54 protein-coding genes (2 of these 54 cut by a window edge) are annotated in these 56,162 nt (G+C 73.0%); 28 read left to right on the top strand and 26 right to left on the bottom strand.

The window, feature by feature from the left end:
* Positions 1-560, bottom strand: the 5' portion of a protein-coding gene (locus KUM39_RS01265) for an acyl-CoA dehydrogenase family protein (protein WP_217783412.1). It extends 475 nt beyond the left edge of the window; only the first 560 of its 1,035 coding nucleotides appear in the window; it begins with the start codon at positions 558-560; its stop codon lies beyond the left edge, outside the window.
* A gap of 194 nt (positions 561-754) precedes the next feature.
* On the opposite strand from KUM39_RS01265, the gene KUM39_RS01270 reads away from it, so the two are divergent.
* The 5 genes from KUM39_RS01270 (at position 755) to KUM39_RS01290 (ending at position 4,885) form a co-directional block, all read left to right on the top strand.
* Entirely contained in the window at positions 755-1,666 is a 912-nt protein-coding gene (locus KUM39_RS01270) for an aldo/keto reductase (protein WP_217783413.1), read from the top strand.
* 122 nt (positions 1,667-1,788) lie between these two features.
* Positions 1,789-2,160, top strand: a complete 372-nt coding sequence (locus KUM39_RS01275) for a BlaI/MecI/CopY family transcriptional regulator (protein ID WP_217783414.1) — start codon at positions 1,789-1,791, stop codon at positions 2,158-2,160.
* Positions 2,157-3,089 carry a M48 family metalloprotease gene (locus tag KUM39_RS01280; protein ID WP_217783415.1) on the top strand — a complete coding sequence of 311 codons (933 nt, stop codon included), beginning with the start codon at positions 2,157-2,159 and terminating at the stop codon, positions 3,087-3,089. The genes KUM39_RS01275 and KUM39_RS01280 overlap by 4 nt, the downstream gene beginning before the upstream one ends.
* Before the next feature lie 295 nt (positions 3,090-3,384).
* Entirely contained in the window at positions 3,385-3,780 is a 396-nt protein-coding gene (locus KUM39_RS01285; RefSeq protein WP_217783416.1) for a VOC family protein, read from the top strand.
* A gap of 40 nt (positions 3,781-3,820) precedes the next feature.
* Entirely contained in the window at positions 3,821-4,885 is a 1,065-nt protein-coding gene (locus KUM39_RS01290; RefSeq protein WP_217783417.1) for an adenosine deaminase, read from the top strand.
* 45 nt (positions 4,886-4,930) lie between these two features.
* On the opposite strand, the gene KUM39_RS01295 is transcribed toward KUM39_RS01290, so the two are convergent.
* Together KUM39_RS01295 and KUM39_RS01300 are read right to left on the bottom strand one after the other, a co-directional pair.
* On the bottom strand, positions 4,931-5,440 hold the full coding sequence (locus KUM39_RS01295; RefSeq protein WP_217783418.1) for a mycothiol transferase: 510 nt from the start codon (positions 5,438-5,440) through the stop codon (positions 4,931-4,933).
* A gap of 273 nt (positions 5,441-5,713) precedes the next feature.
* Positions 5,714-6,589 (bottom strand): LysR family transcriptional regulator, encoded by an 876-nt coding sequence (locus KUM39_RS01300; protein ID WP_217783419.1) that lies wholly within the window; start codon positions 6,587-6,589, stop codon positions 5,714-5,716.
* 157 nt (positions 6,590-6,746) lie between these two features.
* Between KUM39_RS01300 and mgrA the strand changes: the two genes are divergently transcribed.
* Positions 6,747-7,739, top strand: a complete 993-nt coding sequence (gene mgrA, locus KUM39_RS01305) for an L-glyceraldehyde 3-phosphate reductase (RefSeq protein WP_281425598.1) — start codon at positions 6,747-6,749, stop codon at positions 7,737-7,739.
* 308 nt (positions 7,740-8,047) lie between these two features.
* Here mgrA and KUM39_RS01310 read toward each other — a convergent pair whose 3' ends face one another.
* Positions 8,048-8,428: a nuclear transport factor 2 family protein gene (locus tag KUM39_RS01310; protein WP_217783421.1), complete on the bottom strand. Its 381-nt coding sequence runs from the start codon at positions 8,426-8,428 to the stop codon at positions 8,048-8,050.
* Between the two features lie 314 nt (positions 8,429-8,742).
* On the opposite strand from KUM39_RS01310, the gene KUM39_RS01315 reads away from it, so the two are divergent.
* Both KUM39_RS01315 and KUM39_RS01320 read left to right on the top strand, forming a co-directional pair.
* Positions 8,743-9,153, top strand: coding sequence for a hypothetical protein (locus KUM39_RS01315; RefSeq protein ID WP_217783422.1), 411 nt, complete (start codon positions 8,743-8,745; stop codon positions 9,151-9,153).
* A gap of 261 nt (positions 9,154-9,414) precedes the next feature.
* Entirely contained in the window at positions 9,415-9,864 is a 450-nt protein-coding gene (locus tag KUM39_RS01320; RefSeq protein WP_217783423.1) for an ATP-binding protein, read from the top strand.
* A gap of 104 nt (positions 9,865-9,968) precedes the next feature.
* Here KUM39_RS01320 and KUM39_RS01325 read toward each other — a convergent pair whose 3' ends face one another.
* The gene (locus KUM39_RS01325) at positions 9,969-10,859 is read right to left on the bottom strand and encodes a SigB/SigF/SigG family RNA polymerase sigma factor (protein WP_217783491.1); all 891 of its coding nucleotides are present in this window, start codon (positions 10,857-10,859) and stop codon (positions 9,969-9,971) included.
* A 301-nt stretch (positions 10,860-11,160) separates the two neighbouring features.
* Here KUM39_RS01325 and KUM39_RS01330 point away from each other — a divergent pair, with 301 nt between their 5' ends.
* The 8 genes from KUM39_RS01330 (at position 11,161) to KUM39_RS01365 (ending at position 18,667) form a co-directional block, all read left to right on the top strand.
* Positions 11,161-11,643 carry a VOC family protein gene (locus KUM39_RS01330; RefSeq protein ID WP_217783424.1) on the top strand — a complete coding sequence of 161 codons (483 nt, stop codon included), beginning with the start codon at positions 11,161-11,163 and terminating at the stop codon, positions 11,641-11,643.
* Positions 11,644-11,783: 140 nt separating this feature from the next.
* Complete coding sequence (locus KUM39_RS01335; protein ID WP_217783425.1) at positions 11,784-12,578, top strand: VOC family protein; 795 nt, start codon at positions 11,784-11,786, stop codon at positions 12,576-12,578.
* Positions 12,579-12,622: 44 nt separating this feature from the next.
* A complete protein-coding gene (locus KUM39_RS01340; protein WP_217783426.1) occupies positions 12,623-13,336 on the top strand; it encodes a ribonuclease H family protein in 714 nt (237 codons plus the stop codon).
* Positions 13,337-13,469: 133 nt separating this feature from the next.
* Positions 13,470-14,732 (top strand): FAD-dependent monooxygenase, encoded by a 1,263-nt coding sequence (locus KUM39_RS01345; protein WP_217783427.1) that lies wholly within the window; start codon positions 13,470-13,472, stop codon positions 14,730-14,732.
* Positions 14,733-14,870: 138 nt separating this feature from the next.
* Positions 14,871-16,364, top strand: coding sequence for an MFS transporter (locus KUM39_RS01350; RefSeq protein WP_217783428.1), 1,494 nt, complete (start codon positions 14,871-14,873; stop codon positions 16,362-16,364).
* A gap of 5 nt (positions 16,365-16,369) precedes the next feature.
* A complete protein-coding gene (locus tag KUM39_RS01355) occupies positions 16,370-17,059 on the top strand; it encodes a TetR/AcrR family transcriptional regulator (protein WP_217783492.1) in 690 nt (229 codons plus the stop codon).
* Positions 17,060-17,129: 70 nt separating this feature from the next.
* On the top strand, positions 17,130-18,113 hold the full coding sequence (locus KUM39_RS01360) for an aldo/keto reductase (RefSeq protein WP_217783429.1): 984 nt from the start codon (positions 17,130-17,132) through the stop codon (positions 18,111-18,113).
* A gap of 53 nt (positions 18,114-18,166) precedes the next feature.
* A complete protein-coding gene (locus tag KUM39_RS01365) occupies positions 18,167-18,667 on the top strand; it encodes a DUF6328 family protein (RefSeq protein WP_217783430.1) in 501 nt (166 codons plus the stop codon).
* 7 nt (positions 18,668-18,674) lie between these two features.
* Here KUM39_RS01365 and KUM39_RS01370 read toward each other — a convergent pair whose 3' ends face one another.
* The 5 genes from KUM39_RS01370 to KUM39_RS01390 form a co-directional block, all read right to left on the bottom strand.
* Positions 18,675-19,334 carry a DUF2238 domain-containing protein gene (locus tag KUM39_RS01370; protein WP_217783431.1) on the bottom strand — a complete coding sequence of 220 codons (660 nt, stop codon included), beginning with the start codon at positions 19,332-19,334 and terminating at the stop codon, positions 18,675-18,677.
* Positions 19,335-19,430: 96 nt separating this feature from the next.
* Entirely contained in the window at positions 19,431-19,856 is a 426-nt protein-coding gene (locus tag KUM39_RS01375; RefSeq protein ID WP_217783432.1) for an SsgA family sporulation/cell division regulator, read from the bottom strand.
* A 347-nt stretch (positions 19,857-20,203) separates the two neighbouring features.
* Complete coding sequence (locus KUM39_RS01380) at positions 20,204-21,163, bottom strand: threonine/serine dehydratase family protein (protein ID WP_217783433.1); 960 nt, start codon at positions 21,161-21,163, stop codon at positions 20,204-20,206.
* 43 nt (positions 21,164-21,206) lie between these two features.
* Positions 21,207-21,884, bottom strand: coding sequence for an AIM24 family protein (locus KUM39_RS01385; protein ID WP_217783434.1), 678 nt, complete (start codon positions 21,882-21,884; stop codon positions 21,207-21,209).
* Between the two features lie 83 nt (positions 21,885-21,967).
* Positions 21,968-23,224 carry a serine hydrolase domain-containing protein gene (locus KUM39_RS01390; protein ID WP_217783435.1) on the bottom strand — a complete coding sequence of 419 codons (1,257 nt, stop codon included), beginning with the start codon at positions 23,222-23,224 and terminating at the stop codon, positions 21,968-21,970.
* A gap of 333 nt (positions 23,225-23,557) precedes the next feature.
* On the opposite strand from KUM39_RS01390, the gene KUM39_RS01395 reads away from it, so the two are divergent.
* From KUM39_RS01395 to KUM39_RS01410, 4 genes are all read left to right on the top strand, one after another.
* A complete protein-coding gene (locus KUM39_RS01395; RefSeq protein WP_308288013.1) occupies positions 23,558-25,348 on the top strand; it encodes a M4 family metallopeptidase in 1,791 nt (596 codons plus the stop codon).
* Positions 25,349-25,556: 208 nt separating this feature from the next.
* A complete protein-coding gene (locus KUM39_RS01400; protein ID WP_217783437.1) occupies positions 25,557-26,741 on the top strand; it encodes an ROK family protein in 1,185 nt (394 codons plus the stop codon).
* Between the two features lie 41 nt (positions 26,742-26,782).
* Positions 26,783-28,603, top strand: a complete 1,821-nt coding sequence (locus KUM39_RS01405) for an alpha-galactosidase D (protein ID WP_217783438.1) — start codon at positions 26,783-26,785, stop codon at positions 28,601-28,603.
* Positions 28,604-28,946: 343 nt separating this feature from the next.
* Positions 28,947-30,161 (top strand): SGNH/GDSL hydrolase family protein, encoded by a 1,215-nt coding sequence (locus KUM39_RS01410; RefSeq protein ID WP_308288014.1) that lies wholly within the window; start codon positions 28,947-28,949, stop codon positions 30,159-30,161.
* A gap of 21 nt (positions 30,162-30,182) precedes the next feature.
* On the opposite strand, the gene KUM39_RS01415 is transcribed toward KUM39_RS01410, so the two are convergent.
* The 7 genes from KUM39_RS01415 to KUM39_RS01445 all read right to left on the bottom strand — a co-directional run bounded on the left by KUM39_RS01415 (position 30,183) and on the right by KUM39_RS01445 (position 37,378).
* Positions 30,183-30,533: a UBP-type zinc finger domain-containing protein gene (locus tag KUM39_RS01415; RefSeq protein WP_217783439.1), complete on the bottom strand. Its 351-nt coding sequence runs from the start codon at positions 30,531-30,533 to the stop codon at positions 30,183-30,185.
* Positions 30,530-32,050 (bottom strand): ATP-binding protein, encoded by a 1,521-nt coding sequence (locus KUM39_RS01420; protein WP_217783440.1) that lies wholly within the window; start codon positions 32,048-32,050, stop codon positions 30,530-30,532. The genes KUM39_RS01415 and KUM39_RS01420 overlap by 4 nt, the downstream gene beginning before the upstream one ends.
* Positions 32,047-33,723: an NAD(P)/FAD-dependent oxidoreductase gene (locus tag KUM39_RS01425; protein ID WP_217783441.1), complete on the bottom strand. Its 1,677-nt coding sequence runs from the start codon at positions 33,721-33,723 to the stop codon at positions 32,047-32,049. Before KUM39_RS01425 ends, KUM39_RS01420 begins: the two co-directional genes overlap by 4 nt.
* Positions 33,724-33,864: 141 nt before the next feature.
* Positions 33,865-34,218, bottom strand: a complete 354-nt coding sequence (locus KUM39_RS01430) for a VOC family protein (protein WP_217783442.1) — start codon at positions 34,216-34,218, stop codon at positions 33,865-33,867.
* Positions 34,219-34,304: 86 nt separating this feature from the next.
* Entirely contained in the window at positions 34,305-35,540 is a 1,236-nt protein-coding gene (locus tag KUM39_RS01435; protein WP_217783443.1) for a DUF4032 domain-containing protein, read from the bottom strand.
* 156 nt (positions 35,541-35,696) lie between these two features.
* Positions 35,697-36,467 (bottom strand): MBL fold metallo-hydrolase, encoded by a 771-nt coding sequence (locus KUM39_RS01440; RefSeq protein ID WP_217783444.1) that lies wholly within the window; start codon positions 36,465-36,467, stop codon positions 35,697-35,699.
* A gap of 281 nt (positions 36,468-36,748) precedes the next feature.
* Positions 36,749-37,378, bottom strand: coding sequence for an alpha-ketoglutarate-dependent dioxygenase AlkB (locus KUM39_RS01445; protein ID WP_217783445.1), 630 nt, complete (start codon positions 37,376-37,378; stop codon positions 36,749-36,751).
* Between the two features lie 156 nt (positions 37,379-37,534).
* Here KUM39_RS01445 and KUM39_RS01450 point away from each other — a divergent pair, with 156 nt between their 5' ends.
* The 3 genes from KUM39_RS01450 (at position 37,535) to KUM39_RS01460 (ending at position 41,635) form a co-directional block, all read left to right on the top strand.
* Positions 37,535-38,164 carry a TetR/AcrR family transcriptional regulator gene (locus KUM39_RS01450; protein ID WP_217783446.1) on the top strand — a complete coding sequence of 210 codons (630 nt, stop codon included), beginning with the start codon at positions 37,535-37,537 and terminating at the stop codon, positions 38,162-38,164.
* 88 nt (positions 38,165-38,252) lie between these two features.
* Positions 38,253-39,926 (top strand): FAD-binding dehydrogenase, encoded by a 1,674-nt coding sequence (locus KUM39_RS01455; RefSeq protein WP_217783447.1) that lies wholly within the window; start codon positions 38,253-38,255, stop codon positions 39,924-39,926.
* A 284-nt stretch (positions 39,927-40,210) separates the two neighbouring features.
* The gene (locus KUM39_RS01460; protein WP_217783448.1) at positions 40,211-41,635 is read left to right on the top strand and encodes a M1 family metallopeptidase; all 1,425 of its coding nucleotides are present in this window, start codon (positions 40,211-40,213) and stop codon (positions 41,633-41,635) included.
* A gap of 37 nt (positions 41,636-41,672) precedes the next feature.
* Here KUM39_RS01460 and KUM39_RS01465 read toward each other — a convergent pair whose 3' ends face one another.
* Positions 41,673-41,924 (bottom strand): WhiB family transcriptional regulator, encoded by a 252-nt coding sequence (locus KUM39_RS01465; RefSeq protein ID WP_217783449.1) that lies wholly within the window; start codon positions 41,922-41,924, stop codon positions 41,673-41,675.
* A 192-nt stretch (positions 41,925-42,116) separates the two neighbouring features.
* Entirely contained in the window at positions 42,117-43,337 is a 1,221-nt protein-coding gene (locus KUM39_RS01470) for a saccharopine dehydrogenase family protein (RefSeq protein WP_217783450.1), read from the bottom strand.
* A gap of 164 nt (positions 43,338-43,501) precedes the next feature.
* On the opposite strand from KUM39_RS01470, the gene KUM39_RS01475 reads away from it, so the two are divergent.
* Positions 43,502-44,227, top strand: a complete 726-nt coding sequence (locus tag KUM39_RS01475) for a TetR/AcrR family transcriptional regulator (RefSeq protein ID WP_217783451.1) — start codon at positions 43,502-43,504, stop codon at positions 44,225-44,227.
* Between the two features lie 28 nt (positions 44,228-44,255).
* Here the strand turns inward: KUM39_RS01475 and KUM39_RS01480 are convergent, their stop codons facing one another.
* Positions 44,256-45,149 carry a LysR family transcriptional regulator ArgP gene (locus KUM39_RS01480; RefSeq protein WP_217783452.1) on the bottom strand — a complete coding sequence of 298 codons (894 nt, stop codon included), beginning with the start codon at positions 45,147-45,149 and terminating at the stop codon, positions 44,256-44,258.
* A gap of 67 nt (positions 45,150-45,216) precedes the next feature.
* On the opposite strand from KUM39_RS01480, the gene KUM39_RS01485 reads away from it, so the two are divergent.
* On the top strand, positions 45,217-45,834 hold the full coding sequence (locus KUM39_RS01485) for a LysE/ArgO family amino acid transporter (RefSeq protein WP_217783453.1): 618 nt from the start codon (positions 45,217-45,219) through the stop codon (positions 45,832-45,834).
* A 142-nt stretch (positions 45,835-45,976) separates the two neighbouring features.
* On the top strand, positions 45,977-47,329 hold the full coding sequence (locus KUM39_RS01490; RefSeq protein ID WP_217783454.1) for an MFS transporter: 1,353 nt from the start codon (positions 45,977-45,979) through the stop codon (positions 47,327-47,329).
* A 39-nt stretch (positions 47,330-47,368) separates the two neighbouring features.
* Here KUM39_RS01490 and KUM39_RS01495 read toward each other — a convergent pair whose 3' ends face one another.
* A complete protein-coding gene (locus KUM39_RS01495; protein ID WP_217783455.1) occupies positions 47,369-47,824 on the bottom strand; it encodes a cyclic nucleotide-binding domain-containing protein in 456 nt (151 codons plus the stop codon).
* A 378-nt stretch (positions 47,825-48,202) separates the two neighbouring features.
* A complete protein-coding gene (locus tag KUM39_RS01500; protein WP_217783456.1) occupies positions 48,203-48,418 on the bottom strand; it encodes a hypothetical protein in 216 nt (71 codons plus the stop codon).
* A 120-nt stretch (positions 48,419-48,538) separates the two neighbouring features.
* Between KUM39_RS01500 and KUM39_RS01505 the strand changes: the two genes are divergently transcribed.
* Both KUM39_RS01505 and KUM39_RS01510 read left to right on the top strand, forming a co-directional pair.
* Positions 48,539-48,979, top strand: coding sequence for an ATP-binding protein (locus KUM39_RS01505; protein WP_246619371.1), 441 nt, complete (start codon positions 48,539-48,541; stop codon positions 48,977-48,979).
* A gap of 286 nt (positions 48,980-49,265) precedes the next feature.
* Positions 49,266-50,111: an RNA polymerase sigma factor SigF gene (locus tag KUM39_RS01510; RefSeq protein ID WP_217783457.1), complete on the top strand. Its 846-nt coding sequence runs from the start codon at positions 49,266-49,268 to the stop codon at positions 50,109-50,111.
* A gap of 78 nt (positions 50,112-50,189) precedes the next feature.
* Here KUM39_RS01510 and KUM39_RS01515 read toward each other — a convergent pair whose 3' ends face one another.
* From KUM39_RS01515 to KUM39_RS01530, 4 genes are all read right to left on the bottom strand, one after another.
* Positions 50,190-52,442 (bottom strand): FUSC family protein, encoded by a 2,253-nt coding sequence (locus tag KUM39_RS01515; protein WP_308288015.1) that lies wholly within the window; start codon positions 52,440-52,442, stop codon positions 50,190-50,192.
* A gap of 115 nt (positions 52,443-52,557) precedes the next feature.
* The gene (locus tag KUM39_RS01520) at positions 52,558-53,937 is read right to left on the bottom strand and encodes an NAD(P)/FAD-dependent oxidoreductase (RefSeq protein ID WP_217783459.1); all 1,380 of its coding nucleotides are present in this window, start codon (positions 53,935-53,937) and stop codon (positions 52,558-52,560) included.
* A 221-nt stretch (positions 53,938-54,158) separates the two neighbouring features.
* Positions 54,159-54,590, bottom strand: a complete 432-nt coding sequence (locus tag KUM39_RS01525; protein ID WP_217783460.1) for an ATP-binding protein — start codon at positions 54,588-54,590, stop codon at positions 54,159-54,161.
* Positions 54,591-54,698: 108 nt separating this feature from the next.
* A protein-coding gene (locus KUM39_RS01530) for an AMP-dependent synthetase/ligase (protein ID WP_217783461.1) crosses the window boundary here: on the bottom strand, positions 54,699-56,162 show its 3' portion. The gene runs 540 nt beyond the window's last position; 1,464 of the gene's 2,004 nt are visible here — the last part of the coding sequence; the start codon falls outside the window, past its right edge; the stop codon is at positions 54,699-54,701.

Consider the following 56,162-nt stretch of genomic DNA (forward strand, 5'->3'; position numbering starts at 1 on the left):
CGCATCGGCGGCGACGCGGTGAGGCCCGGCTGCTCACGGGCCGGTACGAAGGCGAACACGACGTCCCCGCCGTCCTCGACACCGGCCAGCAGCATCACGTCGTTCAGCCCCCAGCCGGTGTACCAGGGCACCGTTCCGTCGAAGCGCAGGTCCCCGCCCGCACGCCGGACGCGTACCGGTGCGCGCGGGTGGGCACGCAGATGCGCGTACGCCACGCCCGACAGCAGCTCCCCACGCGCCAGCGGGCCCAACAGCCGCTCGCGCACTGGGAGTTCACTCTTGGCGAGGGTCTGGACGGGCGTGTGGTGCTGGGTCTGCACGAACCAGGTCGAGCAGCACGCCCCGGACAGGATCTCCGCCGTCTCGCGCAGTACGGCCGGGGGTGCGCCGGAGCCGCCGTACGCCTCCGGTGCCACGACCCCGAGCAACCCCGACCGCTTCACCGCCTCGATGTGCGCGGCGGGCACCTCCCCCTGGTCCACCCGCTCCGCCTCCGGGGCGAGCAGATCGGCGGCGAGCCGACGGGCCTGGACGACGAGGGGGTGCTCGGTGAGGTTCATGGGGTCGATTCTGACCTCGGACGGGACAAGGGCGCAGACGGGCCCCTACGGGACGGGCCCCTACGGGACGGGCCCCTACGGGACGGGCCCCTACGGGACGGGCCCCTACGGGACGGGCCCCTACGGGACGGGCCCCTACGGGACGGGCCCCTACGGGGCGGTGACCCGGCCGCGCGCTGTGTCATCATCCGCCGATGACCTCCGAAACGATCACCGCCGCCGCCTCCGGCACTGTCCGGCTCGGCGATCTCCCCGTCCACCGTCTCGGCTTCGGCGCGATGCGGCTGACCGGCAGTGCCGCCTTCCACCTCGGTACGCCCAGCGACCGCGAGCGGTCCACGGCCGTGCTGCGCCGGGCCGTGGAGCTGGGGGTGAACCACATCGACACCGCCGCCTTCTACTTCTCCTCGCTGCGCTCCGCGAACGAGCTGATCAACACCACGCTCGCGCCGTACGCCGACGATCTGGTGATCGCCACCAAGGTCGGCCCGTTCCGGGAGTGGTCCGGTGAGTGGGGTACGTCGGCACGGCCCGAGGACCTGCGCGCGCACGTCGAGGAGAACCTGCGCCAGCTCGGCCGGGACCATCTCGACCTCGTCTATCTGCGCCGGATGCGGCAGGACTCCGTCGCGGAGCACTTCGGGGCGCTCGCGGAACTGCGGCAGGCGGGTCTGATCCGGCACCTCGGCATCTCCGAGGTACAGCCCCGGCATCTGGCCGAGGCCCTGGAGATCGCGCCCGTGGTCGCGGTGCAGAACCGGTTCGGGCTGGACGAGCACATCCCGGCGAGCGACGAACTGCTCCGGATCTGCGGGGAGTCGGGCATCGCCTTCGTGCCGTACTACTCCCTCGCGGGCCAGGGCGGCGAGCGCGGCCCGCAGGCCGCCCGCCTCGACGCAGAGGTGGCCGCCGTGGCGCGGCGGCTGGACGCGACCCCGATGCAGGTCCGCACCGCCTGGACCCTCCACCAGGGCCCGCACGTCCTCGCCATTCCGGGCACCGGCGATCCCGGCCACCTGACCGAGAACGTCGCCGCCGGTGCGCTGCGGCTCCCGCCGGAGGAACTGGACCTGCTGAACCGGCTGCACGCACCGGCGGCCGACTGAGGCAACGGGGCCCCAGGGGCCGGAGTCCGCGCCGCCCGCGTCCTGCCGCGCCGCCCGACTACACTCGCGTAGACGGTCCGTCGTGCGGCGGTGCCGACGAGGACGGGATGAGGGACGTTCCCATGAGCGAGGCCAAGGACGAGCGGCGGCCGGCCGGTGAGCTGGAGGCGAGTGTCCTGGCCGCGCTGTGGGCGGCGGGCGGCCCCCAGACGGTCGGCCAGGTCCGGAAGAGCCTCGGCACCGGTCTGGCCCGTACGACGGTGACCACCATCCTGACCCGGCTGCACGACAAGGGCATGGTCGAGCGCAGCCGCGAGGGGCGCGGGTTCGCCTACGCCCCGCTCCAGGACGCGCAGGGCATCACCGCCCGCCGGATGCACACCGAACTCGACCGGGACAGCGACCGCGAGACCGTCCTCGCCCGCTTCGTCGCCCAGCTCAGCCCCGACGACGAACGCGTGCTCCGGGACCTCCTCGAAGCGGACGGCGCATGACCGCCCTGCTGGTGCTGCCGCTGCTGCTGCCGTTCGCCCTGCCCGCGCTGGCCCGGCGGGCGCTCGGCCGACTCGCCCCCGCCACCGCGCTGTGGGCGGTCACCGGGTGCGCGGTCGCGCTGGCCTGCTGCTCGCTCGCCGCGTTCGGCGCGCTCGCCCTGGTCGGCCTGCTGAAACTGCCCGTGCTCGCCTCGCTCGGCGAACTCACGCACCCGCTGCGCACCGCCTCCGGCCTCGTCGTCCTGCCCACGGCCGTGACCGGCGCGGCCATGCTCGCGCTGAGCTGCGGAACCCTCCTCCGCTCGGTCGTGCGCCAGGCCCGCGCGCTGCGTGCCGCCCGCGCCGAGGCCGGGGGCGCGGCCGTCGCCGGGGACCTGTGCGTGGTGGACGCGCCCGGCGCCGACGCCTACGCGCTGCCCGGCCGTCCGCACCGCGTGGTCGTCACCACCGGCATGCTGCGCGCCCTGGACGGCCCCGAGCGCGAGGCGCTGTTCGCCCACGAACGCGCCCACAACGCGGGCGGTCACCACTGGTTCCTGGCCGCCGCCGAACTCGCCGCCCACTGCCATCCGGCGCTCCGCCCGGTCCGCGCCACCGTCCGGCTCGCGGCCGAACGCGCCGCCGACGAGGCCGCCGCCCGGCGCACCGGGGACCGGCGGGTACTGGCCCGTGCCATCGCCCGTGCCGCACTGGCCGCCCCGTCGAGCCCCGGAGCACGCCCCGGCTTCGCCGCCGCCGCGACCACCGGGCCCGTTCCGGCCCGTGTCCACGCCCTCCTTGAGGCCCCCGGGCCGCCCGCCCGCGCCGGGCGCCGCGCCGCCACGGCCCTGCTGGTCGTCTGCGCGGCCGTCTCGGGGTTCGCTGCCGTGTCCGGTACCGCCGACTTCCACCACCGGGTCGAGGTGGCCCAGGGGGAAGCGCGGCCCTGAGGCCAGGCCGGTGCGAGCGGGGCCCGGGCGTGCCGGGTGGTGTCGGTGTGGCTGGTGCGGTCGCGCCGCCGACGCCGTTCCCCGAAGCGCCGGTGTGCCGTGGATCGTTCCGCGCACACCGCACGCCCGGAACGTGGCCCTGGACACCGCCGGTGCGCGGAGCCGTCGTACGCCCGCGGTGACCCTTCGTCCCCGCGCCACCCACCCGTCATCCCCGTCTCGGCGGAGGGGACTGGCATCCGTCAGGTTTTACGTATAACCTCACCCGCTAACCGCCCACCGGAAGGCCCTCCCCGTGCGTCGCATCCCCCTGGTCACCCTCCTCGTCAGCGAGTACGACGAGGCCGTCCGCTTCTACACCGAGGCCCTCGGGTTCCGGCTCGCGGCGGACGAGACGCGGGCGGACGGGACGCGGTGGGTCGTGGTGGAACCCGGACCGGAGCAGGGCGGGACCGGGCTGCTGCTGGCCCGCGCGAAGAACGACGACCAGCGCGCCCGCGTCGGGGACCAGACCGGCGGCCGGGTCGGGTTCTTCCTGCACACCGACGACTTCGCCCGCGACCACGCCCGGATGACCGCCGCCGGTGTGACCTTCCTGGAGGCACCGCGCCACGAGCCGTACGGCTCCGTCGCCGTCTTCGAGGACCTCTACGGCAACCGCTGGGACCTGCTCCAGCCCGCCGACCGCTGACCCGCACCACGCCCGACGACCGCCGAGGAACGACACACACATGACCGCGCCCCGTATCGACACCGAGACCCTCCGCCGACTGCCCAAGGCCGTCCTGCACGACCACCTCGACGGCGGGCTGCGCCCCGCGACCGTGGTGGAACTGTCCGCGGAGATCGGGCACACCCTGCCGACCACCGACCCCGACGCGCTCGCCGCGTGGTATGTCGAGGCCGCCAACTCCGGCGACCTGGTCCGCTACATAGCCACCTTCGAGCACACCCTCGCCGTCATGCAGTCCCGCGAGGGCCTGCTGCGCACCGCCGAGGAGTACGTCCTCGACCTCGCCGCCGACGGGGTCGTCTACGCCGAGACGCGCTACGCCCCCGAGCTGATGGTGAACGGCGGGCTGACGCTGAACGAGGTCGTGGAGACCGTGCAGGAGGGGCTGGCCGCCGGTATGGCCAAGGCCGCCGCCGCGGGCACCCCCGTCCGGGTGGGCACCCTGCTCTGCGGGATGCGGATGTTCGACCGGGTCGGTGAGGCCGCCGGGCTCGCCGTGACGTACCGGGACTCCGGTGTCGTCGGCTTCGACATCGCGGGCGCCGAGGACGGGTTCCCGCCCGCCGACCACCTCGCCGCGTTCGAGCACCTGCGCCGCGAGAGCGTTCCGTTCACCATCCACGCGGGGGAGGCGCACGGCCTGCCCAGCATCCACCAGGCGCTCCAGGTCTGCGGCGCCCAGCGGATCGGCCACGGCGTCCGCATCACCGAGGACATCGTGGACGGCAAGCTCGGGCGGCTCGCCGGGTGGGTCCGCGACCGCCGGGTCCCGCTGGAGATGTGCCCCACCTCCAACCTCCAGACCGGCTGCGCCACCTCCATCGCCGAGCACCCCATCACCGCGCTGAAGGACCTCGGCTTCCGGGTCACCCTCAACACCGACAACCGGCTGGTGTCCGGCACCACCATGACCCGCGAGATGTCCCTGCTGGTCGAGGAGGCCGGCTGGACCCTGGACGACCTGCGCACGGTCACACTGAACGCCGTCAAGAGCGCGTTCATCCCCTTCGACGAGCGCAACGCCCTCGTCGCGGACGTGATCCTGCCCGGTTACGCGGGCTGAGTCCGCTCCGCGCGGTATGTACGGGGCTTGTGGTGCGGGCCCGCCTCAGGCGTTCTGCACCAGTCCCCGTACGTACGCCGCCTGGCCCGCGTGCTGGAGGTCGTCGGACAGGACGCTGACCAGGCGGACGCCCAGGGTGACCGGGGGGTCCCAGCGGTCGTCCACGATCTTGTCCAGGTCCTGCGCGGTGAGGGTGCGCAGGGCGCCGAGTGTCTGCTCGTGCACGGCGTCGTAGTACCCCGTCAGCAGGTCCGCCGAGGCGACGCGGACCTTGGCGACCTGGGCGGGGGAGTGACCGTAGCCGGTGTCGTCGGGGGGCAGGTCCAGGGCGAAACGCTGCTGCCATCCGCCGGTGTGCCAGATCTGGTCCAGACCGAAGGCGTCCGCGACGTGGTCGTCCTGGACGCGGGTCAGATGCCAGATCAGCCAGGCGGGGGAGTTCGCCTCCGGCAGGGGGCGGTGGTGGAGGCCGTCCGGGTCCAGGTCGTCCAGGGCCGCGTGGACCTCTTCCTGGACGCGGCCGAAGCCGTCGATGAGGATGTCCTTTTCTCGCATGGGGTCACTCTCGCGTATCGCCTGCGGCGGCGCTCGGAGAATCGGGGGCGGGGCGTCCGGGGGCGTGGTCGTCCGCCGGTGCGTGGTGGTTGGCCGCGCCGTTCCCCGCGCCTCTTCGGGGAGTCTGTGCGGGGCACTGTGCCGGGTGGACCTTGGCTTTTGCTGGTCGCGCGGTTCCCCGCGCCCCTTCGGGGAGTCTTCGTCCGGCCCCGGCCCCAGCCCCGTGACACCTTGACCTGGCTTTTGCTCGGCACGCCGTTCCCCGTGGTCACCTTATGGGGTCAGGAGGTCCACCAGGGCTCGGGCCGCGGGGCTGGTGGCGCGGTCGGGGGGGAGGAGGACGACGGTCTCGTAGTCGGCCTCGGGGGACTCCTTGATGGGGAGGGCGGTCAGGGAGGGCCGCTTGTGGCGGAAGTGGCGGGGGACGACGGCGATCCCGAGGTTCTCGTCCACCAGGTCCAGGAGGCTGTGGACGTCGTTGACCTCCAGGGCGACGGTGCGGCGGATTCCGGCGGCGTCGAAGGCCGCGTCGGTCGCGCGGCGAGGCCCCCAGTCGGGGTGGAAGTCCACGAAGACCTCGCCCGCCAGGTCCTCCGGGGTGAGTACCGCGCCGGTGGCCGCCAGCCGGTGGCTGGGGTGGCAGAGGACCGTCATCGGCTCGCCCGTCAGCGGCACCGTGCGCAACTGGTCCCCGTCGGCCGGGATGCGGTAGGCGAACGCCAGGTCCAGCCGTCCGGCCGCGACCTCCTCCGCGAGCGCCCCCGAACCCGCCTGGCGCAGCCGGATCTCCACGTCCGGATGGCGTCGCCGGAACGCCGCGAGCAGCCGGGCCACGTTCACCCCGGCGATGCACTGCTCGGTGCCCACCGCCAGGGTGCCGCGCAGGACGCCCTGCACCGCCGCCACCGCCTCGTGCGCCGACCTGACCTGGGCCAGGATGCGCTCCGCCTCCGCCAGCAGCGCCCGGCCCGCCTCGGTGAGCGTCACCCGCCGGGTCGTCCGCACGAACAGCGGCGCCCGCAGCTCCCGCTCCAGCGCGCGGATCGACGCCGACAGACCCGACTGGGACACCATCAGCCGCTCGGCGGCCCGGGTGAAGTGCTGGTCCTCGGCGACGGCGACGAAGTGCTGGAGATGACGCAGTTCCATGATTCAGCAGCCTATCCGCACAATCGCATCGGATTCTCCTGTTGGACCACTGCACCCCGCCCGGTGAAGAGTGGGGTCGGTGCTCCTGTGGCCGTGTGCCGTATGACGTATGCGGCCGGGAGCCTGGACTGCCTGTGCCAACCCCTCTGGAGTCGCGTTGTACACCGCACACACCGACCGCTACGCCGACATGCCCTACCGGCGCACCGGAAACAGCGGACTGAAGCTCCCCGCGCTGTCGCTCGGCCTGTGGCACAACTTCGGCCCCGACCGCTCGGTCGAGACCCAGCGCGCCATCCTGCGCCGCGCCTTCGACCTCGGGGTCACCCACTTCGACCTGGCCAACAACTACGGCCCGCCGCCCGGCGCCGCCGAGTCCGCGCTCGGTGAGTTCCTGAAGTCCGACTTCGCCGCCTACCGCGACGAACTGGTCATCTCCACCAAGGCCGGCTACCTGATGTGGCCCGGCCCGTACGGCGAATGGGGCTCGCGCAAGTACGTCCTCTCCTCGCTGGACCAGAGCCTGAGCCGCATGGGCCTGGACTACGTGGACGTCTTCTACTCGCACCGCTTCGACCCGGACACTCCCCTTGAGGAGACGATGGGCGCGCTGCACACGGCCGTACAGCAGGGCAAGGCGCTCTACGTCGGCGTCTCCAACTACTCCGCCGAGCAGACCCGCGAGGCCGCCCGCATCCTCGCCGAGCTGGGCACCCCGCTCCTCATCCACCAGCCCCGCTACTCGATGCTGGACCGCCGCCCCGAGGACGAGGGTGTGCTCGACGCGCTGGACGAGCTGAAGGTCGGCTCCATCGCGTACTCCCCGCTGGAGCAGGGTCTGCTCACCGGGCGCTACCTCGACGGCATCCCGGAGGACTCCCGCGCCGCCGGTGACAGCCCCTTCCTCAAGTCGGAGGCGGTCACCGAGGAACTGGTCGGCCGGCTCCGCGCGCTCAACGACATCGCCGTCGAGCGCGGCCAGAGCCTCGCGCAGATGGCGCTGGCCTGGGTGCTGCGCGGAGGCAGGGTCACCTCCGCCCTGATCGGCGCGAGCAGCGCCCGGCAGGTCGAGGACAGCGTCGGCGCCATCCGGAACCTCGACTTCGACACCGACGAACTGGCCCGCATCGACGCGATCGTGAAGGGCTGACTTTCGGCGACTGCCGGAATGTCAAGGGCGCATTGACGCACACCGTGAATGCGCCCGCGTGAAAAAGTGCGCCGGTCGCCCCGAGGTGGTCAACCCACCTCCGGGCGACCGGCGCTTCCCGTTTCCCCGATGCCCGAAACTCCGGGTGCGGAATTCACCACGCCCATGCCGTCGCCCGCCTCTCCCGCAATTCCGTGAGAGGGAACGATCAATTCCGCGCCGGCGGCCGTGTTCCGTGCGGCCTCGTTCCGTACCGGCGCGTTCCGTCCGCCGTGTTCGGTCCCGCCGTGTTCGTCAGGCCGTGTTCGTCAGGCGGGCGGCATCCGGTCGAGGAAACCGAAGACCGAGCGGATGCGGTCCCCGTCGTCCAGCACGATGACGTCCGAACCCGCGACCGGCGCCGAACCGTCCGCGTCGTTGACCAGCTCCCAGCCGAAGCGTGCGATGTCGTGGTGGCCGTCCACCGTGCCCCGCGGCCGGAAGGAGAAGCCGGGGAACTGCTGGTGCACGGCCGTGATCACCGCCGCGATCCCGGCGTGGCCGCGTACGTCGGCCAGCGGGTCGGTATAGCCCCCGTCCGGCGTCCAGGCGGCGGCCACCGCCTTCTCCAGCGCCTCCGGCTCCGCCGCGTTCCACGCCTCCAGGTAGCGGGCGACGGCGGCCTCGTAGCGGTTCGTGTTCTCGGACATGGCGAATCAGCCTCCATCGGGAGTATCTGCCGGTGAATCTGCTGGTCAGCTACCGGAAAGCGGGTTTCCCCGGCCGGTGGCACCACCCTGCCCGAGCGGAGCGGCGGAGGTCGATTACCTCACGGGTAATCACCCCTTTCCCGCCCGCCGTTCATTTTCGGCCAATGGCGAGGGTGAATATGCCAGGAGAGTGGCTAAAAAGTCATGGTGACAGTGTTTCCCGAGTGGCGATACTCGAAGTCGGGGGCACTTCTCACCGCAGCGGAGCCGCAACAATTAAAGGGGGCACCAGCGATGCGTTCGGGGGAGTGATCGTGCACGACGAATTCCTGTGCCATGTCACCGCGTACGGCACCTGCGACGGCCGCCGGATCGGCGTGCCGCTCGGGACGTACCGGGCGCCCACCCTGGCGCTCGCCCTGTGGTGGCTGCGCGACCGCGCCTCCTGGATCGCGGAGCGGCTGGACCCGGTGCCCGAGCGGCCCGCCTTCCCCGCCGGGGCGCTGGTGCCCGTGGCGGCGGGTGTGGCCGACGTACCCGCGCTGCTGCGCGCCTGGTGCGCCGACACCGCCCGGCAGGACCTGGTCGCGGAGGAACTCGCCGGGGGGCGGCTGGTGCGGATCGCGGCGTGCGACGACACCACCGAGTACGAACTGCTCGCGGAGTCCATCGACGCCCTGCGGATGCAGCGCACGGTGCCCGCCCTCGTCGTCCCCGTCGCCTGACACGTGTCGGCACCCGGCCCGGCCGTGCTCCGGGTGGCCGGTATTCGTCTTCGGCCACGGCCCCGGCCCTCCCGTGACCAGCCCGATGCGGCATCCGGGGACGGGCTGGGGGACGATGGGAGCCGTACGGCCCTGCGCGAGCGGGCGGGCCCGCCCGCTCGCGCAGGGCCGTACGGACCGGATGGACTGCGGACCGCCGTCCGGGGTACGAGGACAGGTGCAACAGCGACCGGGTTGACCGGGCCTTCGAGAGAGACACGTATGACCGAGTACCTGGGCGAGGCAGTGATACCTACTGGTTTCGACATACCCGTGGAACCGCTGCGACGCGCGGCGCACTACACCGGTGAGCCCGGCTGCATCGCCGAGGCCCGTGCCTTCGCCGACCAGTTCCTGAGCCGACTGAGCACCGAGTGGTGCGCCACCATCGACGACCGCACGGTCGGCGATCTGATGCTCGTGGTCAGCGAGCTGGTCACCAACGCCGACCAGCACAGCAGCGGCCCGTACATCCTGGAGCTCGAAGGCACCGACGCGCTGGTCCGGGTCGCGGTCTACGACAGCAGCTCGGCGCTGCCCCGGCGGTTCCCGAAGAACCCCGAGCGGATCGGGCGGCACGGTCTGGAGATCGTGCACGCGGTGGCCGCCGAGGTCACCGTGGAGCGGGTGCCGGTGGGCAAGCGGGTCAGCGCCCGCGTCGCCCTGCGCTGAGCCCCACCGCCGGGCACGGCGGGCGACGGCATGACGAAGGCCCGGACGGGAGAACCGTCCGGGCCCTGTGTGTCACCCGGCGCACCCGGCCGTACCGCCCTGGATCAGGCGCAGCCGAGTTCGCCCAGCATGCCCGTGCGCAGGCGCAGGATGATCCGCTTGATCAGCCGGGAGACGTGCATCTGCGAGCAGCCCAGCCGCTCACCGATCTCCGCCTGGGTGGCCTCCTCCACGAACCGCAGGTGCAGGATCTCGCGGTCGCGGTCGCTCAGCTCGGCCATCAGCGGGGCCAGCGCGTGGAAGTCTTCCACCAGCAGCAGGCGCTCCTCCTCGACCCCGATGAAGTCCGCGAGCACCGCCTCGCCGTCCTCCCGGCCGTCACCGGTGAGCGCGGCATCGAGGGAGGCCGAGTTGTAGCCGTTCGAGGCGAGCCGGGCCTCGACCACCTCGTCCTGGCTGACGTTCATCAGCGTCGCCAGTTCCGCGAGCGTCGGCTCACGGTCCAGACGGCTGGACAGCTCCTCGCGGGCCCGCGCCAGCTCCACCCGCATCTCCTGGAGCCGCCGGGGCACGTGCACCGCCCAGGTGGTGTCCCGGAAGAACCGCTTGATCTCACCGACGATGTAGGGCAGCGCGAAGGAGGTGAACTCGACCTCACGGGCCAGCTCGAAGCGGTCGATCGCCTTGATCAAACCGATCATGCCGGTCTGGACGATGTCCTCCATGTCGTCCCCGCGATTGCGGAAGCGTCCGGCGGCGAAGCGGACCAGCGACATGTTCATCTCGATGAGGGTGTTGCGCGCGTACTGGTACTCCCGCGTGCCCTCCTCCAGCTCGGTCAGCCGCCGGAAGAACTGGCGGGACAGCTCCCGCGCGTCGCGCGGCGCGACCGCTGCCGGGTCCGCGATGCCCGGCAGGCCCGCGTGGCCCGCCCGGTCGTACTCGCTCTGTTCCTCGACCCCTGCCTGTGACCGGTACGTCCCGGCGGTCTTCATTGCCTCTCCCACGTGAGTCACGGTGCTGCGTTCGGCCTTCTGTGGCCTCTGTCTACCCGATCGTGCCGACCTCCCGGCCCGCACGAGTGGCCCCCGAATACCCGGATCGCGCGCTTCCACTCCTGCCGGGCACCCTCCGGACGCTCTGCTCACGGGGCGAGTACCCGCCGTTACGCCTCGCATACGTCGAATTCCGGCCGTACCCGTGCGTTGACCCGTACGGGTGACGGGCCGATGAGTTCCGCGGGCCGGCCCGGTCTGCAGGGGTGACCGTGTTCCACGTCCCGCTGGGAGGCCCCGCATGAGCACCGACGGATTCACGACCTGCCTCTGGTTCGACGGGCGCGCGCAGGAGGCCGCCGAGTTCTACGTCTCGGTCTTCAAGGACTCCTCGCTCGGCCGGATCAGCCACTACACCGAGGAGGGGCCCGGAGAGCCCGGTTCCGTGCTGGGGGTGGAGTTCACCGCCAACGGCCAGCGGTTCTTCGCCCTCAACGGCGGCCCCCAGTTCACCTTCGACGAGGCCGTCTCCTTCCAGATCCACTGCGCCGACCAGCGGGAGATCGACCACTACTGGAGCAGGCTCACCGAGGGCGGCGGCGCGGGCGGGCACTGCGGCTGGCTGACCGACCGGTTCGGGCTCAGCTGGCAGGTCGTCTACGCCCCGGTCGTCGAGATGATCACCGACCCGGACCCGGAGCGCGCCTCCCGCACCGTCCGGGCCCTGTACGGCATGCGCAAGCTGGACGCCGCCGCGCTGGAGCGGGCGTACGCGGGGGAGTGAGCGGGCGTACGGCCGGGAGCGGCGGCACCTCCCGCGCCGCGCTCCCGGCCCGGCCGGGTGGGCGAGCGGGGCGGGCGCGGGTTGGCTAGCGTGAAGTGCGGGACCGACCACCGTCTGACCGAACCGAGAGGGCCGCGGACATGGCCGTGCAACCTGAGGGAACCCCCATCTGGGCGGACGCGATGTTCACCGACCTGGAGGGCGCCAAACGCTTCTACGGCGAGGTGCTCGGCTGGACGTTCGGCGAGTCCGCCGCGGAGTACGGCAGCTACACGCAGGCGTACGCCGACGGCAGGGCGGTCGCCGCCGTCGTGCCGCCGATGCCCGGCCAGGAGGGGCAGTCCCGGTGGTGCCTGTACTTCGCCTCCCCGGACGCCTCCGCCGCCGCCGCGCGGGTCACGGAGGCGGGCGGCGAGGTGCTGTTGGAACCCATGCGCGTCGGTGACTTCGGCACCATGTGCCTGGCCCGCGAGCCCGGCGGCGCGGTCTTCGGCATCTGGCAGGGCGGCGTCCACGAGGGCTTCGAGGCCGTCGCCGTCCCCGGCGCCTACTGCTGGGCCGAGGTGTACACACGCGACCCGGAGCGCACGGACCCCTTCCTGACCTCACTCTTTCCCTACCGGATGAAGCGGATGGACGACGAGGGCGTGGACTTCGCGGTCTTCGACCTCGGCCAGGACCCCGTCCTCGGCCGGATGCGGATGACCGGAGAGTTCCCGCCCGAGGTGCCCTCGTACGTCAACGTGTACTTCACCGTGCCCGACTGCGACGTGGCGGTGGCACGGGCCGTCGAACTCGGCGCCGTTCTCCGCTTCGGCCCCATGACCAGCCCGTTCGGCCGGTTCGCCGCGCTCAGCGACCCGCAGGGGGCCAACTTCTCCGTCATCGACGTCACCACCACCGAGGGGGACGGCCCCGCGCTCACGGAGGTCTGACCCGGAGCCGCGCCCGCCCGTCCGCCGGTCCGGGCGGGCGTGGCATGATCGGGCGCATGCGTGAACGAGTGGTGGCCGCGTGCGACGGGGCTTCGAAGGGGAACCCCGGACCGGCCGGATGGGCGTGGGTGGTCTCGGACGACGACGAGCGGACCGCCGCCCGCTGGGAGGCCGGGCCGCTGGGCCGGGCCACCAACAACGTGGCCGAACTCACCGCCCTGGAACGGCTGCTCACCGCCGTCGATCCGGACGTGCCGCTGGAGATCCGGATGGACTCCCAGTACGCCATGAAGGCCGTCACCACCTGGCTGCCCGGCTGGAAGCGCAACGGCTGGCGGACCTCCGGCGGCAAGCCGGTCGCCAACCAGGAACTCGTGGTCCGCATCGACGCCCTGCTCGACGGCCGCACCGTGGACTTCCGCTACGTCCCCGCCCACCAGGTGGACGGCGACCCGCTGAACGACTTCGCCGACCGCGCCGCCAGCCAGGCCGCCGTCGCCCAGGAACCCGCGGGCAGCGCACTCGACTCCCCGGAGCCGCCGCCGTCCCCCGACACCCCCAGGTCCAAGCCGTCCGGCGCGGCGCGCCGCAAGCCGTCCGGCGGCGGCACGGGTACGGCCTCCACCGGCTCCGCGCGCACCATCAAGGCGAAGTTCCCCGGCCACTGCCTGTGCGGGCGCTCCTACGCGGCGGGTGAGCCCATCGCCAAGAACGCGCAGGGGTGGGGACACCCCGAGTGCCGGTCCACCGGGGCCTGAGCACCGGCCCGCCGGGTCCCCCTCCGGCCGCGTCAACCCGCTGAACCACCGCGCCGCGCGCGGTCGTTCGGCACACCCCCGTCCTGCTACCGTGCGGCGCCGAACAATCACTTCGAGTCACTGGGGCGCGCGCGTGAAGGTCGTCTGTGTCGGAGGCGGGCCGGGCGGCCTGTACCTCGCCATCCTGCTCAAGCGGCAGGACCCGTCCCACGACATCACCGTCCACGAGCGCTGCGCCGAGGGCGCCACGTACGGCTGGGGCGTGACCTACTGGCGCGGTCTGCTGGACCGGCTGCACGCCCTCGACCCCGAGTCGGCCCGCGCCGTCGAGGACGCCTCGGTGCGCTGGGACCAGGGTGTCGCCCACATCGGGGACCGGCTCACCCGGCAGCCCGGCGACACCGGCCACGGCATCGGCCGGCACCGGCTGCTGAAGATCCTCGCCGACCGCGCCCGCGAGCTGGGCGTCCGTGTCGAGTTCGAGAGCGGCGTCGGCGCGGACGCCGTGCCGGACGCGGATCTGGTCGTCGCCGCCGACGGGGTGCACAGCGCCCTGCGCACCGCGCACGCCGACCACCACGGCACCCGGCTCACCGAGGGGCGCAACCCCTACATCTGGCTCGGCACCACCAAGGTCTTCGACGCGTTCACCTTCGCCTTCGCGGAGACGGAGCACGGCTGGATCTGGGCCTACGGCTACCCCTACGACGACGAGCACAGCACCTGCGTCGTGGAGTGCGCCCCCGGGACACTCGCCGGACTCGGCCTGGACGCCGCCGACGAGGGCGAGGGGCTCGCCCTGCTGGAGAAGCTGTTCGCCGGGATTCTGGACGGACATCCCCTGCTCGCGGGGTCCTCCGCCGGGGCTCCCTCGGCCGGGTCCGCCTCGGCCTCCTCCGCAGGGTCCGCTTCGGCCGCGTCCTCCGGCGCCGGAGCCCGCTGGCTGCGGTTCCGCACGGTCACCAACCGCTCCTGGCACCACGGCAACACCGTCCTGCTCGGGGACGCCGCCCACACCACGCACTACTCCATCGGCGCCGGTACCACCCTCGCCCTGGAGGACGCCATGTGCCTCGCGGACGCCCTCGGCACCCACTCCTCGGTGCCCGCCGCGCTGGCCGACTACGGGGCCCGGCGCCGTGCGGAACTGCTCTCCGCGCAGAGCGCCGCCCGGCACAGCGCCCAGTGGTACGAACACCTGCCCCGCTACATCGGCCTGCCCCCGCACCGCATGTTCGCCCTGCTCGGCCAGCGCCACTCGCCCCTGCTGCCGTACGTCCCGCCGCAGCTCTACTACGGCCTCGACCGGGCCGTGGGACGCCTTGAGGTGCTGCGCCGCCTCAAGCGCTGGGCGGGACCCCGCGCGGCCCGCGCCCTTCAGGGGCGCCGGAGCTAGGACCTCGGGTCCGCCGCGGCGCACGCCCCCCGCGCTCCGGGCGTGCGCGAGGTCACGGAATCCCCGCTTTGGTGAAAGGGTATTCACTCGTTAGGGTGAATGGTCATTCACCTCAGCAGAGAGTCCGCAGGAGCGCCGATGGACCAGCCCGCCCCCGCAACCCCGCAGTCCGGCCCACCGGACACCGCGCCCCGGCTGCGGGACCGCCTCACCATCCCGGTGCTGGCGTCGGGCGGCATCCTGATGGCCGTCATGCAGACGGTCGTCGTCCCGCTGCTCCCGGACCTGCCCCGGCTCACCCACTCGTCGGCCGCGGCCGTCTCCTGGATGGTGACGGCGACCCTGCTCTCCGGCGCGGTGCTCACCCCGGTGCTGGGCCGGGCCGGAGACATGTACGGCAAGCGCCGGGTGCTGACCTCCGCGCTCGTCCTGATGACGGTCGGCTCGGTGCTGTGCGCCCTGTCGTCCGACATCCGGGTGCTCATCGCCGCCCGCGCCCTCCAGGGCGCCGCCGCCTCCGTGGTCCCGCTGTCCATCAGCATCCTGCGTGACGAACTCCCGCCCGAGCGGCGGGGGTCGGCGGTCGCCTTCATGAGCTCCACCGTCGGCATCGGAGCGGCGCTCGGTTTGCCGCTGGCCGCGCTGGTCGTGCAGTACGCCGACTGGCACACCATGTTCTGGCTGACCAGCCTGCTCGGGGCGGTCGTCGCCGGGGCCACCTGGTGGGCCGTCAGGGAGTCCCCGGTGCGCGAGCCCGGCCGGTTCGACGTGGTCGGCGCCCTCGGGATCGCGGTCGGACTGGTCTGCCTGCTGATGGGCGTCTCGCAGGGCGGCCAGTGGGGCTGGACCAGCCCCGCGGTCCTCGGGCTGTTCGCCGCCTCCGTCGTCGTCCTCGCCCTGTGGTGGTGGCACCAACTGCGCACCGAGCGGCCCCTGGTGGACCTCCGCCTGGTCACCCGGCCGCGTGTCGGCCTCTCCCATGTGGCCGCGCTGCTCACCGGGTTCGCGTTCTACGCCAACTCGCTGGTCACCGCGCAGCTCGTCCAGGAGCCGAGAGCCAGCGGCTACGGACTCGGCCTGTCCATCGTCGCCACCGGTCTGTGCCTGCTGCCCGGCGGGGTGACCATGCTGCTCTTCTCGCCGCTGTCCGCCCGGATCTCCGCCCGCCGCGGCCCGCGGGTCACCCTGGCGCTCGGCGCCGCCGTCATCGCCTGCGGCTACGCGCTGCGCATCGTGGACAGCCGCGACCTGTGGATGATCATCCTGGGCGCCACCGTGGTCGCCACCGGCACCACGCTCGCCTACTCCGCGCTGCCCACCCTGATCCTGCGCGCCGTCCCCGCGGCCCAGACCGCCTCCTCCAACGGCGTCAACGTCCTGATGCGCACCATCGGCCAGGCCGCCTCCAGCGCTGTCGTCGCCGCCGTGCTCGTCCACCACACCAGCCTGGTCGGCGGTGCCCCGGTGGCCACGCTGCACGGATACCTGCTCGCCTTCGGCATCGCCGGTGCGGTCGCGCTGTTCGCCTGTGCCGCCGCGCTGTCCATCCCCGGTGACGGACCCGCGCGCGGCATCCGGCGCGCCGGGGGCGGCGACCGCGTGGTCCGGGACGAGGCACTGGAAGGAGCGTGAGCGCCGTGCCCGTCCCCGCCGGACACCCCGAAGCCCCCGGGCCCGCCCCGGCCGGACGGCCCGAGGCCCCCGGGCCCACCGCGACCGCCCCCGCCGGACGGTCCGCCTCCGCCGCCGAGGAGGCGGGGGCGCCGGTCCGCCGGGACGCCGAGGCCACCCGGACGGCGATCCTGCGCGCCGCCCGGCACCTGCTGGCCCGGCACGCGCACGCCGACATCACCCTGAAGGCCGTGGCCGAGCGCGCCGGGGTCAGCCCGCCGCTGATCCTCAAGTACTTCGGCAACAAGGACGCCCTGTTCGCCCGTGTCATGTCCTTCGACACCGACGCCGACGACCTGCTCGACGCGCCCCTGGACCGCCTCGGCCGCCACATGGTCCGCCATGTGCTGGCCAGCCAGCGCGACCGGGGCACCGACCCGTTGCTGCGCATCGCCTTCGCCCCGCTGCACGGCGACCACGGCGACATCCTGCGCGCCAACTTCCGCGCCCAGGTCACCGACCGGCTCGCCGCCCGCCTCACCGGCCCGGAACCCGGTCTGCGCGCCGAACTCGCCGTGGCCGCCCTGCTCGGACTCGGCGTCATGTACGGCGTGGCGCGCGGCCCGCACCTGCGCGCCACCGGCCTCGACGCCGTCGTGGACCGCTGTGGACCGCTCGTACAGCGGTATCTGACGCCCGGCGCGCCGGGGGAGTGAGCGGGGAACCGGTCCCCCTGCCGGAGGGACCGGTTCCACACCGGGCGCCCCCTGATGACACACTGACCGCATGGACGAACGTGTGATGGACAGGTCGGGTCAGTGGGCGTCGGTCGTCGGGCTCGGCACCTGGCAGCTCGGCGCCGACTGGGGCGAGGTGGACGACAAGGAAGCCCTGTCGGTGCTGGAGGCGGCGGCCGAGTCCGGGGTGACCTTCTTCGACACCGCCGACGTGTACGGCGACGGACGCAGCGAGTCCACCATCGCCTCCTTCCTCAGCGGGCGCCCCGACCAGCACGTGCTGGTCGCCACCAAGATGGGCCGCCGTGTCGAGCAGCTCCCGGAGAACTACGTCCTCGCCAACTTCCGCGAGTGGAACGACCGTTCGCGCCGCAACCTCGGTGTGGACCGGATCGACCTGGTGCAGTTGCACTGCCCGCCCACCCCGGTCTACTCCTCGGACGCGGTGTTCGACGCGCTCGACACCCTGGTCGAGGAGGAGCGGATCGCCGCGTACGGCGTCAGCGTCGAGACCTGCGCGGAGGCGCTGACCGCCATCGCCCGCCCGAACGTGGCGAGCGTGCAGATCATCCTCAACCCGTTCCGGATGAAGCCGCTGCTGGAGGTGCTGCCCGCCGCGCGCGCCGCCGGGGTCGGCATCATCGCCCGCGTTCCGCTCGCCTCCGGCCTGCTGTCCGGCAAGTACACCAAGGACACGGTGTTCGCGGCCGACGACCACCGCACCTACAACCGGCACGGCGAGGCGTTCGACCAGGGCGAGACCTTCTCCGGCGTGGACTACGCGACCGGGGTGGAGGCCGCCGCCGAGTTCGCCGCGCTCGCCCCCGAGGGCTACACCCCGGCGCAGCTCGCCCTGCGCTGGATCATCGAGCAGCCCGGCGTGACCACGGTCATCCCCGGCGCCCGCAACCCCGCGCAGGCCCGCGCCAACGCCGAGGCGGCCAAGCTGCCCGCGCTGTCCGCCGAGACCCACGCGGCGATCCGCGACCTCTACGACCGCCGTATCAAGTCCCAGGTCGAGAACCGCTGGTGACCTCCCGGCCGGGCGCCCGTTTGAAGGGCGCCCGGCGGGTAATCCAGTACCGCATGACGCAGCAGGAGCCGCACCGGGGGCGGGACGAGACGGCGGAGGAACAGGCCGACCGCAAGTGGGGTGAGCTGATCCAGGAGGTCCGGGTCGCGCAGACCGGGGTGCAGATCCTCTTCGCCTTCCTGCTGACGGTCGTCTTCCAGCAGAAGTACGCCGACCTCGGCACCACCGACCGGACCATCCACCTGGTCACCGTGGTCCTCGGCGCCTTTACCACCGGTGCCCTGATCGGCCCGGTCTCCCTGCACCGGCTGGTCTCCGGCCACCGGGTGAAGCCGCAGGCGGTGCGGCTGGCGTCCGCGCTCACCTTCGTCGGCCTGGTCCTGCTGCTCCTCACCATGACCTCGGCCCTGCTGCTGATCCTGCGCGTGGCCACCCACAACGCCTACGTGCCGTATCTGGTGAGCGGGGTCGTCGCCTGGTATCTGCTCTGCTGGTACGGGCTGCCGCTGTGGGCGCGCCGCCGGAACACCGGCCCGACCGCCGAGGACGGCTGACGCGAGCTCATCCGCGGGCCGCCGTACGGGCCTCCAGCGCCGTGAGCTGCCGGTCGTGCACCCTGCTCAGCAGCAGCACGGACACCACCGCGCCGATCAGCGCGCAGAACATGTCCCACTGGGTGTCCCACACGTCCCCCTGGGTGGCGAGAAAGGCGTCCGCGCCGTGCCCGCCGATCAACGCGGCGGCCCACTCCAGGAGTTCGAAGCAGGCGCTGAACGCCAGGCAGGCGCAGACCGTGAGCGGTGCCAGCCAGCGGCTGCCCCGCAACGGCGAGGTCCGGCAGAGGAGTTCACGCACCAGGATCGCCGGGACGAAGCCCTGCACCAGGTGGCCGAAGCGGTCGTAGGGGTTGCGGGACAGGTGCAGCGCGTCCCGCACCCAGTCGCCCGCCGGGACCTGCGCGTACGTCCAGTGGCCGCCCGCCGCGAGGACCAGAGTGTGCGCGGCGAGCAGCCCGCACAGCAGCCCCGTCAGCGGGAAGCGGCGCCACAGCAGCAGCACCAGCGGCAGCCCGGCCAGCGCCCAGAACGTCTCCAGCAGCCAGGTCGTACGGTCACGCACGTCCCACGCGGACAGCGCGAGACCCCCGGCCGCCACCGCCGCGTAGACGACGGGCGGCACACGGCGCGGCAGGGGCGCGGGGGAGCGGAGTGCGGTGGTCATCGGAAGACTCCTCGGTGTCCGGCCCGGACCCGGTGTCCGGCTGGAACGGGCCCCATCGTCGCCCCGTCCGGCGGGCGCCCGCATGAGTAGCCCGACTCAGCCCGTGCTGAGGATGTCCGCCAGGAGTTCGTCCACCGGCACCTCTTCCCGGCCGGGCCGGACCACCTCGTGGGTCTCGCGCAGGAACGACTCCACGGCGGACGCCCACGCGAACACCACCGCGTGGTGGCGGCTGCCGTCCGGGCGGGCCCGCCCCAGGAACTCCATCCGCAGCTCCTGCCAGAGCCCGGTGCTCTCCGGGCGCAGCCGTACGTCCCCGATGCCGACCGGGCGGGTCAGTCCCTCGGCGAGCATCTCCCGGTCCAGCCGCCACTGGGCCAGCACCTGCCCGTCGTGCCCGAAGACGGCATTCACGGCGAACGGGTCGTCCACGTCGTAACTGAGGTGGGCGAGCACCGGGCAACGGCCGGTACCCTCCGTGCGGAGCTGGACCACCAGGGTCCTGTGCACGAATGCGTTCACGCGGGGGCCTTCCAGAGCGTCGGGGCGTAGAGGGCCCTAGTACCCGCTTCCGGCACAGGATGCTCACCCGTGCGAATGAATCCGAGGGCGATGGCGCCGACGATGGCGGAGGTCACAGCGCGTCCGGTGTGATGAACTGCGCGGCGGCGAACGATCCGGTCGGGGCGGTCCGGCGTGCACACCGGCCGCCGCCCGGCCCGGCTCCCGCCGGTGCCGCCGTGCCGGTCGAAGGGGCGGGCGGGCTCTTCCTCGGCTCGGTGACGATCACGGGGTCCGCGTACCGTACGTCCGCCGGGGGGCCGGACTCTGTGCCCCCCCGGAATCCTGCCGTCGGCCCCGGCCGGGACTTATAGCAGGCCGAACCCCTCCGCCCAGCCGAACAGTTCGGCGGGCGCGCTGTTGCCTCCGCAGACCACCAGGCCCAGGCGGGCGTCCTCGCCCACTCGGGCCAGTACCTGGCGGGCGGCGGGCAGGAGGCAGCCTGCCGCCGGTTCGGCCCAGAGCTTCGCGCGGTCCGCCAGGTCCAGGCAGCCCTGGACGGCGTCGCGGTCGGACACCACCAGGACCTCCTCGACGAGGGCCGAGACATGGGCGTAGGTCAGCGGGGCGACGGACGGCGCGCTGAGTGTCGTCACCAGGGAGGACACCGGCACGGGCCGTGGGCCGCCCGCGCGCAGGGCCGCCGACATGGCCTCGGCGCCCTCCGTCTCCACGCCCCACACCCGCACTCCGGGCCGCAGCGCGCGCAGCGCGGTCGCCACCCCGGCGATCAGACCGCCGCCGCCGACACTGACCAGGACATCGGTCAACTCTCCCGCGTCCTCGGCCAGTTCCAGGCCGACCGTGCCCTGACCGGCGACCACCACCGGGTCGTCGAAGGGGTGCACCAGGGTCAGCCCCTCGTCCCGGAGCCGCAGGACGAGTTCGAAGGCGCTGTCCATGCCGTCGGTCAGCCGCACCGACGCGCCCGCCGCCTCGGTGAGTTCGCGGGAGCGGGCCGGGGCGGTGCGCGGCATCACCACGGTGGCCTTGACGTCCAGGGCCGCCGCCATTTCCGCGACGGCGACGGCGTGGTTGCCGCCACTGACCGCGACCACCCCGGCCGCCCGCTCGGCCCCGCTGAGCCCCAGCAGCGCGGCGACCGCGCCCCGCGCCTTGAACGAGCCGGTGCGCTGGAGGAGTTCGAGCTTGGCGGTGACCGGGACACCGAGCAGGCCGGTGAGACCGGGGCTCGGCACGGTCGGGGTGCGGACCACGTGCGGGGCGATGAGCGCGGCGGCGGTCCGGATGTCGGCGAGCGTGATCAACAGGTCGGCCTTCCGGGGGAGTTCAGGTCGTACGGGCGGGCTCTCAATGCTGCTGGACCTTCTGCGGGGTCGCCTCGCTCGGGCGGACCACGACGACGCCCTCACCCCTGAGCGCGAGCTGCACGGCCTCCCCGGAGCCGCCGCGCAGCATCGACCCGAACGACTGCGAGCGGTGCAGCGACGTCTCCAGCGCCGCCGTCCAGCCGACCACCGCGTCCGTGTCCACGTACACCGGGTTCTCCGGCGAGACGGGTATCACCAGCGGGTTGCCCTCACAGGCCAGGCCGAGCCTGCCGTGCCCGCTGAACACGCTGTTGAACAGCCCGCCGCCCGCGACACCGGACCCCTTCACGGTCCTGATCTCGTACGACAGCGTGGCGTCGAAGCAGAGGACGTTGCGGCCGTTGACGGTGAACCGGTCGCCGGGCTCGACCTCGACGATGAAGCAGTTCTGCGCCTCGTGCGCGAACCACGCCTCGCCCTGCCCGCTGACCGTCATCAGCGGCAGCCCCTCACCGGTGACCGCCCGCTTGAGCATCCCGCCCACGCCCTGGCCCTTGCGCTCGAACCGCAGACCGCCCCGGAACGCGATCATCGCGCCCTGCCGGGCGTACATCTCGCCGTTCACCACGTACCGCACGCACTTGGCGTTCTCGACGCTCATCCCGGCCTCGACGGCCGGACGGACCATGTACTCGCTGGAGAAAAGATCACCCTTCATGCCGGGCATGGTCACCCGGAACCTCCCGCTCCGCCAAGCGGGTGACGCGTCGGCGGCAGCGGGGGTGCCGGGGTGCGGGGCGGTCAGTGGTGGGTGACGCCCTGGGTGCGCACCGACTTCGGCCTTCCGCAGAACGCCGCGTCGAGCGTCGCGGCCAGGGTGTCGAGGACCTGGCCGTTGTTGGAGGTCGTCGCCAGCGCGGTCAGGGCGCGCCGTCCGTCCTTCGTGGCGAAGGCGTAGGTGTAGTAGCCCTGGACGGCGCCCGTGTGGCCGTAGACCGAGACCCCGCAGGACAGGTCGCGGCGGCGCAGGCCGAGGCCGTACGAGGTGGTGCTGTTGACGCGGACGAAGCGCTCCATCTCCTTCAGGGCGGCGGCGGGGAGCAGCTTGCCGCCGAGCAGCGCCGAGTAGAACGTGTTGAGGTCGTGGGCGCTGGAGATGAGGGCGCCCGCGCTCTGCGCCCAGGACGCCGTCTGGGCGGTCGCGTCCACGAGCCGCGCGCCCGCCGTGTCCGGGGTGAGATAGCCGCGCGCGTACCGGCCGGGGATCTTGGTGTCCGGGTGCACGTAGAAGGTGTCGGCCAGCTTCAGCGGTCCGATGATCCGGTCCTGGTACGCCGTGCGCACCGGCTTGCCGGTCAGCTTCTCGATGAGCAGGCCCGCGACGACGAAGTTGGTGTTGGAGTACGAGTAGGCGGCACCGGGCGCGTTGGTGCGCGGCTTCTTCAGGGAGAGCGCCACCAACTGGCGGTAGGTGAAGACCTTGTTCCGGACCGCCTCGAACCCGGAGACGCTGCTCGCGAACATGTCGTTGCTGAAGTCGTACAGCCCGCTGCGGTGGCCCAGTACGTGCCGGACGGTGATCCGGTCGTCCGGGAGCAGCCCCGGCAGATAGCGGTTGACCGGCGCGTCCAGCGACAGCTTCTTCTCCGCGGCCAGTTGCAGCAGCACCACCGCCGAGAACGACTTGGTGACGCTGCCGATGCGGAACCGGTCGTCGGTGCTGATGGCCGTGCGGTTCGTGCGGTCGGCGACGCCCCGCGTCACCCGGTACGTCTTCGTGCCGTCGTCGATCCGGGCCAGCGCGCCCGGCGCGCCCCGCGTGAGCAGCTTGTCCAGCACGGTGCCGAGACCGGCGGTGTCGGGTGCGGGGAGTCCCGAGGGGCGCGCGGTCGTGGCCCGCACCGTCGTCCCGGCGCCGGTGGCCCGTTCCGCGGCTCCCGTGCCCGTGGTCCGCTGCGGGCTTCCGGCGCTCCGGTCCGTCCCCTCCCCGGTCGCCGCCCGCGCCGGGACCGCCAGCAGCGACAGCACCACCGCTCCGAGTACCGCACTCCTGCTCATCGTCGCCGCAAACATCCTGCTCCCGCTTCCGTCCGGGCCGCCGCCGCTCAGGGCGCGTACAGACCTGGGAACGTAGGCGACTTCAGTCCTCCGACCCCGAACGACACACAGACGGTGAGGAATCGATCACCCTCAGGCGGGCATCGTAAAGATTCGGCCTCCTCCGGCCGAAATCGATCATTCCGGGTTTACGTGGGCATGACCGGTCCGTCAAGGTGGCGCGGGGGGCCCGACCAGCCTCCGGGCTGCCCAAGGGCGCCCAGTGCCAAGGCGGTTGGATCCCGACCGCTTTTTCCTCTAAGGACCATCTTGCGCAGACCGCACATACGTACCGTGGCGGTTGCCGTCGCGGTGACGACGGCCGCCACGGGGCTGGCCGGCACCGCGTTCGCCGGGCCCGCCGCGGGGGCGGGCCAGCGAGCTTCCGCGTCCGTCTCCGCCACGGCCGCCGTGGTGGACGCGGCACGGACCGCCGCCTTCGCCCACGCCGCGCAGACCGGCGTGACCAAGGGCGAGGACCTGCACGCCGAGGACGTCATGATCGACCCCGAGGGCGCGCGGCACGTCCGCTTCGCCCGCTCGCACGGCGGACTGCCGGTGCTCGGCGGCGACCTCGTGGTCCACCTCGACCACGCCCTCGCGTACACCGGGGTGACCCGCGCGGCCGGACGGGCCGTCAAGCCGGTCACCGCCACGGCGAAGCTGAGCGCCGCGCGCGCCGCCGCCACCGCCGCCGAGGCGGCCGGGGGCCGGGCGGGCACCGCCACCCTGGTCGTGGACGCCCGCGACGGCGCCTCCGCCCTCGCCTACCGGGTGACCGTCACCGGCGGCGACAGCGCCGACGGCGGCAGCAGCACGGTGATCGTGGACGCCGTCACCGGCGAGGTGCGCAGCAACACGCCCGTCGCCGACGAGTTCGTCTCGCCCCGCCTGCGCGCCGCCATGCGCGAGCACGGCGAGACCGCGTCCCCGGCCGCCGGTGTCGCCACCGGCACCGGCGGCGCCTCCCCGGCGGCGCACGGCCTGATGTCCACCGGCACCAACGCCGCCGCGCGCTACCCGGCGACGGCGCAGGGCACCGGCAAGACCCTCTTCGACGGCACCGTCTCCCTCACCACCACGGAGACCTCGCGCGGGCACTTCCAGCTCAAGGACCCGACGCGGTACGGCACCGAGGTGCGCGACGCCAAGGGGTCCGAGACCGAGCGGTTCGGCTCCGGCGCCCCGTTCACCGCGACCACCAACACCTGGGGCACCGGGGCGACCGGCAGCCGGGTCACGGCCGCCGCCGACGCGCAGTACGGCGTCACCAAGACCCTGGACTTCTACCTCAAGACCTTCGGCCGCAAGGGCATCGCGGGCAACAGCAAGCCCGCGCAGGCGATGGTCCACTGGGGCAGCGAGGTCGGCAACGCCTTCTGGGACCCCACCTGCGGCTGCATGCTGTACGGCGACGGCGACGGCGTGGATTTCAAGAAGCCGCTCGTCATGATCGACGTCACCGGGCACGAGCTGACCCACGGCGTGGTGGACGCCACCGCCAAGCTGGAGCCCACCTTCATGGACGAGTACGGCAACCAGTACGGCGAACCCGGCGCCCTGAACGAGTCGCTGGCGGACATCTTCGGCTCCAACGTCGAGTTCTACGCCAACAACAAGCAGGACACCCCGGACTACCTGATCGGCGAGAAGCTCGGGCTGAAGCAGAAGTTCCTGCGGCGCCTCGACCACCCCTCGCTGGACAAGCTGGAACGCGCCATCGACTACTGGTCGCCCAGCATGTACGACGTCGAGGTGCACGCCGGTTCCGGTGTCTCCTCGCACGCCTACTACCTCCTCGCGGAGGGCAGCGGCAAGAAGACGATCAATGGCGTCGCCTACGACTCCCCGACCTACCGCGGCGTCACGGTCAAGGGCATCGGCCGCACCAAGGCGACCGCGATCTTCTACCGGGCGCTCACCCGCTACATGGTCTCCACCACCGACTTCCACGACGCCCGCGTGGCGACGCTGAAGGCGGCCAAGGACCTGTACGGCGCGAGCGGCACCGAGTACAGGACGGTGGACCAGGCGTGGGCGGCGGTCAACGTGACCTCCGCCAACACCCCCTCCGTGCGCCGCTGATCCCCTCCGGCCCCGCCGGACCGCCCGACCGGATGCCCCGCCCCCGTGCGGGGCATCCGCGTGCCCGGAGCCGGAGGACACGCCCGGAGCAGCAGAAACGTGCCCCGCACACGCATCGGCGGCGGACCGCCGGGTTCCACAACCGCCCCGGAAACAAGCGCTGTTCCTTTTATTGACAGCGGAAAATAATGGCCATAGGTTCCCGGCCATGCGCTCGATCACCGGCGCCGAGATCTTCCCGGCGCAGACGCCGGCCGTCTCCCAGGTCTTCACCACGGTCCTGTCCCACGGGCCGCTGACCCGCCTGGAGGCAGGCCGCCGCGCCCAGTTGTCCCCGGCCGCGGTCACCAAGGCCGTACGCCCTCTGCTGGAGGCGGGCTATCTGCTGGAGGACGCGGACGAGGATTCCCGGCCCGCCGTCGGGCGGCCCGCCACCCTGGTCCGGGTCAACGGCGCCCGCGCCCTGTTCGCCGGGGTCAAGGTCACCGGCGACAAGCTGATCGGCGTCCTCACCGACCTGTGCTGCCGGGTCCGGCTCGCCCGCCGCGTCCCGCTGCCCGACCCCTCGCCCCGCGCCGTCCTCGCCGCGCTCGCCGCACTCGTCCGCGAACTCATCGACGAGACGCGGGACCTGGGGCCCGCCGTCGGACTGGGCATCGCCGTCTCCGGTGACGTGGACCGTGCCGAGGGGATCGTGACGTACTCGCCGTTCCTCGGCTGGCGGGACCTGCCGCTGGCGGAACTCGCCTCCGCCGCGACCGGGTTGCCGGTCACCGTGGACAACGACGTGCGCGCGCTCACCGCCGCCGAGCAGTGGTTCGGCGCGGGCGCGGGCCTGGACTCCTTCGCCGTGGTCACCGTCGGCACCGGCATCGGCTGCGGACTCGTCGTGCACGGCCGGGTGGTGTCCGGCGCGCACGGCGTGGCGGGCGAGATCGGCCATGTCGTCGTGGACCCGGCCGGACCCGCCTGCCCGTGCGGCAGCCGGGGGTGTGTCGAGGCCGTCGCCGGGGAGGCCGCGATCCTCACCGCGATGCGCGCCGCCACCGGCCGCCCCGTCCCCGACAGCGCCGCCGCCGCGGACCTCGCCCGCCAGGGCGTCCCCGGCGCCCGCGAGGTCTACGAACGGGCGGGCACCGCCATCGGCCGGGGCATCGCCGCCGTCGCCAACCTGCTCGGACCCGAACGGGTCGTCATCTCCGGCGAGGGCCTCACCGCCCACGACCTCTTCGCCGGTCACGTCCGCCGCGCGTTCACCGAGGCGGCCTTCGGGTCCGCCGCCCGGTGCGACGTACGGTTCCGCCCGCTCCCCTTCGAGGAGTGGGCACGCGGTGCCTCGGCAGCCGCCATCCGGTCCTTCATCACCTCGGCTCCCGGCAGCGGAAAGGGCTGAGCCGCCCCGAACCCTCATCCATCCTGGAGGTAAGCCCCACCATGTGGTCACCCCCGAAGTCCCGCATGACCGCGCGCGGTCTGACGGCCGCCGTGGCACTGGCGCTGTGCGCCGGTCTCGCCACCTCGGCCCCGGCCGCCGCGGACAACACCCACGCCACCCTGGCCGCGGCGCACACCAAGCTCGCCGCCAAGCCCTACATGGGCTGGTCGAGCTGGAGCATGCAGTCGTCGAAGTACCCGGGTCTCAACCCGAACGGCGACTACAGCTGGCTCACCGAGGCCAACGTCCTCAAGCAGACCGACGCGCTGGCCGCCAAGCTGAAGAAGTACGGCTACAACTACGTCAACATCGACGCCGGTTGGTGGCGCGACTGGACGTGGAAGCCCGAGTTCGACAAGTACGCCCGCCAGACCAACGACCCGGTGCGCTTCCCGCGCGGCATGAAGGCCGTCGCCGACCACATCCACGCCAAGGGTCTCAAGGCCGGCATCTACCTCCCGGTCGGTCTGGAGAAGGAGGCGTACAACGAGGGCAAGTCCCCGATCTGGCACGCCCCCGGCTGCACCACCGCCGACATCGTCTACAGCGACCTGCGCACCACCAACGGCTGGGACAGCGCCTACAAGCTGAACTTCGCCAACCCCTGCACCCAGAAGTTCGTGGACTCCCAGGCGCAGTCCCTGGCCGACTGGGGCTACGACTTCCTGAAGTTCGACGGCGTCGGCCCCGGATCGTTCAAGACCGGTGAGAACTATGACAACGTTGCCGACGTCGCCGCCTGGCAGAAGGCGATAGCCCGTACCGGACGCCCCATCCACCTGGAGCTGTCCTGGTCGCTGGCGATCGACCACGTCGCCGACTGGAAGAAGTACAGCCAGGGGTGGCGCGTGGACACCGACGTCGAGTGCTACTGCGAGAGCCTGGTCTCCTGGGAGAACTCCCTCAACGACCGCTTCGACGACACCCCCGGCTGGACCCGGCACGCCGGACCCGGCGGCTGGAACGACCTCGACTCCCTCGACGTCGGCAGCGGCGCGATGGACGGCCTGACCAAGGCCGAGCGGCAGACCTACGCCACCCTGTGGTCCATCGCCAAGTCCCCGCTGTACACCGGTGACGACCTCACCAAGCTGGACGACTACGGCATCTCGCTGCTCACCAACCGCGAGGCCCTCGCCATCGACCAGGGCCCCAACCCGCCCGCCCGTCCGGTGACCGCCGCCGACCCGCAGCAGGTGTGGGCCGCGAAGAACCACGACGGCACCTACACCGTCGCCCTGTTCAACCTCGGTGAGTCCCCGGCCTCCGTCACCGCCGACTACTCCGCCCTCGGCTTCACCGGCTCCGCCTCCGTGCGCGACGTCTGGGCCAAGCGCGGCATCGGCGTCCGCGCCGACCACATCACCGAGAAGCTCCCCGCCCACGGCTCCCGCCTCTTCACCGTCACCCCGCACGGCACCACCGTGCGCACCACCGGCTACGAGGCCGAGTCCGCCCGCAACACCCTCGGCGGCAACGCCTCGATCGCCGACTGCGCGGCCTGCTCCGGCGGCAAGAAGGTCGGCAACCTCTACACCGGTGGCACCCTCCGCTTCAACGACGTCAAGGTGGACCGCGCGGGCACCTATCTGCTCCGTGTCTCCTACGTCAGCGGCGACCCCCGCTCGGTGAACGTCTACGCCAACTCCGGTACCGCGACCGCCCACAAGTTCGCCTCTACCGGCGACTGGGGCACCGCCGAGACCGCGAGCATCCCCGTCACCCTGAAGGCCGGGACCAACACCGTCACCTTCGACAGCGGCAGCGGCTACGCCCCGGACATCGACCGGATCGACGTGCCCCGGAGCCCGCGCCGATGACCCACTCCGGCACGGGCACCCCGCCGAACGGACGCGGTCCGCTCCTCCGGCCAGCCGCGACGGCGACCCCTGCCGCACTGCCGACGTTCCCGGTCCGGGCCGCCTCCGCGCGGCCGGCCGGGGCGTCGGCGCCGGACGCCCGCCACCAGCGGTGGTGGCGGGCGCCCGCAGGCGAGGGCTCGCCCGAAAGACAGGCACCGCAGGTCCCCCGGCGGGCCGGGAGACCCGCCGAGGTGCGCGTACGCGGCCTCGGCGGGACGATGGCGACCGTGGCACACACAGGCACCCCGACCACGGTGCGTCTGAGGCCCCACGGCTCCGTCACACCGAAGGACTCCGCCCGGTGACCGGCCGGCTCGCGCGCATGTGCGCCGCCTCGGCCGCACTGCTCCTGGGCCTCGCCTGGCAGCAGACCCCGGCCCGCGCGGCGGGCCCGCCCGCCGCGTCCACCGGCTCGGGGGTCGTCACCTGGGCGGCGAGCGCCGACCGCCTCGGCGAGGGCGTGCCCGGCCGCGCCTACCGGCTCGTCGTGCGCACCAGCGTCGGCGGCGACCGGGTACGCCTGCGGATATCCAACGCCTTCGGGGACCGCCCCCTCACCCTGGACGCGGTACGCGCCGGGCTGCAGAGCGAGGGAGCGGCGCTTCGGCCCGGCAGCAACCGGCGGGTCACCTTCGACGGCGCCGCCGCCGTCACCGTCCCGGCCGGGGCCACCGCGTGGAGCGATCCGGTGCCGCTGCGCCTCCCGGCCCGGGCCTCCCTGGCCGTCAGCCTGCACAGCCCCGACGCGGCCGGACCGGCCACCGGTCACGGACTGGCGCTGCAGACCTCGTACACCGCCGAGCAGGACCGCACAGCGGACGAGTCGGGGGCCGGCTGGACCGGTGTCACCGAGGCCTGGTGGTACCTCGACGCGGTCTCCGTACGGCCCGCGGGCCGGGCCGCCGGGGCGGTGGTGGCGCTCGGCGACTCCATCACCGACGGGTGGCAGAGCCCCACCGACGGCGACCAGCGCTGGCCCGACCACCTGGCGGACCGGCTCCACCGCGCGGACGGCACCGTCCAGGGCGTCGCCAACGCCGGTATCTCCGGCAACCGCGTGCTCAGCGACTCGGGCGGCGTCAGCGCCCTCGCACGGCTGGACCGGGACGTGCTGTCCCAGCCCGGTCTGCGCACGGTGTTCCTCTTCGAGGGCGTCAACGACATCAAGGCGCACACGGGAGTCACCGCACCGCAGATGATCGACGGCTACCGCGAGATCGTACGACGGGCGCACGCGGCCGGGGTCTGTGTGGTGGGGGCCACCGTCGGCCCGTTCAAGGGCTGGTCGGAATGGGACCCGCAGGCGGAGGAGGTGCGCCAAGAGATCAACCAATACGTCCGCGAGGGCGGCGGGTTCGACGCCGTGGCCGACTTCGACCGCACCCTGCGCAGCCCCTACGACCCGGAGCGGATGAACCCGCTCTTCGACAACGGCGACCACCTGCACCCCAACGCCAAGGGCATGCGGTCGCTGGCCGGGACCGTGGACCTCGGCAGTCTGGAGTGCCACCGCTGACCCACCGGGTGCCGACGGACCTCAGCGCAGCGTGCGCGCCCAGTCCGCCGGTACCCGGCCCTCGGGCCCCGGGGTCGGCTGCCCGGCGGGATGCGCGGCGGGCGGCGCCAGTTCGGGACCCGTGGTGTACAGCTCCTCCGTGGCGAAGTTCCAGAACCACTCCTCGCCCGGCTCGAAGCTGCGCATCACCGGATGCCCGGTGGACCGGAAGTGCGCGGTGGCGTGCTTGCCGGGGGAGTCGTCGCAGCAGCCGATGTGCCCGCAGCTCGCACAGCGCCGCAGATGGAACCACCACCCGGCGTTCTCCTCGCACTCCACGCAGCCCGTGCCGCTCGGCGGGACGGCCGGGTCGATCGCCTGCTCGTCGCTCATGCTGTCTCCTCGGGTCCGGTCAGGGCGGACGGGGGCGCGTGTTCGGGATCATGCCCCGAGGCGCCGGACTCCGCACCGGCGTCCGGTGCCTCGCCGGTCAGCGGCAGCAGCACCTGGAACCGGGTGTCGCCCGGCTCCGACTCGAAACGGAGCGTGCCGTGGTGCTTGTTGACGACGATCCGCCACGAGATGTCCAGGCCCAGCCCGGTGCCCTCGCCGACCGGCTTGGTGGTGAAGAACGGGTCGAAGATCCGGCTCCGGATGTCCGGCGGCACCCCCGGACCGGTGTCCCCGAACTCGACCAGCAGATGGTCGTTGTCACGCGCCGTGCGCACGGTCAGCGTCCCCGCGCCGCCCGTCTCGCGCATCGCGGACACCGCGTTGTCCACGAGGTTGGTCCACACCTGGTTCAGCTCCGCCGGATAACCGGGCACCGGCGGCAGCGTGCGGTCGTACTCCTTGACCAGCTCGATGCCCGGACCGATCTTCGCGGAGAGCATCAGCAGCGTGCTGTCCAGGAGTTCATGGACATCGACCACCCGGTAGGGGGCCCGGTCGAGCTGCGAGTACTGCTTCGCCGCGTCCACCAGGTGCGAGATACGGCTCGTGGAGTCGTCGATCTCGTTCATCAACAGCTCGGTCTCGATGGTGTAGTTCAGCCAGCCGACCGCACCGGGCAGGATGCCCGGCTCCACGGCCGCCGCGACCTGCTCCAGCCAGTCCGTGTCCAGGCCCGCCTGCACGAACGTCGGCGCCAACTGCCAGGCGTGGTCCACCCCGTGGTCCTCCAGCCAGTCCGTCAGCACGTCCTCCCGGTCGGCGGCCTCCAGCGGGGACAGCGACGGCGCCTTGGCGACCCGCTCCGCGGTCCGCTCCTGCACCTCCATCAGCCGGGCCAGCACCTCACGCGAGAACGGCCCCTCCGCGATCACCGAGAGCTTGCGCCGCATCTTCGCCACCCGCTCGCGCAGCGAGGCGGTCGCCCGCACGGCCGCCGCCGCCGGGTTGTTCAGCTCATGGGTGAGTCCCGCCGACAACGAGCCCAGCGCCAGCAGCCGTTCCCGCTGCCCGATCGCCGTCTGGATGTTCTTGGAACCGAAGAACAGCCCCTCCAGCAGATGCGTCGCCATCGGGAACCACTCGCCCATGATCGCCGCGAACGTCGTCGCCGGGAGCACGAAGAACCGGGTCGGCTCCGTCACCCGCATCGTGTTGTTGTAGACCTGCGGCACCCGGTCCCCGAGATACGCCTGCATCGCACCGGAGTACACCCCGCGCTGCGACGTCCGGTTGACCTCCACGTCGTCGCCGCCGATCCGCCGGGACAGCACGACCGTGCCCTCGATCATCGTGTACAAGCAGGTCGCCGGATCACCCTCCGCGTACACGACACCGGGCTCGAACAACTCCACCCGGCCCTCGCTGCACAGCCTGCCGAGCTGCTCCGGGGACAGCTTCTCGAACAGGAACAGCGCCCCGATCTCCTTCGGGCTGCACGGCATCACCCGGCCGCTCACGACTGCTCCAGATACCGGTGGACGAGCATGACGGCCATCGCTCCCTCTCCCACTGCGGACGCGACGCGCTTCGCGGACTCGGCGCGCGCGTCGCCCGCCACGAACACGCCGGGAATGCTGGTCTCCAGGTGGTACGGCGGCCGGTCCAGCTCCCAGCCCGGCGGCGGCCCGCCGTCCTCCGAAAGATCGGGTCCGGCCAGGATGAACCCGCGCGGGTCCCGCGCCACGGTCCCGCCCAGCCAGTCGGTCAGCGGAGCCGCGCCGATGAACACGAACATCCACTGCGCGTCCACCCGTTCGCTCTCCCCGCTGCCCACATGGCGCAGCGTCAGCGCCTCCAGCCGGTCGGTGCCGTGCGCCGCGTCCACCACCGTGTGCCCGCGCACCGCGATGTTCGGCGCCTCCTCGATCTGCTGCACCAGGTAGTACGACATCGACGCCGACAGGTCCGCCCCGCGCACCAGCAGCGTCACCGACTTGGCGAACCGGGACAGGTACATCGCCGCCTGCCCGGCCGAGTTGGCGCCGCCCACCACGAACACGTCGTGGTCCTGGCAGGCGGCGGCCTCGGTCAGCGCCGAGCCGTAGAACACCCCGCACCCGGTCAGGTCGGTGCAGCCGGTCGCCTCCAACTGCCGGTACTGCACACCGGTCGCCAGGATCACACTGTGCGCGGCGATGGCCGAACCGTCCGCGAACCGCACCACCCGCGCCCCGCCGTTCACTTCGAGACCGGTCACCTCGCGGGTCGTCAGGATCTCCGCTCCGAACCGGCTCGCCTGCCGCCGCGCCCGGTCGGTGAGCTGCGCCCCGGACACCCCGTCGGGAAACCCCAGGTAGTTCTCGATGCGGGAGCTCTGCCCGGCCTGCCCGCCGGTCGCCGACCGCTCCACCAGCACCGTACGCAGCCCCTCGGAGGCCCCGTACACCGCCGAACCCAGCCCGGCCGGGCCGCCGCCTATCACCACCAGGTCGTAGAAGTCGGCGGTCGGCGTGGTCGCCAGGCCCACCCGCGCGGCCAGTTCGGGCGCCTCGGGCTCCACCAGCACCGTACCGTCCGGGGTGATCACCACCGGCAGCCGCTGCCCGTCCTCGGCCGCCGCCGCCAGCAGCCGCCGCCCCTCCGGCTCCTCCACGGAGTACCAGCGGTACGGCACCTGATTGCGGGCCAGGAACTCCCGCACGTCCGACGACCGCGCCGACCAGCGGTGCCCGACGACCTTGGTGGACGGCACCGGCCGGTGCGCGCTGCACCGCCAGGACTCCAGCAGGTCGTCCACCACCGGGTAGAGCTTCTCCTCCGGCGGGTCCCACGGCTTGAGGAGGTAGTGATCCAGATCGACGACGTTGATCGCGTCGATCGCCGCGTTGGTGTCCGCGTACGCCGTGAGCAGCACCCGGCGGGCGCCCGGATACACGTCCAGCGCCTGCTCCAGGAACTCGATGCCGTTCATCTGCGGCATCCGGTAGTCGGCCAGGATCACCGCCACCAGGTCACCGCGCAGCTTCAGCTCGCGCAGCGCCTCCAGCGCGGACGGCCCGGACTCCGCGCGCACGATCCGGTACGACTTCCCGTACCGGCGCCGCAGATCCCGTGCCACGGCCCGCGAGACCCCCGGATCGTCGTCCACGGTCAGGATGACGGTCCGGCCTGCGTCGGCGGCCTCTGCCATGCCACTCCACCCCCGGGTGTCGCCGTACGGGGCGGTGTCGCGGGGTGCCACCGCACCGGGCTCCCGGCCATCGTATGTTCGATCGGCGGGGTTCGCGCGGGTGACGGAAGGGCGGGGCCCCACGGCGGTCCGGCCGCTGCTTCAGCCGCGCCGCGCGCCCAGCACGCAGAATTCGTTGCCCTCGGGGTCGGCCAGCACCACCCAGGGCTGCTCGCCCTGGCCGATGTCCGCGTGCCGGGCGCCGAGGGCGAGGAGACGGCCCACCTCGGCATTCCGGTCGTCGGGGCGGAAGTCCAGGTGCAGCCGGTTCTTCTCCGTCTTCGGCAGGGTGCCGCGCACGAACAGCAGTCCCGGCAGCCGGTCCGGGGCGGGGCGGATCTCGAACTCGTCGGGTTCGTCGTTCACCACCACCCAGCCGAGCGCCCCGGCCCACCAGCGGCCGAGCCCCTCCGGGTCGGCGGCGTCCACGATCACCTGTTCCCACTCCAAGGTCATGGCGGCACCGTAGTGAGTCCGGGCGGCCCCGGCCACCGGATTCAGCCCGCCCCGCCCCGCCCCGCGCGGCGCCCGGCGGGGCGCGCTCACTCCTCGGGGTCGGCCTCCGGTACGGCCCGAGTCCCCGGCAGCACCTGGCTGAGGTAGTCCTCGACCGCCGTGTCCAGCCCGATGTCGTGCTGGGCACGCTCGGAGAGGTACCAGCGGTGTTCCAGCAGCTCGTGGTAGAGCTGCGCCGGGTCCGTCGAGCCGCGCAGCTCCGGGGGGACCGCCCGTACCGTCGGCCGGAAGACGTCCCGCACCCAGCGGTGGGCCAGTACCTCCGGCCGGGCGGCGAGCGGATCGCCGGGCGCGTAGTCGTCCTGGGTGGCCATCCAGCTCTCCAGGTCGCCCAGCAGCCGCCGCGCCTGGTTCTCCTCGGCGTCCAGGCCGGTCAGCCGCAGCAGTTGCCGCTGGTGATGTCCGGCATCGACGACCTTCGGCACGAACGCCACGGTGTCCCCGCGCGGCGACCGCTCGATCTGCATCTCGGCCACGTCGAAACCGAGGTCGTTCAGCCGCCGTATCCGGCGCTCGATGTAGTGGTGCTTGCCCGCCGGATAGACGGAGGTGCGGGTCAGCTCCCGCCACAGCCCGTCGTAGCGGACCCGTATCTCGTGACCGAACGCGACCGGGTCCACCGACGGGTGCAGCGCCCCGGACGCCTCCAGGTCCAGCAGCTCCCCGCTGATGTTCACGCGGGCCAGATCGAGGTCGTACTCCCGCTGTCCCGCGCTCAGCCGGGCGTGCAGGTCGCCAGTCTCGGCGTCCACCAGATACGCGGCGTACGCGCCCGCGTCCCGCCGGAACAGCGTGTTGGACAGCGAGCAGTCGCCCCAAGCGAACCCGGCCAGGTGCAGCCGGACCAGCAGCACGGCGAGCGCGTCCATCAGCCGGTGCATGGTCGCCGGACGCATCGTCGTCTCGAACATCGACCGGTATGGCAGCGAACCGCTCAGGTGCCGGGTGACCAGCACCGGTTCCAGCGGGGCGCCCGTACGCCCGGTGCGGCCGGTGACCACGGCGAGCGGATCGACGGCCGGGATGCCGAGGCGGTCCAGGTCGCGCAGCAGCCCGTACTCGCGCAGCGCGGGCCGCTCGGCCAGCTCCTTGACGGCGATCACCTCGGCCCCGGCGCGCGCGTAACGCACCACGTGCCGGGAGATACCGCGCGGCAGCGGCACCAGACACTCCTCCGGCCACTCCTCCAGCGGGGTGTCCCAGGGGAGGTCGAGCAGCAGGGCGGGGTGCTCCGGGTTCGTGGCGCTGATCTGCAAGGCCATGACAGGCACCCTACGGGCAGCACGGTACGGGCCGGTCTCCGGGCCGGGGTTCAGCAGCGGGGTGGATCGGTTCGGCGGGGGCGGCGGGGTCTTGGGGCCGTTCCGGGTGGAGTCGGCCGGGACTCCGGCCGGGTCTCCGTGCCGGGCGTCCCTGCCTCAGTTCGTGCGCGCCCCCGTGTGCCCGGTCGCGCGTTCCCGCGCCTGCGCGGCGGCGGCCCGGACGGAACCCCGGTGGAGTTCCCCGTGGCCGGGCAGCAGCAAATCCCCGTCGAGAGCGCCGACCCGGTCCAGCGAGTCCAGCGTGCGGTCGCCCTCGTGGTGGAAGAAGCCGTGCAGGAGCTGCGGTCCCCGGACCCGGGAGGTCGGGTGCCCGCTGACCAGCGCGTCACCGGAGATCACCGCGCCGACACCGGGCAGGTGGTAGACGCAGTGGCCGTCGGTGTGGCCGGGTGTGTGCACCGGGACCGGGCGGCCCGGCAGATCGAGCGGACCCTCGGCGGGGAACGGCTCGGGCTTGGTGACGGGCAGATGCTCGGTCGCGCCGAGCCGCAGCACCCGCACCGCCCAGGGCAGCACACCGGGCCGCCAGATGTTGCGGACCACGTCACCGATGGCCGCCTGGTGGAGGAAGTCCCTTCGCGCGTGCGGGACTTCGGCCGCGTGCAGATACACCGGCGTGCCGTGCGTGGCGCGCAGATACTCGGCCGAGCCCAGGTGGTCGTTGTGGGCGTGGGTGATGAGCACGGCGGCGACCGCCTCCGGTGAACTGCCCACGGCGGCAAGGGACTCCAGCACCCCCCGCCGGTCTCCTGGCCAGCCGGTGTCCACCAGGGTGACGTCCTCGCCGTCCTTGAGGATCACCCAGTTGGTGTGCTGCCCGGCCACCAGATAGGTGCCCTCGGCCACTTGCTGTACGTTCGCGTGCATGATCTCCCCGAGAGGTCAAATCCATGATCGTCGGTGACCAGCCAACCGACGCCCCGCGCCCGGCGCAACCCGGCGCCACCTCCCGGGCGGTACGGTCACCGGAGGTGACAAGTCCGTGACGGAGGGGTGTGCGCGGCACATGTGGTCCGGCCACATGGCACCTCCCGGCCCTGGCGAGGGCCACCCCCCATGTGGTCCGGCCACATGTGGTCCCCGCACACGGCATCCCGCGTCTCATGGTTCCGTGCCCCATGTGTCCCCACCACATGGCGCCCGGCCCCTCACCGCACCCCCCGAGGCCGGAACTGCACGCTGATCCGTGCCCCCGCCGCTCGCGCGCTTTTGGGTACGCAGTGCTCCCAGGTCCGCTGGCAGGAGCCGCCCATCACCACGAGGTCGCCGTGGCCGAGCGCCCGCCGCACGGTGGGGCCGCCGCCCCCGGTCGGCCGGAGCAGCAGATCGCGGGGCGCGCCGACCGAGAGGATGGCGACCATCGTGTCCCGCCGCGATCCCCGCCCGGTCCGGTCGCCGTGCCAGGCGACGCTGTCCCGGCCGTCGCGGTACAGGCACAGCCCGGCCGTGGTGAAGGGCTCACCCAGTTCCCCGGCGTAGTGCGCGGACAGCGCGGCCCGCGCCTCGGTCAGTACCGGGTGGGGGAGCGCGGTGTCCGCGTCGTAGAAGGCGAGCAGGCGCGGGACGTCCACCACCGTGTCGTACATCGCCCGGCGTTCGGCACGCCAGGGGACCTCGGCGGCCAGTCGCTCGAACAGCGCGTCGGCGCCGTCCAGCCAGCCCGGCAGCAGATCCAGCCAGGCACCGGCGCCCAGCCGTGTCCGGCGGAGCCCGGCGAGGGGCGCGAGTACGGGTTCGTCGGCCTGGTCGAACAGGGAGCCCTGGAGGTGCGTGGACATGGGTCCAGCGTACGCCAGGGATCGAAAATGCGTTCTAATAAATCTCCGCACCCGCACCTTTGAGCCTCCGCACCCCGCACCTTCGAACGTCCGCGCCCGCACCTTTCGATACATCCATGCATCCGATACATTCCCGTATCGAACGGAGGTGGCCCGATGGACTCGAGGAGTGCCGGTGACGAGAAGCCCCCGCGGGTCACCCGGCGGCGGGCCAGGACGCGTGCCGATCTGCTCGGAGCCGCGTTCACCGTCTTCGCCGCCAAGGGGTTCGGCCGGGTCTCCATCGAGGAGGTCTGCGAGGCGGCCGGGTACAGCCGGGGTGCCTTCTACTCCAACTTCACCGGTCTGGACGAGCTGTTCTTCGCGCTGTACCAGGAGCGCGCCGACCTCATCGCCGCCCAAGTGGCCGACGCGCTCGCCCAGGACGGGCCAGGTCCCGACGTGCCCGCCTGTGTGGACCGGGTGACGGAGGTGCTCCTGCTCGACGTGGACTGGCTGCTGGTGAAGACCGACTTCCTGGTGCACGCGGCCCGCGATCCCGAGGTGGCACGGGCGCTGCTCGCCCACCGCGCCCGGCTCCGCGAGGCCGTCGCCGACCGGTTGCGGCGCGCCGCCGGAGACGGCGCCGTACTCCCCGCCGCACTCGGCGGCGTCGAGGGCGCTGCCGAGGCGGTGGTCGCCGCCTACGACGGCGTCACCGTCCAGCTCCTCCTGGACCGGGACACGGACGCGGCCCGCGCCCGGCTCGGCCACCTCCTCACCGCCGTGCTCACCGGCACCCCCTGACCCGCCGCGGGACCCCTCGTCCCCACCCCGGCGGTACCACCCCCGACCCCAGTCGTACCCCCCCCAGTCGTACACGGAAGGACACGCGATGGACGCGGACGTCATCGTCGTCGGAGCCGGACTCGCCGGTCTGGTCGCGGCGCACGAACTCACCAGCCGGGGACGGCGCGTGGCGCTGGTGGAGCAGGAGAACGCGGCCAACCTCGGCGGGCAGGCGTACTGGTCCTTCGGCGGCCTCTTCCTCGTGGACACGCCGGAGCAGCGCCGTCTCGGCGTCAAGGACTCCTTCGACCTCGCCTGGAACGACTGGCAGGGCAGCGCCGGGTTCGACCGCCTGGCCGACGAGGACTCCTGGGCGGTGCGCTGGGCGCGCGCCTATGTGGAGTTCGCGGCGGGGGAGAAGCGGTCCTGGCTGGCCGGGCACGGGATGTCCCTGCTGCCCACGGTCGGCTGGGCCGAGCGCGGTGACCTCCGCGCCGCCGGGCACGGCAACTCGGTGCCCCGCTTCCACATCGCGTGGGGGACGGGGACGGGCGTGGTCGAGCCGTTCGTACGGTATGCCCGGCAGGCCGCGCGGGACGGGCTGCTCACCTTCCACCACCGGCACCGGGTGGACGAGCTGGTCATGGAGAACGGCACCGCCACGGGCGTACGCGGCACGGTCCTTGTCCCCGACGACGCGCCGCGCGGGGTCGCCTCCGGCCGGGAACGCGCCGGGGACTTCGAACTCACCGCCCAGGCCGTGATCGTCACCTCCGGTGGTATCGGCGCCGACCACGACATCGTCCGCCGGTACTGGCCGGAGCGGCTCGGCACACCTCCGGCCCGTATGGTCACCGGCGTCCCCGCCTACGTGGACGGGCGGATGCTCGACATCAGCGCCCGCGCGGGCGCCCGCCTGGTCAACCGGGACCGGATGTGGCACTACACCGAGGGCCTGGAGAACTGGGACCCGGTCTGGCCCGGCCACGGCATCCGCATCCTCCCCGGCCCGTCCTCCATCTGGCTGGACGCCCTCGGCCGCCGCCTCCCGGAACCCTGCCTGCCCGGCTACGACACCCTCGGCACCCTGCGCCATCTGCGGACCACCGAGGACATCGCGCCGTACGACCACTCCTGGTTCGTACTCACCCGGAAGATCGTGGAGAAGGAGTTCGCGCTCTCCGGCTCCGAGCAGAACCCGGACATCACCGCCAAGGACCGCAGGGCCGTGCTGCGCGACCGCGTCCTGGGCAAGGGCGCCCCCGCCCCCGTACAGGCGTTCCTGGACAAGGGCGCCGACTTCGTGACCGCGTCCACCCTGGAGGCACTGGTGGCGCGGATGAACGCGCTCACCGGCGAGGACCTGCTCGACCCGGCCGAGGTGCGCCGCCAGATCGAGGCCCGCGATCTCCAGCTGGCCAACCCGTACAGCAAGGACGCCCAGGTCCAGGGCATCCGCAACGCCCGCCGCTACATCGGGGACCGGCTCGGCCGGGTCGCCGCCCCGCACCGCGTGCTCGACCCCGCCGCCGGTCCGCTGATCGGCGTACGACTGCGGGTGCTCACCCGCAAGACCCTCGGCGGCATCCAGACCGACCTGGACTCCCGTGCCCTCGGCGCCGACGGCGCCCCGGTAGGCGGGCTGTACGCGGCCGGTGAGGTCGCCGGGTTCGGCGGCGGAGGCGTGCACGGCTACAACGCGCTGGAGGGCACCTTCCTCGGCGGCTGCCTCTTCTCCGGCCGCGCGGCGGGCCGGGCAGCGGCGAAGCAGGTCGGCTGAGGCGGTAAGGCCGAGGCGGTGCGCCGTGTCGGCCGAGGTGGTGCGGCGGTGCGGGCGAGGCGGTGCGGCGGTGTGGCCGAGGCCGCGAAACCGCTCGCCCGAGCCCGAGCCCGAGCCCGCGCACCGCCCCGCCCCGCCCGGCCGGGCCGCTCACGCGACCCACGCCGCTCACGTTCCGTGACTTGACGCTCTCCGGGGAGAAACCCCGGCCGCCCGGCCCTACGCTGTGGACCAAACGATCATCCGAACGTCCCACGATCATCCGCCAGCTCCCAGGAGGGCCCGTGACGGCACCGCAGGACAAGGCCGCAGGACGACGCAGCGCAGTGCTCCGCCGGGAGGCGGTGCTCGCCGCCGTCCCCGTCGCCGTGGCGGCACTCCTCGGCGCCACCGGCCCCGCGACGGCCGGTACCGCGGGCGCGTCCGGCGTGGGCGACCCCTATTTCCCGCTCAGCGGGAACGGCGGCTTCCACGTCGAGCACTACGACCTGACCCTCGGCTACGACACGTCCTCCCGGCATCTCGACGGAACGGCTGTGCTCACCGCCCGTGCCACCCAGGCACTGAGCCGCTTCGACCTCGACCTCAAGGGTCTGAAGGTCACCGGCGTCACCGTGGACAGGGCCGCCGCCACGTTCCGGCGCAGCGGGCAGGAACTCGTCGTCACCCCGCGCCACGCGCTGCGCGACCGGCAGCAGTTCACGATCACCGTGCGCTACAACGGCACGCCCGCCCCGGTCACCGACCCGGACGGCTCCGCCGACGGCTGGGTCCCCACCGACGACGGCGCGTTCGTCGCGGGCGAACCGCAGGGCTCCATGACCTGGTTCCCGTCCAACGGCCACCCGCTGGACAAGTCCACCTACGACTTCACGCTCACCGTGCCCAAGGGCCGTACCGCCGTCGCCAACGGCGTGCTGCGCTCGGAGCACACCGCGAACGGCCGCACCACCTTCCGCTGGCACCAGGCCGAGCCGATGGCCGCCTACCTCGCCACCGCCACCGTCGGGAACTTCCAGGTCGAGAAGTACACGACCCCCGACGGCATCCAGGTCTACAACGCCGTCGATCCGCGCGAGGCGAAGGAAGCCGCGCCGGTGCTGAAGAAGCTGCCCTCCGTCCTCGCCTGGGAGAGCAAACTGTTCGGGCCCTACCCGTTCCGCGCCGCCGGCTCGATCGTGGACCACGCCGACGTGGGCTACGCGCTGGAGACCCAGACCCGCCCGATCTACGACTCCGCGCCCGACCTGAGCACCCTCGTCCACGAGAGCGCCCACCAGTGGTTCGGCGACTCGGTCGCGCTGACCTCGTGGAAGGACATCTGGCTCAACGAGGGCTTCGCCACCTACGCCGAGTGGCTCTACAGCGAGCAACACGGCGGGGACAGCGCGCAGAAGAGCTTCGACGCGCTCTACGCCAGGCCCGCGAGCAGCCACCTGTGGGCGTTCCCGCCCGGCAACCCCGGCAGCGGCGCCAACATCTTCGACACCCCGGTCTACTCGCGGGGCGCGATGACCCTGCACGAACTCCGCAGGGCCGTCGGCGACAAGGCGTTCTTCCGTATTCTGCGCGACTGGGCGACCGTCCACCGGGGCGGGCACGGTACGACCGCCCAGTTCATCGCGCTGTCCGAGCGGGTCTCCGGCAAGAACCTCGGCCCGCTCTTCCACACCTGGCTCCACACCAAGGGCAAGCCCGCCAAGGCGTGACGCCCGCGGGGGAGTTGACCCGGCCGGGGGCGGGCCGTCAGCCCGATCCCCGGCGGGAGGCCGCGCGGCGGCGCAGCGCGCGCCGCTCGTTCTCGGTCGTGCCGCCCCAGACGCCGATGCTCTGGCCCGTGTCCAACGCCCAGTCCAGGCACTGTTCCCGGACCGGGCACCCCGCGCACACCCCCTTCGCCTGCCGGGCCTGCACATGCGCGGGGCCGGTGGTGCCGACCGGGAAGAACAGGTCGGGGTCCTCGTGACGGCACGCGGCATCGTCGCGCCAGTTCTCCATCGGGATCTCCTGAGCTCGTGAGTCGTCCGTTCCCTTCCGAACGTCGTGCTCCGCTTCGGGTGACCGCCCTCGGGGGCGGTAAAACGGAGGAATCGCAAGGGGTTTGGGCGCAGGAGGCGCACGAGGCGTGGCGGGCGTACGCCGTCCGCACCGCCCCGCGCCGCCGAGCGCGGGCGATCCGGCGCGGCGGTGTCACTGTTCGCGCAGCCCCCACGGGGAGCCGTACGCGGTGAGCAGGTCGAGGAAGGGACCGGCCGGGAATGCCTCCGGGCCGAGCACCCCGGCGCCCGACCAGGCACCTCCGGCGAGGAGTTCGAGGGCGACGACCGGGTTGACCGCCGTCTGCCACACCACGGCCTGGCAGCCGTACTCCTTCATCGACCACTCGTTGTCCACCACGTGGTACAGATACACCTCGCGCGGCGCGCCGTCCCTGGTGCCGCGCACCCAGGTGCCCGCGCAGGTCTTGCCGCGCATCCGGTCCCCCAGGGTCGCCGGGTCCGGCAGCGAGGCGGCGACCACGTCGCGCGGGGACACCTCGGCGGGCGCGCCCCCGGCCGGTACGGTCACCGGGTCCGTGGCGTCGAGACCGAGCCGGTGCAGCGTCTTCAGGGTCTCGATGAACTCGTTGCCCAGCCCGTACTTGAAGGTGACCCGCTCCGCCTCCACCCAGCGGGGCATCAGCAGCACCTCCTCGTGCTCCACGTTGACGCACTCCACCGGCCCGATGCCCTCGGGGAAGTCGAACACCTCGGGCTCGCTGAACGGTTCCGTGGTGAACCAGCCGCGCCCCTTCTCGTACACGACGGGCGGGTTCAGGCACTCCTCGATGGTGGTCCAGATGTTGAAGGACGGCGCGAAGTCGTAGCCGTCCACGGTGAGGTTGGCGCCGTCGCGGACCCCGATCTCCTCGATGGAGTCGAAGAGTTCGTCGGACGCATACCGGGCGAACACGTCCGACAGACCGGGCTCCACCCCCATGCCGACCAGGGCGAGCCTCCCCGCGTCGGCCCACTCCCCGGCCACCGCGAACTGCTCGTCGCCCAGCTTGGTCCCGCACACCTCGTAGGGGCGGTCGGGATGCGGCCGGGACAGCGACATCGCCATATCGACATAGGTGGCGCCCGCCGCGCCCGCCGCCCGGAACAGGGGCATCACGAAGCGCGGATCGGTGGCGTTCAGCAGTACGTCGCACCCGTGCGCCGCGAGCAGGGCGGCCACCGCGCCCTCGTCGTTCGCGTCCACACGCTCGGCGCGGAACCGCGTCCCCGCCTCCCCGAGCGCGGCGACCGCCGCCTCGGCGCGGGCGGGGTCGTAGTCGGCCACCACCATGAGGTCGAAGAACGGACGACGGGCGGCGATCCGGGTGATGGCGGTACCCACACCACCGGCTCCCACGAGCAGTACACGCATGACGAAACTCCTGCCTGACAGGGACGGGACACGAGAACGGGGCAGGCGCGCCCTGCCCGGCATACAACGCCGGGGCGTACCGTAAGGTCAATGGTGTTGGCATAAGGGCACGGCCGCACCCCGGCCCGCACCCCCGAGGCACCCCACCGACCGGAGACTCCGCCGTGGCCAAACCCGTCGTCCCCGAGGACCGCCGCAGGCGCCGCCGCCCCACCCGGAGCGGCACTGTGCTCTCCGAGGCGCTGATCGTGGACACCGCGCTCCGGCTGCTGCGCGAGCACGGCAGCAGCGGCCTGACCGCGCGCCGCCTCGGTCTCGCCCTCGACTGCGACCCGAGCACGCTGTACCGGTACTTCCGGGGCATGGACGACCTGACCCTCGCCATCGGTGACGCCCTCGTCGGGCAGGCCCTCGACGGCTGGCGGGCGAGCGGCGACTGGCGGGCCGACCTGCGCACGATCGGGCTGCGCATGCACGCCGTGTACGTCGCCCATCCGCAGGCGGCGACCCTCACCGCGTACCGGGTCACCGGCCGCGCCCACGAACTGGCCGCCGACGAGGCCGTACTGCACGTGCTGCGGACGGCCGGGTTCGATCTGGCGGACACGGTCCGGATCTACCACGCCTTCATCGACCAGACCCTGGCCTTCGCCGCCCTGGACGCCGCCTCCCTGGCCCTGCCCAGCGCCTCCCAGCGCGCCGACGAGGACAAATGGCAGTCCACCTACGCCCGCCTGCCCCGCACCACCCACCCCCGCATCGCGGAGGCCGCCCACCTGCTGGCCCGCCGCATGGTGACCAGCGCCTATCCGACGGCCCTGGAGATGCTGCTGGACAGCGCGGCGGGACGGCTGGGTGAGGCGGGGACGGGTCCGGCGGGGGAGAGCTGACGCGGCTCCGCCGGTTCCGTACGCCGTCTCAGCGCACCGGCCGCAGCTCCCGCGCCGCCGTCTCCGTCACCGCGTGCGACAGGGCGGCCAGCGCGGGGGAGTCCAGTTTCCAGCGCTGCCAGTACAGCGTGGCGTCCGCCCACAGGTCCGGGGCGAGGAGGACGAGGCGTCCCGTGCCGAGCAGGGGCAGCGCCTGGGCCTCCGGGAGCATGCCCCAGCCGAGCCCGGCGGCCACCGACTCCGCGAACCCCTCCGAGGTCGGCACATGGTGCCGCAGCGCGCTCGCGGACGCTCCCGCGATCCGCCGGACGAACGCGTCCTGGAAGTCGTCCTTCCGGTCGAACACCACCACCGGCGCGCCGGGCAGCCGGTCCGCCAGCGGCCCGTCCGACAGATACCGGTCCACGAAGCCGGGCGCGGCGGCGGGGAGATAGCGCATCCGCCCCAGCGCCCGCGCCGAACACCCCGGCACCGGCTCCGCCGACGACGTCACCGCCGCCATCACCAGCCCCTCCCGCAACAGGGCCGCCGTGTGCGCCTCGTCCTCCCGGCGCAGCTCGAAGCAGAGCCCGTCCAGCGGGGCCAGCGCGGGGAGGAACCACGTCGCCAGGGAGTCCGCGTTCACCGCGACCGACACCCGTGTCGGCTCGCCGGACCCGCTGAGCCCCAGCTCACCCCGCGTGTCCCGCTCCAGCCGGGCCAGTTGCCGGGCGAACCGCACCAGCACCTCGCCGGAGTCGGTGGGCCGCACCGGCTTGGTCCGCCGGAGCAGCACCCGCCCGGTCCGCTCCTCCAGCGCCTTCACCCGCTGGCTCACGGCGGACGGCGTGACATGCAGCACGCCCGCCGCCGCCTCGAAGGTGCCCTCGTCCACCACCGTCAGCAGGGTCCGCACGAGATCAAGGGGAAGCTCTGTCATCACGAGCGCTAAGGATACGTAAGAATCTTTAGCTGTACGCGGCACGTCCCGCCGACCTAGCGTCGGGCGCATGAACCACGCCCTGACCGCTGCCGCCGCCGGATTCGGCACCGGCCTCTCCCTGATCGTCGCCATCGGCGCCCAGAACGCCTTCGTCCTGCGCCAGGGGGTGCGCCGGGACGCCGTACTCGCCGTGGTCGGGATCTGCGCCCTGTCCGACGCCGCGCTCATCGCGCTCGGCGTCGGCGGGGTCGGCGCGCTGGTGACCGCGTGGCCCGGCGCCGTCCGCGCGGTCGGCCTGGTGGGCGGTGTCTTCCTGCTCTGCTACGGCGTCCTCGCCGCCCGGCGCGTCCTGCGCCCCGGCACCGGCGGCCTCAGCGCCTCCGGCGACCCGGCGGGGACCCGGCGCCGGGCGGTGCTGACCTGCCTGGCGATGACCTGGCTGAACCCGCACGTCTACCTGGACACGGTGTTCCTGCTCGGCTCGCTCGCCGCCGACCGGGGGCCGCTGCGCTGGACGTTCGGACTCGGTGCCGCCGTGGCCAGCCTCTGCTGGTTCGCCGCCCTCGGGTTCGGCGCCCGGCTGCTCGGCCGCGTCCTCGCCGGACCCCGCGCCTGGCGGGTGCTGGACGCCCTGGTCGCCGTCACCATGCTGGTGCTCGGCGCCTCGCTGGTGGCCGGGGTCTGAGCCGCCACCCGCCCGGGCCGGAACCCCGCGACCGGGCCGGACCGGGGGTCGCACCGGTGGCCGGAGCGGTGCCCCGACCGGTGGCCGGACCGATGGGGGCGGCGACGTCGGTTCCTGTCATAGTGATGCTCGCAATCGAAAGATGTATCGAGCACGCAGGAAGCACGTGGACACCAGCGACAGTAGTAGTACCGAGAGCACCGGAAGCTCCGGGGGCACCGGGACGCGGGACGCCGCGCCCGCGAGCCCGGCGCCGCCTCCGCGCGGCTGGCGCCGCTGGGCGATGGACACCCAGCCCCTGCGCATCCCGGCCTACCGCCGGTTGTGGACCTCCACCATCGTCACCTCCGTCGGCAGCCAGCTCACCGCGGTCGCCGTGCCCAAGCAGGTCTACGACGTCACCGGGTCCTCGGCCTGGGTCGGCTACGCCAGCATCGCCGGACTGGTCCCGATGGTCGTGTTCGCGCTGTGGGGCGGTGCCGTCGCGGACACCGTGGACCGGCGCAAACTGCTGCTGATCACCAACATCGGCATCGCCGTGACCTCGGTGCTGTTCTGGGCGCAGGCCGTCACCGGGATGCGCTCGGTGGTGGTGCTGATGGTGCTGCTCGCCCTCCAGCAGGCGTTCTTCGGCCTGAACTCCCCGGCCCGCAACGCCTCCATCGCCCGGCTGGTCCCGGCGGGGCAGCTCCCGGCGGCCAACGCGCTCAGCTCGACCGTGATGCAGACCGGCCTCATCGCCGGACCGCTCCTCGCGGGCGCCCTGATCCCGGTCCTCGGTCTGTCCACGATGTACCTGATCGACGCCGTCGCGCTGTGTGTGACCGTGTGGGCCGTGTTCCGGCTGCCCGCGCTGCCGCCGCTGGGCGACGGGCCCGCCCGCCGGGCCGGGATGCGCGAGATCGTGGACGGCTTCCGCTACATCTCCGGGCACAAGGTGCTGCTGCTGTCTTTCCTCGCGGACATCGTCGCGATGGTGTTCGGCATGCCCCGCGCGCTCTTCCCGGAGCTGGCCGCGCAGACCTTCCACCACTGGAACAGCGGCCTGGCGCTCGGCCTGCTGTTCGCGGGCATCCCCATCGGCGCGGTGCTCGGCGGACTCTTCTCCGGAGTCTTCTCCCGGGCACGACGGCACGGCTGGATGGTCATCGGCTCGGTCGTCGGCTGGGGTGTCGCCATCGCCGGGTTCGGACTCACCGGGAACCTGTGGGTGGCCGTCGCGCTGCTGGCCGTCGCGGGCGTCGCCGACATGGTCTCGATGGTGTTCCGGGGCGCGATCCTGCTGTCCGCCGCGACCGACGAGATGCGCGGCCGGATGCAGGGCGTCTTCACCGTCGTCGTCGCGGGCGGCCCCCGCCTGGCCGACGTCCTGCACGGCACCGCCGGTTCCGCGCTCGGCACCCGCGCGGCCGTCACGGGCGGCGGCGCCCTGGTCGTCGTCATCATGCTGGCGCTCGCCTTCGCCATGCCCGCCCTGCGCCGCTACCGCGTCTGACGCCCGCGCCCCGAGAACCGCTCCCGCGCCGCCGCGCCCCTACGACGAGGTGTGGCGGCGCACCGCGTACTGGTCCAGCAGCTTGCCGCGCGTGGTCTCCAGCCGGTGCGCCAGGATCTCGGCGACCGTGCGCACCACCGACAGCCCGAGCAGCGGATCCTCCACGCACAGCGCCAGCACCGAGGGCCCGTCGAACTCGTAGGCCCGTACGTTGCTGAAGGCCACCGCGCCGAAGTCCCAGGCGTACGGCGGGAAGAGCCAGGACCAGCCGAGCAGGTCCCCGGAGCCCAGCGAGGCGACGGTGACACGCCTGCGGGAGGTGACCTCCTGGTCCAGGTGCACGGCGCCGGAGCGGAGTACCCAGAACCGGTCCGCGGTGCCCCCGGCCTCGAAGATGCGGGTGTCCTCCGGGAAGGAGACCTCCTGGGCCAGCTCCATCAGCCGCTCCCGCTGGGGCTGCGGCAGGGCGGTCAGCAGTTTTATCGCTTTGGTCATGGCGCGGGACTCCTCACCGCCGAGGGCCGGGCTGTCTCCTTGAAGCCATTTCAGCGGCTGCGACGCCGCAGGGCACCTCGAACGGCCCCGGCACGGTGCGCCGGGCGGGCCGGAACGGCGGAAAAAAGCCCTGGCTGGACGGGGGAGACCAGCCAGGGCAGCCCTGGAGCGGCGGGGAATCCGTGTTCCGGACCACGCCACGTATGGGTGAACGATAAACCAGTTCGCGCGGTTCCCGCCCCGGAAACCAGGGCGAGTGACCTCTTTCACCTCGGCCGCTCCGAGGCCCCCGTCACCGCTCCGGGGCCCCCGGTCAGCGGTCCGGGGCCCCGGTCACCGGTGGTCCGGGGCCGCACCGGACTCCCGTCACCGGCCCGCTCACGGCGGGGCCGACCCCGGATCGACCACCTCGTGCAGCACCAGCAGCGCCGCTCCGTACGCCTCCGCCCGGATCGACGCCTCCCGCGCGCCGTCCGGATCGGTCGCCGTCAGGTTCAGCGCCCGCTCCCGCCACCGGCGCTCCTCCTCCGCCGCGCGGTCCCGGCCCCGCCTGAGCCGCCGCAACACCTCGTCCGCGTCCACGACTTCGGTCATGGGATGCGGCTACCCGGCGACGGCGCCGTGATGACCGTGCCACGCAACGTGTTTGAGGCGGCCCGCGGAGGTGAGCCGGAAAGGAAGGAGAGGACGGACACACCCCAGGGAGGGACGGCCATGCGCGAGACGACCGGGACCGGACCGGCGGGCGGACCCAAGGCACCGGACGCCGGGCCCGGCGGCGGACCCTGTGCCGTGTGCCGCCCCGCCGACGCCCGCTCGGCCGTACGGCGCGCGGTGGCCGAGCGGTGCAGGGGCTGTGCCGCCCCCGACGCCCTGGAGGACGCCCTGCTGGTCACCTCGGAGCTGACCACCAACGCCATCCTGCACGGCGGCGGCATCACCGGATTCGCCGTCGCCGTGGACAGCGCGGGCGTCCGGGTCTCGGTGAGCGACCGCAGCGACGACGGCCCGCCCACCGGGACCCCGGCCGGGCCCGACACCTCCCGGCTCGGCGGCCGGGGCTGGCCCATCGTGTGCAGCCTGGCGCGGGACGTCAGCGTGGCCGGTCTGCCGAGCGGCGGCAAGCGCATCACGGCCCTGGTGCCGCTGCGGTGAGCCTGCCGTCGCGCCGGGCCCGCCCCGGTCGGACCCCCCCGCACCGAGCCGTGAAAATCAGTGGTTCCGGATGTGTTTGGAGCCCGGCTGCCGGGGCACGCGGACGGATGTGCTTCGGACCGGAGGCGCACGTCCAGCGTGACAGCGGCCCTGTCCGGGGCCTGCCTTCGGCAGTTCTCGGTGAGTCCTTCCCGCGCTGCGGCGTTCCCTGAAAGCACCTTTTCCGGGCCCGGACCTCCGACAGAACACCGGTCCGCTCCCGGAACCAAGCTCAGGAGCGACCCGTATGCCGACCGAAACGTTCACGGGCAGTCCCGGCGCCACCCACGCCTCCCCGCACCACCGTTCCGGCCACCGCGTCCACGACGACGCACCCGACACCGCCGCCGTGTTCGCGCGGCTCCACACACTCGACGAGGGCCCGGAGCGGGACGCCCTGAGGGACGAACTGGTCGCCGCCTGGCTGCCGATGGCCCACCGCATCGCCGGACGCTTCCGGGACCGGGGCGAGGCCGTGGAGGACCTGCGGCAGGTCGCCGCACTCGGTCTGGTGAAGGCCGTGGACCGCTTCGACCCCGAGCGCGGCGCGTTCGAGAGCTACGCGGTGCCCACCATCACCGGCGAGGTGAAACGGCACTTCCGGGACCGGATGTGGGCACTGCGCGTACCCCGCCGGGTGCAGGAACTCCGCAACCGGGTGCGCGTCGCCCGGCGCGAACTCGTCCAGCATCCCGGCAGCCCCGAGCCCTCGGTGGCCGCCATCGCCGAGCTGACCGGGCTCACCGAGGACGAGGTGACGGCCGGGATGGAGGCGCTGGAGAGCTTCAGCACCCTGTCGCTGGACGCCGAACTGTCCACCGGCGACGACGGATACAGCCTCGCGGACACCCTCGGCGGCTCCGACGGCTCGTACGACACCGTCGTGGACCGGGAGGCCGCCAAGGAGGGGCTGCGCCGGCTCCCCGAGCGCGAACGCACCATCCTCTACATGCGGTTCTTCGAGGACAAGACGCAGAGCAGCATCGCGGACGAACTCGGCATCTCCCAGATGCACGTCTCCCGGCTGATCAGCCGCAGTTGCGCCCGTGTCCGCGACGAGGCCCTCGGCGGCCACCACCCGCCCGCCGCCTAGCACCGCGACCGGCGAACCATTCCGGTCACCACCAGGAGCACCACCCGGCGGCCCGCGCGACTGTGCGCGGGCCGCCCCTCACGTCGTCCTGGCCGGTACCGTCGTCAGCCCCAGCGGCCGGGCCAGGCCCGACACCGCCTCGTCCAGCCGCTGGAGGTGCCGCAGGACCCGGTCGGTGACCCGGCCGTAGCGCGGGGCGTGCAGCGTGCCCGGCTCCAGCATCGACGCGATGCTCGGCCCGCTCTCCACCGCGGCCACTGCCGCCGGGTCCGTGACATGCGCGCCGATCGCCTCGATGTTCTGCACGATCCGCCTGCCCGCCGTACGCAGCCGGGGGTCCGCCGCGATCGACGGGTGCGACGGCAGCAGCTCGGCCGTCGCCGCCAGCGCCCGCGCGTGGTACGCGCACGTCTCCAGCAGCGCCAGCACATAGCGGGCGGTGTTGCGCCGGGTCCGCATCGGGGTGATCGGATGCGTCAGCGGCTGGATCGCCGCCCTCAGATCGGCAAGCGCCTGGTCCAGCTCCCGCGCCTGGTCCACCAGATCCGCCGGGGGAGCACCGCTGAGCTGGTCCGCCGCCGCCCGCGTCACCTCCGCCAGCCTCTCCAGCACCGCCCCCAGCAACTCGTCGGTACGCCGGTCGGTGCGCACCGGCAGCACGAACGCCGCCGCGATCACCCCGCACACCGCGCCCAGCGCCGTCTCCGCGATCCGCAGCCCCAGCAGCGCCAGCGTGTACGTGTTGAGCAGCGTGTAGAGCAGCCCCAGCATCGCCGTCACGAAGAACGACATCAGGGTGTACGACAACGGCGCGGTGTAGAACATGGCGAAGATGAACACCAGGACCAGGCCGAACGCCAGCCAGGTGTGATGCCCCACCAGCCCCGCCAGCCCGATCCCCGCGACCACCCCGAGCACCGTACCGAGCAGCCGCCGGTAGCCCTTGACGACGATCTCGCCCGTGGACGCGGTGTTCAGGAACACGATCCAGCAGGTCAGCACCGCCCAGTACCAGCGCTGGCTGGACAGCAGCTCGCCGCCGAAGATCGCCAGCGACGACCCCACCGCCACCTGGAGCGCCGCCCGCGTCGTCGGCCGCTGGAGCCCGGTCCGCGCGGGTTCCGCCGGGGTCTCCTCCTCGCTGCTCTCGATCGCCGCGTCCTCGGCGTCCAGCTCCTCCCGTGACCTGGCCGTCGCCGGGGTGTCGTCGGCGTCGTCCTGCGGCCCGTCCAGCGCCGTACGCAGCCCGAGCACCGCGCGGGCCGTCTCACCGAGCCCCCGGAACACGTCCTGCACGGCAGGGGACGCGGCGGGCAGGTTCTCCTCCTCGCGGTAACCGAGCAGCCGGTTGCGGAGCTGCGCCGACGCCGCGCCCGTCGCCACGCCCGCCGGACGCAGCACCAGCAGCCGCAGCGCCGCCAGATCCCGGCGCAGCGCCGCCGTCGCCTCCTCCCGCACCGGAAGCGCGCCCCCGGATGGCAGCGGGGCGCCGGGCAGGTGCAGGGTCAGGGTCGCGGTCCGCTCGGCGCTGCGCGCCGTGAGCAGCAGCAGCCCCAGCCGCTCGGCGGCGATCTCCGCGTCCGCGACCCGCCGCTGGAGCAGATGGGCCGCCGCCTCGTCCCCGGTGCCGTCCTCCAGGCGCCCCTGGATCATCAGCGCCGTCTCGTGCAGCCGGGCCGTACCGGTACGCAGCTCACCGAGGACCTTGTCGATCTCCTCCGGCCCCGCGTCCAGCAGCTCCGTCTGGGTCGCCACCAACTGCCCGAGACGCGCCCTGAACGCTCGCCGCAGCCGGTCCAGCGTGCCCGCCGGGGTCTGTGGCAGCAGCGCGAACCGCACCACCGCGCTCGCCACGAACGCCACCACCAGCACCCCGTACAGCGCGGGAAGCTGCGCGGTCGTCGCGTGCACGAACAGCGACAGGAAGTAGATCTGGAAGCCGATCAGGCCCAGCGCCGTACCCCGGTCGCCGTACCGGCGGACGTACACCGCGGCGAAGATCAGGGCGACGAAGAACACGTCGCCCACCACGAGCAGTTGATGCAGCAGCGTGCCCAGCGACACCGACACCACGGCCATCGGCAGCCCGAGCGCCAGGGTGACCGCCTGCGCGGCCCGGCTGTTCTCCCGGACGGCGAACGTGGCAACCATCGCCGCCATCGCGCCCGCCACCAGATACAGCACCGGCACCCGCGCCACCGCCAGCACCAGCAGGGTGAGCGCGAGCGCGGCGACCGTGCGCAGCCCCGCCGTCAGTCTCAGCAGCCCCGGATCGGACGCGGCCACCCGGTCCCACAGCCGTACCCGCGCCGACCCGCCCGTTGCTCTCACGCCGCCGTGCTCTCCCGTGTACGAAATGGATCTCCGTACCAGCATGGCACGACGCGCCGCGCCGCCCCCCTCCGACCTGCGCGCGGGGGAGAGGGGCGGCGCGGCGGGCGAGCGGTCAGGGACGGTCCACGGCGGCGGCGCTCGCCACCTGTTCCCGGACCTGCTCCTGCGTCAGATACGAGTCCGTGTACTCGAAGTCCTTCAGCCGGGCGGGCTTGCGGGCCTGGAACCCGGTGCGCACGAAGTCGTCGCCCGCGACCGCGTTCAGCAGCCAGTTGGTCATCACCCGCGTCCTGGCCACGTTGGTGCGCAGCGCCGACCAGTGGTACCCGCGGGCCACCGCCTGCGCGGGCAGGCCCCGCAGCTCGATGCCGAGCGGCTTGGACACCGCGTCGGTGCCGCCGAGGTCCACGACCAGCCCGAGATCCTTGTGGACGTACGGCTCCCTCGGCAGTCCCCGCAGCGTGGCGATCACGTTGTCCGCGACCACCCGGCCCTGCCGCATCGCGTGCTGGGCGGTGGGCGGGCAGACCGCGCCGTCCTGGTGCTTGGCCATGTCCGGCACGGCGGCGGCGTCGCCGAGCGCGAACACCCCGTCGCTGCCCGGCAGGTTCATCTCGGCGTCCACCGCGAGCCGCCCCTTGACCGTCTCCGCGCCGAGCGTCGAGATCAGCGGACTGGCGACCACTCCGGCCGTCCAGATCAGGGTGTGCGTCGGCACCACCCGGCCGTCGGTGAAGGTGACCTCCTCGGCACTCGCCTTCTCGATGGACACCCCCAGCGACACATCGATCCCGCGCTGCTTCAGCACCTCCTGCGCGCTGTTGCCGAGCTTGGCGCCCAGCTCCGGCATCAGCCGGGGCGCGATGTCGATGAGATGCCACTTGATCAGCTTCGGGTCCAGCCGCGGATAGCGCTTCACCGCCGCGTGCGTGAGCCGCTGCAGACAGGCCGCGGTCTCGGTCCCGGCGTACCCGCCGCCCACCACCACGAACTGCAGCCGCGCCGCCCGCTCCGCCGGGTCGTCACTGGCGTCCGCCAGGTCGAGCTGGGTGATCACGTGGTCACGGACGTACGCGGCCTCCGCGAGCGTCTTCATGCCGAAGGCGTGCTCGGTGAGACCGGGGATGTCGAAGGTGCGGGTCACACTGCCCGGCGCCAGCACGATGTAGTCGTAGGCCTCGTTCACGATCTTGTCGGTGATGGTGCGCACCACGCACACCTTGGCCGCGAGGTCCACGCCGATCGCGCCGCCGGGGATGATCCGGGTGCGGTACCTGCTGCTGCGGCGCAGCGAGACGGCGATCGACTGCGGCGTCAGCACCCCCGAGGCGACCTGGGGGAGCAGCGGCAGATAGAGCTGGTAGGCGAACGGCGTCACCAGCGTGACGTCCGCCTCGCCGGGGGAGAGCTTCCGTTCCAGGCGCCGGACGCACTCGACCCCGGCGAAGCCTGCGCCAACCACCAGAATCCTGGGTCGTGTCACGGTGTCCATCCCTTTCTACGGCTCCGGGCGGTCCGGCTCGATGCCGCTCCACGGCCCGGCCCACGGACGATCCGCCACCTTCGATCCCACCGTGGGCCGGGCCGTTCCGCCACTCGGGCGCGGCCGGCCGACGAACATGTGCGCACCGCCTGCCCCCGCACCGCCCGGAGTAACCCGATCCCGCGGCCCTCATGCCTCCCGCACCCCACCGGCACCGCGCGGACCACCGCTCACCAGGGCAGGAACACATGCACGTCCTTGCCGCCGTCGTCCACGACCACGCTGACCTGATCGCACAGCGTGTGCACCAGATGCCAGCCGATCCCGCCGCCGCCCGCGTTCGGGGAGAACGGGCGCGGTTCCGGCCGCACCGTGCTGGTGTCCCGCAGGGTCACGTGCACCCCGTCGAAGGTGCGCCGCATCCGCAGGTCGAACGGGCCCGGCGCGTACTGCACGGCGTTCGCCGCCAGTTCCGTCACCACCAGCAGGATGTCGTCCCAGTGCTCCGGCGCGTCCGGTGGTCCGTTCCGCGCGAGCGCGCGGAGGAACTCCTCGGCCGCCAGCCGGGCCCCCGTGACATTGCGCAGGTCGCCCGGGAAGGCGAACGCGCGCTCCCGCGTGCCCTCGGGGGGTTTCTCGTTCCCACGCCGCTCTGTCGCCATCTCGCATTCCCCGGCCCCCCGCGCACCGCCGGCCAGGAGGGCCGCGGCCGACCGGGGTGGTCGCCGTCGCTGATCACTGCACTGCGCGGGTTCCCGAACCCCGCGGGGTTATCCGTGGGATCGGTCACCGCCCGGGCGGCCGTACGGACGGTCACCCCCGAACTCGTCCCGGCGGCTCCCGCGCACCACCGGATGACGCCGGTCGCCGCCCCCCTCTTGCCGGAACACGTCCTCCCCGGCGTCGTCCCAGTCGGCCGCCTCACCGGGTGTCCGGGCCCGCCGGGGCCGCGCCGCGTACATCGCGTCGATCTCCTCCGCGTAGGCACGCGCGATGGCGTCCCGACGCGGCTTCATGGACGGCGTCAGCATCCCGTTGTCCGGGGCGAACGGCTCCTGCAGCACACGGTAGACCCTGATCGACTCCGCGCGGGACACCGCGCTGTTCGCGGAGGCGATCGCCCGCGCGATCTCCTCCCGCAGCGAGTTCTCCTCCCGCGCCTCACGGGCGAGGGAATCGCCCTGCGGCATCAGCGCCGCCCGCCAGTGCGCCAGGAAGTCCGGGTCCAGCGTGAGCAGCGCCCCCACACAGGGCCTGCCGTCGCCCACCACCACCGCCTGGTGCACCAGCGGATGCATCCGCAGCCGGTTCTCCAGCGGGGCGGGCGCCACACTGGTCCCGCCGTTCGTCACGATCACGTCCTTCTTCCGGCCGGTGATCGTGAGATACCCCTCCTCGTCCAGCCGTCCGATGTCCCCCGTGGCCAGCCAGCCCCCGCGCAGCACCGCCCGTGTCCGCGCCTCGTCCCCGACGTACCCCTGGAACAGCGACGGGCCGCGCAGCAGGATCTCCCCGTCGTCCGCGACCCGTAGCTCGGTGCCCGGCAGCGGCATGCCCACCGTGCCGGACTTCTCCCGGCCCAGCGGCTGCATGGTGATCCCGCCCGAGGTCTCGGTCAGGCCGTAGCCGTCGTGCACGTACACCCCGATTCCCTCGAAGAAAAGGGAGAGTTCGCGGTCCAGCGACGACCCGCCCGAGGTGCCGCGCACCGCCCGGCCGCCCAGCGCGGCCCGCAGACCCCGGTACACCGTCCGCTCGTACAGGGCGTGCTGGAGCCGCAGTTCCAGCCCGGGCCCCTGACCCCGCCCGAGCCGCCGTCGCTCCTCCGCCTCCGCGAACTCCCGCGCGGTACGCGCCGCCCGCGCGAACAGCGCACCCCGGCCGCTCTCCTGGGCGCGGCGCAGATACGTCTTGTACAGCTTCTCGAACACTGACGGCACGCCGTACAGATAGGTCGGCCGGAAGGTGCGCAGCGCCGACGCGATGGCGCCCTCGGTGACCTCCGGCTCGTGCGCCATCAGGATGCCGCCGCGCAGGCACAGCACCTGGATCATGATCCCGTACACGTGCGAGAACGGCAGGAACGCCAGGACCGACGGCCGCTCCCCGGGCGGCGCGGTGGTGTGCCCCCAGCCCGCCAGCAGTACGTCACAGGGGTGCGCCAGACCCTGGTGGCTCAGCGCGCAGCCCACCGGGCGCCCGCCGGTGCCCGAGGTGTAGGCGACGGCCGCCGT

Origin of the sequence: Streptomyces corallincola (genome assembly GCF_019104725.1) — a bacterium.
In the GTDB taxonomy this organism is placed as follows: Bacteria; Actinomycetota; Actinomycetes; order Streptomycetales; family Streptomycetaceae; genus Streptomyces; species Streptomyces corallincola.

Bases quoted from the DNA above. Each gene is read 5' to 3' on its own strand.
- KUM39_RS01290 (WP_217783417.1), top strand. From the start codon at position 3,821: ATGACCGCGCCCCGTATCGACACCGAGACCCTCCGCCGACTGCCCAAG.
- KUM39_RS01350 (WP_217783428.1), top strand. From the start codon at position 14,871: ATGGACCAGCCCGCCCCCGCAACCCCGCAGTCCGGCCCACCGGACACC.
- KUM39_RS01520 (WP_217783459.1), bottom strand. From the start codon at position 53,937: ATGGACACCGTGACACGACCCAGGATTCTGGTGGTTGGCGCAGGCTTC.
- KUM39_RS01295 (WP_217783418.1), bottom strand. From the start codon at position 5,440: ATGCGAGAAAAGGACATCCTCATCGACGGCTTCGGCCGCGTCCAGGAA.
- KUM39_RS01320 (WP_217783423.1), top strand. From the start codon at position 9,415: ATGACCGAGTACCTGGGCGAGGCAGTGATACCTACTGGTTTCGACATA.
- KUM39_RS01495 (WP_217783455.1), bottom strand. From the start codon at position 47,824: ATGACCAAAGCGATAAAACTGCTGACCGCCCTGCCGCAGCCCCAGCGG.
- KUM39_RS01360 (WP_217783429.1), top strand. From the start codon at position 17,130: ATGGACGAACGTGTGATGGACAGGTCGGGTCAGTGGGCGTCGGTCGTC.
- KUM39_RS01430 (WP_217783442.1), bottom strand. From the start codon at position 34,218: ATGACCTTGGAGTGGGAACAGGTGATCGTGGACGCCGCCGACCCGGAG.
- KUM39_RS01365 (WP_217783430.1), top strand. From the start codon at position 18,167: ATGACGCAGCAGGAGCCGCACCGGGGGCGGGACGAGACGGCGGAGGAA.
- KUM39_RS01425 (WP_217783441.1), bottom strand. From the start codon at position 33,723: ATGGCAGAGGCCGCCGACGCAGGCCGGACCGTCATCCTGACCGTGGAC.
- KUM39_RS01275 (WP_217783414.1), top strand. From the start codon at position 1,789: ATGAGCGAGGCCAAGGACGAGCGGCGGCCGGCCGGTGAGCTGGAGGCG.
- KUM39_RS01500 (WP_217783456.1), bottom strand. From the start codon at position 48,418: ATGACCGAAGTCGTGGACGCGGACGAGGTGTTGCGGCGGCTCAGGCGG.
- KUM39_RS01450 (WP_217783446.1), top strand. From the start codon at position 37,535: ATGGACTCGAGGAGTGCCGGTGACGAGAAGCCCCCGCGGGTCACCCGG.
- KUM39_RS01400 (WP_217783437.1), top strand. From the start codon at position 25,557: ATGCGCTCGATCACCGGCGCCGAGATCTTCCCGGCGCAGACGCCGGCC.
- KUM39_RS01490 (WP_217783454.1), top strand. From the start codon at position 45,977: ATGTATCGAGCACGCAGGAAGCACGTGGACACCAGCGACAGTAGTAGT.
- KUM39_RS01340 (WP_217783426.1), top strand. From the start codon at position 12,623: ATGATCGGGCGCATGCGTGAACGAGTGGTGGCCGCGTGCGACGGGGCT.
- KUM39_RS01300 (WP_217783419.1), bottom strand. From the start codon at position 6,589: ATGGAACTGCGTCATCTCCAGCACTTCGTCGCCGTCGCCGAGGACCAG.
- KUM39_RS01415 (WP_217783439.1), bottom strand. From the start codon at position 30,533: ATGAGCGACGAGCAGGCGATCGACCCGGCCGTCCCGCCGAGCGGCACG.
- KUM39_RS01505 (WP_246619371.1), top strand. From the start codon at position 48,539: ATGCGCGAGACGACCGGGACCGGACCGGCGGGCGGACCCAAGGCACCG.
- KUM39_RS01385 (WP_217783434.1), bottom strand. From the start codon at position 21,884: ATGAAGGGTGATCTTTTCTCCAGCGAGTACATGGTCCGTCCGGCCGTC.
- KUM39_RS01455 (WP_217783447.1), top strand. From the start codon at position 38,253: ATGGACGCGGACGTCATCGTCGTCGGAGCCGGACTCGCCGGTCTGGTC.
- KUM39_RS01465 (WP_217783449.1), bottom strand. From the start codon at position 41,924: ATGGAGAACTGGCGCGACGATGCCGCGTGCCGTCACGAGGACCCCGAC.
- KUM39_RS01325 (WP_217783491.1), bottom strand. From the start codon at position 10,859: ATGAAGACCGCCGGGACGTACCGGTCACAGGCAGGGGTCGAGGAACAG.
- KUM39_RS01405 (WP_217783438.1), top strand. From the start codon at position 26,783: ATGTGGTCACCCCCGAAGTCCCGCATGACCGCGCGCGGTCTGACGGCC.
- KUM39_RS01310 (WP_217783421.1), bottom strand. From the start codon at position 8,428: ATGTCCGAGAACACGAACCGCTACGAGGCCGCCGTCGCCCGCTACCTG.
- KUM39_RS01470 (WP_217783450.1), bottom strand. From the start codon at position 43,337: ATGCGTGTACTGCTCGTGGGAGCCGGTGGTGTGGGTACCGCCATCACC.
- KUM39_RS01370 (WP_217783431.1), bottom strand. From the start codon at position 19,334: ATGACCACCGCACTCCGCTCCCCCGCGCCCCTGCCGCGCCGTGTGCCG.
- KUM39_RS01510 (WP_217783457.1), top strand. From the start codon at position 49,266: ATGCCGACCGAAACGTTCACGGGCAGTCCCGGCGCCACCCACGCCTCC.
- KUM39_RS01445 (WP_217783445.1), bottom strand. From the start codon at position 37,378: ATGTCCACGCACCTCCAGGGCTCCCTGTTCGACCAGGCCGACGAACCC.
- KUM39_RS01525 (WP_217783460.1), bottom strand. From the start codon at position 54,590: ATGGCGACAGAGCGGCGTGGGAACGAGAAACCCCCCGAGGGCACGCGG.
- KUM39_RS01280 (WP_217783415.1), top strand. From the start codon at position 2,157: ATGACCGCCCTGCTGGTGCTGCCGCTGCTGCTGCCGTTCGCCCTGCCC.
- KUM39_RS01435 (WP_217783443.1), bottom strand. From the start codon at position 35,540: ATGGCCTTGCAGATCAGCGCCACGAACCCGGAGCACCCCGCCCTGCTG.
- KUM39_RS01390 (WP_217783435.1), bottom strand. From the start codon at position 23,224: ATGAGCAGGAGTGCGGTACTCGGAGCGGTGGTGCTGTCGCTGCTGGCG.
- KUM39_RS01440 (WP_217783444.1), bottom strand. From the start codon at position 36,467: ATGCACGCGAACGTACAGCAAGTGGCCGAGGGCACCTATCTGGTGGCC.
- KUM39_RS01330 (WP_217783424.1), top strand. From the start codon at position 11,161: ATGAGCACCGACGGATTCACGACCTGCCTCTGGTTCGACGGGCGCGCG.
- KUM39_RS01270 (WP_217783413.1), top strand. From the start codon at position 755: ATGACCTCCGAAACGATCACCGCCGCCGCCTCCGGCACTGTCCGGCTC.
- KUM39_RS01485 (WP_217783453.1), top strand. From the start codon at position 45,217: ATGAACCACGCCCTGACCGCTGCCGCCGCCGGATTCGGCACCGGCCTC.
- KUM39_RS01335 (WP_217783425.1), top strand. From the start codon at position 11,784: ATGGCCGTGCAACCTGAGGGAACCCCCATCTGGGCGGACGCGATGTTC.